58 protein-coding genes (1 of these 58 cut by a window edge) are annotated in these 55840 nt (G+C 64.0%); 23 read left to right on the forward strand and 35 right to left on the reverse strand.

Annotation, left to right across the window (positions count from 1 at the left end):
* Positions 1-42 precede the first annotated feature (42 nt).
* On the reverse strand, positions 43-219 hold the full coding sequence (locus ACQR1B_RS11945) for a hypothetical protein (RefSeq protein WP_434831913.1): 177 nt from the start codon (positions 217-219) through the stop codon (positions 43-45).
* Between the two features lie 150 nt (positions 220-369).
* Here ACQR1B_RS11945 and ACQR1B_RS11950 point away from each other — a divergent pair, with 150 nt between their 5' ends.
* Positions 370-636, forward strand: a complete 267-nt coding sequence (locus tag ACQR1B_RS11950) for a hypothetical protein (protein WP_434831912.1) — start codon at positions 370-372, stop codon at positions 634-636.
* Here ACQR1B_RS11950 and ACQR1B_RS11955 read toward each other — a convergent pair whose 3' ends face one another.
* The 11 genes from ACQR1B_RS11955 to ACQR1B_RS12005 form a co-directional block, all read right to left on the reverse strand.
* Entirely contained in the window at positions 637-1038 is a 402-nt protein-coding gene (locus tag ACQR1B_RS11955; protein WP_434831911.1) for a hypothetical protein, read from the reverse strand.
* A 788-nt stretch (positions 1039-1826) separates the two neighbouring features.
* Positions 1827-2720 (reverse strand): sialate O-acetylesterase, encoded by an 894-nt coding sequence (locus ACQR1B_RS11960; protein WP_434831910.1) that lies wholly within the window; start codon positions 2718-2720, stop codon positions 1827-1829.
* A gap of 1 nt (position 2721) precedes the next feature.
* A complete protein-coding gene (locus ACQR1B_RS11965) occupies positions 2722-3918 on the reverse strand; it encodes a hypothetical protein (protein ID WP_434831909.1) in 1197 nt (398 codons plus the stop codon).
* 20 nt (positions 3919-3938) lie between these two features.
* Positions 3939-4238, reverse strand: coding sequence for a hypothetical protein (locus ACQR1B_RS11970; RefSeq protein ID WP_434831908.1), 300 nt, complete (start codon positions 4236-4238; stop codon positions 3939-3941).
* Between the two features lie 17 nt (positions 4239-4255).
* Positions 4256-5146, reverse strand: a complete 891-nt coding sequence (locus tag ACQR1B_RS11975) for a hypothetical protein (RefSeq protein ID WP_434831907.1) — start codon at positions 5144-5146, stop codon at positions 4256-4258.
* A 1-nt stretch (position 5147) separates the two neighbouring features.
* Positions 5148-5792, reverse strand: a complete 645-nt coding sequence (locus ACQR1B_RS11980) for a hypothetical protein (RefSeq protein ID WP_434831906.1) — start codon at positions 5790-5792, stop codon at positions 5148-5150.
* Complete coding sequence (locus tag ACQR1B_RS11985) at positions 5789-6016, reverse strand: hypothetical protein (protein ID WP_434831905.1); 228 nt, start codon at positions 6014-6016, stop codon at positions 5789-5791. Before ACQR1B_RS11985 ends, ACQR1B_RS11980 begins: the two co-directional genes overlap by 4 nt.
* Positions 6013-6786: a hypothetical protein gene (locus ACQR1B_RS11990; RefSeq protein ID WP_434831904.1), complete on the reverse strand. Its 774-nt coding sequence runs from the start codon at positions 6784-6786 to the stop codon at positions 6013-6015. Before ACQR1B_RS11990 ends, ACQR1B_RS11985 begins: the two co-directional genes overlap by 4 nt.
* Positions 6787-6833: 47 nt before the next feature.
* On the reverse strand, positions 6834-7040 hold the full coding sequence (locus tag ACQR1B_RS11995) for a hypothetical protein (RefSeq protein WP_434831903.1): 207 nt from the start codon (positions 7038-7040) through the stop codon (positions 6834-6836).
* A 214-nt stretch (positions 7041-7254) separates the two neighbouring features.
* Positions 7255-8520, reverse strand: coding sequence for a tyrosine-type recombinase/integrase (locus ACQR1B_RS12000; protein WP_434831902.1), 1266 nt, complete (start codon positions 8518-8520; stop codon positions 7255-7257).
* Positions 8521-8897: 377 nt separating this feature from the next.
* On the reverse strand, positions 8898-10199 hold the full coding sequence (locus ACQR1B_RS12005; RefSeq protein ID WP_434831901.1) for a sulfotransferase family protein: 1302 nt from the start codon (positions 10197-10199) through the stop codon (positions 8898-8900).
* 296 nt (positions 10200-10495) lie between these two features.
* Between ACQR1B_RS12005 and ACQR1B_RS12010 the strand changes: the two genes are divergently transcribed.
* Positions 10496-10654: a hypothetical protein gene (locus tag ACQR1B_RS12010; RefSeq protein ID WP_434831900.1), complete on the forward strand. Its 159-nt coding sequence runs from the start codon at positions 10496-10498 to the stop codon at positions 10652-10654.
* Positions 10655-10688: 34 nt separating this feature from the next.
* On the opposite strand, the gene ACQR1B_RS12015 is transcribed toward ACQR1B_RS12010, so the two are convergent.
* Positions 10689-11264, reverse strand: coding sequence for a nucleoside 2-deoxyribosyltransferase (locus ACQR1B_RS12015; RefSeq protein ID WP_434831899.1), 576 nt, complete (start codon positions 11262-11264; stop codon positions 10689-10691).
* Between the two features lie 288 nt (positions 11265-11552).
* Here ACQR1B_RS12015 and ACQR1B_RS12020 point away from each other — a divergent pair, with 288 nt between their 5' ends.
* Positions 11553-12236 carry a hypothetical protein gene (locus tag ACQR1B_RS12020; protein ID WP_434831898.1) on the forward strand — a complete coding sequence of 228 codons (684 nt, stop codon included), beginning with the start codon at positions 11553-11555 and terminating at the stop codon, positions 12234-12236.
* Positions 12237-12475: 239 nt separating this feature from the next.
* Here the strand turns inward: ACQR1B_RS12020 and ACQR1B_RS12025 are convergent, their stop codons facing one another.
* Positions 12476-13006, reverse strand: coding sequence for a peptidoglycan-binding domain-containing protein (locus ACQR1B_RS12025; RefSeq protein ID WP_434831897.1), 531 nt, complete (start codon positions 13004-13006; stop codon positions 12476-12478).
* A gap of 952 nt (positions 13007-13958) precedes the next feature.
* Here ACQR1B_RS12025 and ACQR1B_RS12030 point away from each other — a divergent pair.
* From ACQR1B_RS12030 to ACQR1B_RS12040, 3 genes are all read left to right on the forward strand, one after another.
* The gene (locus ACQR1B_RS12030) at positions 13959-14726 is read left to right on the forward strand and encodes a hypothetical protein (protein WP_434831896.1); all 768 of its coding nucleotides are present in this window, start codon (positions 13959-13961) and stop codon (positions 14724-14726) included.
* A gap of 26 nt (positions 14727-14752) precedes the next feature.
* On the forward strand, positions 14753-15547 hold the full coding sequence (locus tag ACQR1B_RS12035; protein ID WP_434831895.1) for a hypothetical protein: 795 nt from the start codon (positions 14753-14755) through the stop codon (positions 15545-15547).
* 836 nt (positions 15548-16383) lie between these two features.
* Complete coding sequence (locus tag ACQR1B_RS12040; protein WP_434831894.1) at positions 16384-16833, forward strand: NUDIX hydrolase; 450 nt, start codon at positions 16384-16386, stop codon at positions 16831-16833.
* A 13-nt stretch (positions 16834-16846) separates the two neighbouring features.
* Here the strand turns inward: ACQR1B_RS12040 and hpaD are convergent, their stop codons facing one another.
* Both hpaD and ACQR1B_RS12050 read right to left on the reverse strand, forming a co-directional pair.
* Positions 16847-17764, reverse strand: a complete 918-nt coding sequence (hpaD, locus tag ACQR1B_RS12045; protein ID WP_434831893.1) for a 3,4-dihydroxyphenylacetate 2,3-dioxygenase — start codon at positions 17762-17764, stop codon at positions 16847-16849.
* Between the two features lie 177 nt (positions 17765-17941).
* Positions 17942-18463, reverse strand: a complete 522-nt coding sequence (locus tag ACQR1B_RS12050) for an Hsp20/alpha crystallin family protein (RefSeq protein WP_434831892.1) — start codon at positions 18461-18463, stop codon at positions 17942-17944.
* Positions 18464-18944: 481 nt separating this feature from the next.
* Between ACQR1B_RS12050 and ACQR1B_RS12055 the strand changes: the two genes are divergently transcribed.
* Positions 18945-20696: an ATP-binding protein gene (locus ACQR1B_RS12055; protein ID WP_434831891.1), complete on the forward strand. Its 1752-nt coding sequence runs from the start codon at positions 18945-18947 to the stop codon at positions 20694-20696.
* A gap of 85 nt (positions 20697-20781) precedes the next feature.
* The gene (locus tag ACQR1B_RS12060) at positions 20782-21366 is read left to right on the forward strand and encodes a peroxidase-related enzyme (protein ID WP_434831890.1); all 585 of its coding nucleotides are present in this window, start codon (positions 20782-20784) and stop codon (positions 21364-21366) included.
* Between the two features lie 5 nt (positions 21367-21371).
* Here the strand turns inward: ACQR1B_RS12060 and ACQR1B_RS12065 are convergent, their stop codons facing one another.
* The gene (locus ACQR1B_RS12065) at positions 21372-21998 is read right to left on the reverse strand and encodes a ParB-like protein (protein ID WP_434831889.1); all 627 of its coding nucleotides are present in this window, start codon (positions 21996-21998) and stop codon (positions 21372-21374) included.
* 226 nt (positions 21999-22224) lie between these two features.
* On the opposite strand from ACQR1B_RS12065, the gene ACQR1B_RS12070 reads away from it, so the two are divergent.
* The 7 genes from ACQR1B_RS12070 to ACQR1B_RS12100 all read left to right on the forward strand — a co-directional run bounded on the left by ACQR1B_RS12070 (position 22225) and on the right by ACQR1B_RS12100 (position 27554).
* Positions 22225-22575 (forward strand): hypothetical protein, encoded by a 351-nt coding sequence (locus ACQR1B_RS12070; protein WP_434831888.1) that lies wholly within the window; start codon positions 22225-22227, stop codon positions 22573-22575.
* Positions 22576-22789: 214 nt separating this feature from the next.
* The gene (locus tag ACQR1B_RS12075) at positions 22790-23071 is read left to right on the forward strand and encodes an acyl carrier protein (protein ID WP_006609130.1); all 282 of its coding nucleotides are present in this window, start codon (positions 22790-22792) and stop codon (positions 23069-23071) included.
* A gap of 9 nt (positions 23072-23080) precedes the next feature.
* A complete protein-coding gene (locus ACQR1B_RS12080; protein WP_434831887.1) occupies positions 23081-23551 on the forward strand; it encodes a 3-hydroxyacyl-ACP dehydratase FabZ family protein in 471 nt (156 codons plus the stop codon).
* Entirely contained in the window at positions 23548-24753 is a 1206-nt protein-coding gene (locus tag ACQR1B_RS12085) for a beta-ketoacyl-ACP synthase (protein WP_434831886.1), read from the forward strand. The genes ACQR1B_RS12080 and ACQR1B_RS12085 overlap by 4 nt, the downstream gene beginning before the upstream one ends.
* A 34-nt stretch (positions 24754-24787) precedes the next feature.
* Positions 24788-26065, forward strand: coding sequence for a beta-ketoacyl-ACP synthase (locus ACQR1B_RS12090; protein ID WP_434831980.1), 1278 nt, complete (start codon positions 24788-24790; stop codon positions 26063-26065).
* Positions 26066-26081: 16 nt separating this feature from the next.
* Positions 26082-27014, forward strand: a complete 933-nt coding sequence (locus tag ACQR1B_RS12095; protein ID WP_434831885.1) for a lipid A biosynthesis lauroyl acyltransferase — start codon at positions 26082-26084, stop codon at positions 27012-27014.
* 159 nt (positions 27015-27173) lie between these two features.
* Complete coding sequence (locus ACQR1B_RS12100) at positions 27174-27554, forward strand: VOC family protein (RefSeq protein WP_434831884.1); 381 nt, start codon at positions 27174-27176, stop codon at positions 27552-27554.
* 239 nt (positions 27555-27793) lie between these two features.
* Here the strand turns inward: ACQR1B_RS12100 and ACQR1B_RS12105 are convergent, their stop codons facing one another.
* Complete coding sequence (locus ACQR1B_RS12105) at positions 27794-28783, reverse strand: LysR family transcriptional regulator (RefSeq protein WP_434831979.1); 990 nt, start codon at positions 28781-28783, stop codon at positions 27794-27796.
* 209 nt (positions 28784-28992) lie between these two features.
* Here ACQR1B_RS12105 and ACQR1B_RS12110 point away from each other — a divergent pair, with 209 nt between their 5' ends.
* The 5 genes from ACQR1B_RS12110 (at position 28993) to ACQR1B_RS12130 (ending at position 33356) form a co-directional block, all read left to right on the forward strand.
* Entirely contained in the window at positions 28993-30288 is a 1296-nt protein-coding gene (locus tag ACQR1B_RS12110) for a CitMHS family transporter (protein ID WP_434831883.1), read from the forward strand.
* Positions 30289-30316: 28 nt separating this feature from the next.
* The gene (locus ACQR1B_RS12115; RefSeq protein ID WP_434831882.1) at positions 30317-31654 is read left to right on the forward strand and encodes an acyclic terpene utilization AtuA family protein; all 1338 of its coding nucleotides are present in this window, start codon (positions 30317-30319) and stop codon (positions 31652-31654) included.
* Between the two features lie 2 nt (positions 31655-31656).
* Positions 31657-31974: an AtuA-related protein gene (locus tag ACQR1B_RS12120; protein ID WP_434831881.1), complete on the forward strand. Its 318-nt coding sequence runs from the start codon at positions 31657-31659 to the stop codon at positions 31972-31974.
* Between the two features lie 76 nt (positions 31975-32050).
* A complete protein-coding gene (locus tag ACQR1B_RS12125; protein WP_434831880.1) occupies positions 32051-32713 on the forward strand; it encodes a 3-oxoacid CoA-transferase subunit A in 663 nt (220 codons plus the stop codon).
* A complete protein-coding gene (locus ACQR1B_RS12130) occupies positions 32706-33356 on the forward strand; it encodes a 3-oxoacid CoA-transferase subunit B (protein WP_434831879.1) in 651 nt (216 codons plus the stop codon). The genes ACQR1B_RS12125 and ACQR1B_RS12130 overlap by 8 nt, the downstream gene beginning before the upstream one ends.
* Positions 33357-33556: 200 nt before the next feature.
* On the opposite strand, the gene ACQR1B_RS12135 is transcribed toward ACQR1B_RS12130, so the two are convergent.
* The 13 genes from ACQR1B_RS12135 to ACQR1B_RS12195 all read right to left on the reverse strand — a co-directional run bounded on the left by ACQR1B_RS12135 (position 33557) and on the right by ACQR1B_RS12195 (position 49808).
* Positions 33557-34663 (reverse strand): polyamine ABC transporter substrate-binding protein, encoded by a 1107-nt coding sequence (locus ACQR1B_RS12135; RefSeq protein WP_434831878.1) that lies wholly within the window; start codon positions 34661-34663, stop codon positions 33557-33559.
* Between the two features lie 12 nt (positions 34664-34675).
* Complete coding sequence (locus ACQR1B_RS12140; RefSeq protein WP_434831877.1) at positions 34676-35839, reverse strand: aminotransferase; 1164 nt, start codon at positions 35837-35839, stop codon at positions 34676-34678.
* 9 nt (positions 35840-35848) lie between these two features.
* Entirely contained in the window at positions 35849-36178 is a 330-nt protein-coding gene (locus ACQR1B_RS12145) for a rhodanese-like domain-containing protein (RefSeq protein WP_434831876.1), read from the reverse strand.
* 122 nt (positions 36179-36300) lie between these two features.
* On the reverse strand, positions 36301-38223 hold the full coding sequence (locus ACQR1B_RS12150) for a potassium transporter Kup (RefSeq protein ID WP_434831875.1): 1923 nt from the start codon (positions 38221-38223) through the stop codon (positions 36301-36303).
* Positions 38224-38376: 153 nt separating this feature from the next.
* Positions 38377-40275 carry a potassium transporter Kup gene (locus ACQR1B_RS12155; protein WP_434831874.1) on the reverse strand — a complete coding sequence of 633 codons (1899 nt, stop codon included), beginning with the start codon at positions 40273-40275 and terminating at the stop codon, positions 38377-38379.
* Positions 40276-40576: 301 nt separating this feature from the next.
* The gene (locus tag ACQR1B_RS12160) at positions 40577-41407 is read right to left on the reverse strand and encodes a flagellar motor protein MotB (protein ID WP_434831873.1); all 831 of its coding nucleotides are present in this window, start codon (positions 41405-41407) and stop codon (positions 40577-40579) included.
* Positions 41408-41440: 33 nt separating this feature from the next.
* Entirely contained in the window at positions 41441-42214 is a 774-nt protein-coding gene (locus ACQR1B_RS12165) for a motility protein A (protein WP_434831872.1), read from the reverse strand.
* Positions 42215-42398: 184 nt separating this feature from the next.
* Positions 42399-42761 carry an Hpt domain-containing protein gene (locus ACQR1B_RS12170; protein ID WP_434831871.1) on the reverse strand — a complete coding sequence of 121 codons (363 nt, stop codon included), beginning with the start codon at positions 42759-42761 and terminating at the stop codon, positions 42399-42401.
* A complete protein-coding gene (locus tag ACQR1B_RS12175; protein WP_434831870.1) occupies positions 42758-44953 on the reverse strand; it encodes an ATP-binding protein in 2196 nt (731 codons plus the stop codon). The genes ACQR1B_RS12170 and ACQR1B_RS12175 overlap by 4 nt, the downstream gene beginning before the upstream one ends.
* A 290-nt stretch (positions 44954-45243) precedes the next feature.
* Complete coding sequence (locus tag ACQR1B_RS12180) at positions 45244-45963, reverse strand: RraA family protein (protein WP_434831869.1); 720 nt, start codon at positions 45961-45963, stop codon at positions 45244-45246.
* Between the two features lie 107 nt (positions 45964-46070).
* Positions 46071-46961: a CDP-alcohol phosphatidyltransferase family protein gene (locus ACQR1B_RS12185; RefSeq protein ID WP_434831868.1), complete on the reverse strand. Its 891-nt coding sequence runs from the start codon at positions 46959-46961 to the stop codon at positions 46071-46073.
* Between the two features lie 85 nt (positions 46962-47046).
* Positions 47047-47763, reverse strand: a complete 717-nt coding sequence (locus ACQR1B_RS12190) for a phosphatidylserine decarboxylase (protein ID WP_434831978.1) — start codon at positions 47761-47763, stop codon at positions 47047-47049.
* Between the two features lie 101 nt (positions 47764-47864).
* On the reverse strand, positions 47865-49808 hold the full coding sequence (locus tag ACQR1B_RS12195; RefSeq protein WP_434831867.1) for an ABCB family ABC transporter ATP-binding protein/permease: 1944 nt from the start codon (positions 49806-49808) through the stop codon (positions 47865-47867).
* A 247-nt stretch (positions 49809-50055) separates the two neighbouring features.
* Here ACQR1B_RS12195 and ACQR1B_RS12200 point away from each other — a divergent pair, with 247 nt between their 5' ends.
* A complete protein-coding gene (locus ACQR1B_RS12200; protein ID WP_434831866.1) occupies positions 50056-50658 on the forward strand; it encodes a TIGR00730 family Rossman fold protein in 603 nt (200 codons plus the stop codon).
* A gap of 2 nt (positions 50659-50660) precedes the next feature.
* Here ACQR1B_RS12200 and ACQR1B_RS12205 read toward each other — a convergent pair whose 3' ends face one another.
* From ACQR1B_RS12205 to cysS, 4 genes are all read right to left on the reverse strand, one after another.
* Positions 50661-51038: a VOC family protein gene (locus ACQR1B_RS12205; protein ID WP_434831865.1), complete on the reverse strand. Its 378-nt coding sequence runs from the start codon at positions 51036-51038 to the stop codon at positions 50661-50663.
* A gap of 118 nt (positions 51039-51156) precedes the next feature.
* A complete protein-coding gene (gene cimA, locus ACQR1B_RS12210; protein WP_434831864.1) occupies positions 51157-52770 on the reverse strand; it encodes a citramalate synthase in 1614 nt (537 codons plus the stop codon).
* Positions 52767-53267: a GNAT family N-acetyltransferase gene (locus tag ACQR1B_RS12215; protein WP_434831863.1), complete on the reverse strand. Its 501-nt coding sequence runs from the start codon at positions 53265-53267 to the stop codon at positions 52767-52769. The genes cimA and ACQR1B_RS12215 overlap by 4 nt, the downstream gene beginning before the upstream one ends.
* 114 nt (positions 53268-53381) lie before the next feature.
* Entirely contained in the window at positions 53382-54791 is a 1410-nt protein-coding gene (gene cysS, locus ACQR1B_RS12220) for a cysteine--tRNA ligase (protein ID WP_434831862.1), read from the reverse strand.
* 397 nt (positions 54792-55188) lie between these two features.
* On the opposite strand from cysS, the gene ACQR1B_RS12225 reads away from it, so the two are divergent.
* Positions 55189-55497: a hypothetical protein gene (locus ACQR1B_RS12225; RefSeq protein ID WP_434831861.1), complete on the forward strand. Its 309-nt coding sequence runs from the start codon at positions 55189-55191 to the stop codon at positions 55495-55497.
* Between the two features lie 153 nt (positions 55498-55650).
* Positions 55651-55840, forward strand: the 5' end (the start) of a protein-coding gene (locus ACQR1B_RS12230; RefSeq protein ID WP_434831860.1) for a DUF2865 domain-containing protein. It continues 977 nt past the right edge of the window; 190 of the gene's 1167 nt are visible here — the first part of the coding sequence; its start codon is at positions 55651-55653; its stop codon lies off the right edge, out of view.

The raw sequence follows: 55840 nt of genomic DNA on the forward strand, positions 1-55840 counted from the left end.
GCGCACAATATATGAATATCACATATTGTCAAGAGATGGCGCCTATTCTCGGTCTTTCGCCCCGGCCCGAGCCTTCAGCCCGATGTCGATCAGTTGCCGGATAGCGTCCGATACGTTCGGAATTGGCTTCTGCTTAGCGCGCCACGTCTCGATGGCTTCCATCATTTCGTTCGTGAAGCCGATCACCTTCTTAACCGGCAGGATTTCAGGACGCGGCATCGGTACTCCTCACAAATAACGCATATGCCTTATTGACACGAACTAATATCGCATATACGTTATTTCCAACTTCAACGCAAGGTAATTAGGAGCCACCCAATGCTTCAGTCGTTCGAGTTCGATGCTCTGCCGAATGCTCAGTTCGCAAACGTGGCCGCGGTCTGCGACCTTGCCGGCGAAGCGATCCGATACGAATCAGCGGTCACCAAGTTCGAGACAGCGGTTCAGCCGGCAACGATTCGGGCCAACATCGCCGTGATGCGCCGGGCCGGCCATTCGATCTCCGCGGCGGACCTTCGCGAATGTGCTCGGTTCGAGCTTGCGGAGGCGCTGACCGAGATCGGTTACGATGACCGCGCGATCGAATGGCACGTCAAGCATCCGGGTCGACGCGAGCGCCGCGCATACGTCGCCTGATCAGGTCCGCCGCTGGCCGCGCTTGCGAGGTGGTGGTTCAGCCACCTCGCGAGTCGCATACGCCTTCTCGCGCTCATCTTTTTCAACTCGTCGTCTCTCTTTGTGCTCGCGCAGCTTGCCGTCAAGTATCTGCTCAAGACAGATGCTGGCTAGGTCGCTTTCGGTCAGCCCAAGCGAGTTAGGAACGGCGGGCGATCGCTCCGGCCCGCGCGAAGGCTTTGCCACCCGGCAATTGACCTTCACGGCCTCCATCACGTTTGCCGCGGTTGTCAGGAGTTTCTTTCCCGGCCGATAGCAGACCAGTTTCCCCGCTCGATGCATGCGCTTCAAGGTGCCCGCGTCGGCGCCGGGGATGAGCTTGGCCGCTTCGTCAAGGTCGATAAGCGCGTGGTCGTCGGTCATCGCGGACGCCGCGCTTTTCGAGCGTCATATTGTCGTTCCCATTCCCTTTCGGCCTCCCTCTGCGCCTTCCATTCCGCGAGCGTCATTTCTTGAGATTCAGCGCCTGTCGACTGAGCCGAAATCCCGGACGCCCTGTCGAGCGCAAGGTCGATCGCCTTGCGGTCCCATCGGCGTGTGCTCGGCAATGGTGGCGGCATGATCCCGGTCGCGACCCACTTTGACCAGGTGGCCGGCGTAATTCCGCAATATGCCGCGGCTTGGCGCCCACTCATCAGGCGAGGTTCGGGATCACTCATGCGGCACTCGTTAGCACATTCGCCGCGGTCGGGCCGTAGACAATCAACATAACTAATTCTTTGCACTGAAAATCGCTGCAACGCACGCTTATGTAATTAGTTTACATACAAGAATCTTTGGAACTTCGTTCTCTTGATCTCGCAGGGACACCACGCTTCGATGCGCGCGTGCAACCTGGAGACTGAGCGTGCGCGACAGAACAAAGTTCGCTCTCGGTGCAAGTGCTGTTGCGGCTCTGCTACTTGGCACGCCAAGCGGGTCCGCCCGGGTGGTTGTTATTTATTAACGATCCCTCGAAACCGGGAGGGACATACGATGGACGAAGCCGAACAGATTGCTCGAGCCGAATGCGCTGCGGCAGGGCTGGACCCGGACGAAAAAGTCTTCGTACAAGCTTGGGATCCGTCACCAGATTGCGAACCCGTCATTCATCCGGGCTCATGTGTGATCCGGGGCGTAAATCGCCCACGTTGGCGCTCCTACCTTACTTGTTAGACGAACGGCGAGCCGTAGGCTGCGAGCGCCGTTTTCCATGCGGCGGCGAAAGCGGCGCCGCCGGTCGTGCTCCAATGCGTATTGTCTGACTGCCGGTTTGCTCCAGTCAGGGAGTCGCCGTTCGGCCCGGCCCATACGCCATTGCTGCGATTGACCAAGGCCGCCTGCGCGGCGGTCACGTTGGAATCGGTCAGCGAGTTGATATAGCTCATCTGAGCTATGAAGATCGGCGTTGTTGGCCAGAAGCCCCGGCACGTCGAAATCATGCTGTTGCCGCTGGTGGTGTAGGCGGCCTGCGAAGTGTGCCCGTTGTCGCTTTCGCCCTGGCAATACAGAACAGCAGAAGGACTCAATCCCGCAACTGTAAGTCGGTTCGCCATGACGCCAATTCGTGGGTTGTTGGATCCGCCAACAGCCCAATCGGCGACGTATGATCCACCGACACCCATTGTCGCTACGATCACGTTGACCGCAACACCGTCGGTGATCATGCTGTCCGCTAGGATGCCGGGCCAATTGCCGTTGGGCCACTTGTTGGGCAACCCGAAATCAACGTTGCCGGTGCACCCGAGCAACGGATCAATCGGCTTTCCGACTGGCGCCCGGTATGTCCCGCCGTCGCAGAAGTTGAAATTCAGCACGCCGATTCGATTTGTCGGCGTGTATAGCGCCGGCATAACGTTGGTACCGTTCGACTGCGAAATGACCACCAGAACGAGGGTCTTTCCGCTCAGCGTCGAGAGATCGACGAGTTCCTTTCCGTTTGGATTATTCCAATCGGGGAAATAGTTGATATTCGGATTGCCTGCAACGAACGGTGCGAGCACGGCCAATGAATTCGGGTCGTTGCTCGGTCGGCTGATAGCTTGCGCGATAGATGGAACGAACATCTTAGTTCGACACCGTTCCAATAATTCCCGCGATGTTGTTTGCAGACGTCGCAAGCCACGTCTGCGTATTGCTGCCTCCGCCGAATTCAAGCCACGTCACTTTATGGCGGCCGATACCGGGGTATCCGTTGTACGTGGCTGTCGTCGGAACGTAGATCGTGCCGGACAGGTTTGCAATCTGCACCAGTTGGGCAGAGTTGCCGGATGTGCTGTCAATTCCGATTCCAACGTTGACGTTGTTCACTCCGGTGTTGTTGACAACCAGCGACTGCACATGTGCCCAAATTGGACGCGACACGCACACCATATATTCGAACTGGTTTGCAGCGTTGTTGTTGGCCTGCCTGTAGGATGCGGTGCTATAAGTCCAAGACCCCGCCGGGTCCGTCGCATACATAAAACGCGGGACTTCATTGTAGCGGTTGGACAGAAAGCGCTTACTGTGACTGTCTTCAGTTTGGCCGGTTGTACCGATCGTTTGGAATGACCCGATCAATCGACGCGACGGATCGCCGCTCTTGACGTCGATTCCATCCTGTTTCGTGATTGCGGTTGCGCGCGTCGTGTCGTTGGTCCAAGCGAGAGTTTCGAGCCCGATCGTGCTGCCGGTGTCGTAAGCGAAAACGTCGAACGCTTGGTTGGCCGTTGCACCGCTCAACGACAACGACGGCTCGGTGAACTTGCGCAGCACCCATCGACCAGTCGACGGCTCGAAAACGGCGAGCACGTCGCCCTTGGCTTGCCCGTAATAGAGCGTTGTTGCACTGGTCACATCTGCGCTGGTCTCGGCGACACCCGACGTCAGACTCAGACGCCCTTGCGGTTCCGGAAAGAGCGACATGCCGCCCGGAATGAACGGCACACCGTCGGCGCGGCTGATCCACATCACCAGCCAAGTGCCGTCGCCGATCGGAAGCAGGCGGCACGAGTCGCCGGGCGAAAACGTGTAGCTCGCCCCGCCGGGCATGATCAACCACCTGGCGGAATGAACGAAGGTCGGCCGACCGGTCATGTAGAGATCGATAGGCGGACCCTTCGGCCAGGCTGGCAGGGTGCGCACGGTTCCGGTGCCTTCAACAGCGTAAACGTCGCCAGCCTTGTGGAGGGGCAATTCCGACATAGAGGAGAGCACACCACCAAAGCGGTGCATCGGTGGTGGGTTCGAGCTGGCCGGAAGCGACGAAACCATGTTGGTCATGTGAGATAGAATCCTTCGATTCAGGGCTGTACGATTTCCGCCACCGGCTTGCCGCCGTTACCGAGATAGCTCACGAATTCGACAAAGGGGGCCGTGAGATTGACCAGGCCAGCGCGGTAAACCATGTCCTCGACTTCGGACGGCTTCTTTCCCAGTCCAGCCGCCGCAACCGCGGTGTAGATGTCATGATCCAGCATTCCGAGACGCGCGAGCGCGCCGTTGTAGCTGCCTGCCACTGCATTGATCGTCTTTGCCGCGGCGAGACTGCAGCGAAGCGTTCCGATCGGCGTATCAACTTCACCATTGCTCTTGTCGGCCATCGTCCAATCTTTCGGTGTTAGAGTTGCCGCGTTTTGCGGGCGTTTGTGACGGTTGAGACGATTCTGCTTGGCAACTCCGCTTTGAGCTGCGCAAGCTCATTTTTTACGCGCTCGAGGCCGTCCTTGTCGGCTCCGCGCGCATCTATGGAAACCGTCACAGGCGCATTCACGGTGCCGCCTTCCCGACCACCGAATGGCAGCCGGCGCACGCCGCCGCCCGCGTCCAGGGATCCCCCATCAGCGAAGCCGGGCAGGTAGGGACGGGAGATATGGTTCGGGATCACCGTCACGCTGTTGTTGCGGTTGACCTTGATCAATTCCGGTCCGCGCTCGCCGACCACGCCCCAACCCGGGCCGAATGTGCCGCCGTTGGCCGCCTTGAAACCGACTGTCGGCATGACATAATCGCCGACATTGATCGATCCCATCGTCGTACCACTGTCACCGCCGCCGATGCCGAGCAAGCTCAATAAGCCGCCGCCGGAGCCGCCTAGCGCCGACGCGAACAGTTTGTCGGCCGCCATCTGCGCAAGCTTGTCAGCGATCGTGCCGAGCGCGTTAAGGCCGGCGCTCTTGAATGCATCCCATGCGTTCGCACCCTGGCGAATCTGTTGCCCGAACTGCGCGAAGAAATTGCGGTTGACGCCCATTCCCTCGACGAGCGCGGAGTCGAGTTGCTTGCGTGCGTTGCCGACCTCATTCAAAGCAGATTGAAACTGCGGCAGGAGCGAACCGGCGACTCTGGCTTGCTCGGCGAGGTCTTCCATTTGCTTAGCCGCATAGTTGTTGGCGGCTGCGAACTCCTCGACGTTCCTCGGATCCAAGAGTCCGCGATCGACGAGCGATTGCATGTTGTCGCGAAGCGCCTTGGTCACTTCACTGACTCGGAAAATACCCATGCTGGCCATTTCACGACTCCGGTGACATGCGAAAGCCGATGCGATCCTCGCACCAGGTGTGCAGCGTTCGTTGCTCAATCCTATCCGGCGTTATGACGGTCAGCTCGGCGGAGCCGCCGACGCGCGGATATCCATCTTCCGCGAGGATCTGGCGCTGCTCTTTGATGATCTGCTCGAGTTTGGCGGCGATCACCTCCGGAGCGTCATCCGGATCCGGCTCGATGAAGCCAGGCGCCGACGGGCCAATGAGGCTTCCACCGACCGGGTAGAACAAATACGGAGGCCAACCGTTGCCGAGACTGTCGTTTCCGCCGGGCGTGCGGATGAAGAATATTGCGGGACGGCCTGCGACAAAGCTCGTCAGAATCAATTCGAACGGCCTGTCGAGGCGATGCTGGTCGACGATCAGCGGCAGCTCTTGCGAAGTGATGGCAAAAAGCTCTTTGAATGAGCCGCCTCGGTTGATCAATTCACGCGTGGCAACATCTATGCCAAAGCTGTTGCCGCGACCCGTGATCGCAGCGGACCACTCAGGAACAGGACGCACCTTCGAAGCGAAGCCGCGGACAAAACCAGCATCGTCGTAGCTCGCCGTGTCCGTCACCATCACAATGGTGTTGTGCTTGGCGGACCCGAAGATATTGACCGCAGTCATCGGACTGCCTCCAGCGCCATCTTGAGCTTGAGGTCTACTTCGATGACCGCGCGATAAAACGCCTCGAGATGGCCATCTGCTTCGCAGGAGTCTTTGACGTCGCGAAACCGCTCGATCGCGGCCTCGTGCGCCTGTTCGACGTCCGACGCGTCGCCGGCTGCCACGGCGCGGAGCGCCGCAGCCTCAAAGTCGAGCACGATCCGGCGGAGGGCGGGCGTGGTCATTGCAGGTTGATCGCGGCAACTTCCGCGCGCGCTTCGGCTAGAATTTTGTCGAATGGATGTGGGCCTGGCGTCGCGGACTGTGACTTTAACGGTCTTGGCGCGGCGAGCGCTTCGGCCGCGGCTTTCGCTTCTGCCGGCGCCTGTTCCGCGAGCCAGGAGTCGATCGACTGCGGGCGAATTCCGGCAGCATCGGCGAGCGCATTTGACGCGATTGCAACAGCCGTTTCGAGCACTTCGGCGAGCACTTCTTGCTCGGCGATTTCGCGCATCTGTGGTGCGGCAGTCTTGTTCAGATGCTGGCTGAGGATGTGCCCGCGGACTTCGTCCGTCAGTCCGCTGAGCGCAGCCGGTCCTTCGAAAATGGCTTCGAGCATCGATGGATTCTGCTCCGCAAGCCGTGCTATCTCGGCCACCGGTTTGCCGCGGAGAAATTGGCGGAGATCGAGGCGAAGCATCGCCGATGCGACGTCCTTATGATCGGTCACCCGTGGCGTCAATGCGTCGCGCTGCCTTTGAATATCGCGGCGGGCGAGCGCGGCGGCCGACTTGGCTTTGATCACGTCGGGCGCAAAGCTCGGCGCGACATCCCGAACCTTGGCGGTGCGACCCGTTTCCGACAAATGCTTGTCGGCTTTTGCCTCAGCACACTTCTCATTGAGTTTGTTAGGAACGCTGAGGGCCCTTTCAAAGTGAGGCAGAAGGTGCTTGGCGTTTTTCGCGTCGTTGTGGCGGCCGAAACGAAGCATGAGTTCATCGACGATGGTCGTCATGGGGATGCCCTGATGTTGAGAGTTTGCGCTGATGTTGATTGTCAACATCACGCCGCGACGATGAAACTGGCGAGAAAGGTAGGAACGTGCATGCCCCAGCGACCGGCGACCTTCTTTGCGCCAGGTACGCGGTTCTGTTCGAGCATGAACCAAGTCGCTTCTTTGGAGCGCCCGAGATACTTGCCGATGGCAGCGGCGCCCCACACGAAATCGTCGGGTACAGCGGCGAGATTGGCGGAGGTGTCGGTTTTCAAAGCGAGACTCCATCGGGGCTCGCTGCTGGCACAAAAAAGGCCGAGGCGAGCACGGGTGTGCTGTTCGCTCTCGACCATCCCGGCCGTTCAGGTTTCACCGAAGCGCTAGGGCATCACGCCCATCGTTGCCATCCCGGCAAACGCTCGACTACTCGCTTAGAAACTAAAAAACTAGTGCCCGATATTGCACGCTAATGATTAACTAAACGTTACCTTATCCGAACTTGCCCTCTGCTGCAGCCAATTCAGCGGAATCATCAGCACGCGGAAACAGGTGTCCGTATCGATCGGCCGTGATTGCGATGTTAGAGTGACCGAGCCGCTCACTCACGATCTTGAGGGGCAGTTCTAACCCGCCGTCCACCTTGCGATTTATGCACCAGCTCGCAAAGAAATGGCGGAGCGCGTGCAAGCCTGTATACTTTGCCGTGAGTACCGGATTCCCGCCCTCATCCCGAGTAGGTTTTCCCGTCTTGTCGGTCGCAGGGGCCGTTATTCCGGCAGCTATCATCGTTGGGATCAGTCCGCGTGTGATGATATTGGCGTGAAACTCGACTTTGCCGAGCCCGTTCGGAAAGACAAAATGCTGTGCCTCATTAGAATCGCGCGGACACTTCAACTTCCATTCCTTGAGCACGCGTAGCGTAGTGGGAGGGATCGGGATAGTGCGATCGCCAGACTCCGACTTGGGCCGACCGATTTCGTTATAGGCATCGGCCCTCTGGTGGACGCGAAGTTCGCCCTTTTTCAAGTCGACGTCTTGCCAACGAAGGCCCCGCAACTCTGAAGCACGCAAGCCGCAGCGAATCGCGACTAACAGAAAGGGTCGCCACCGGGCATCGGCAGCCCGCAGCAGCGCTTCGACTTCCAATGGCGTGGGAATGTCCACACCGAGTTTCAGTTTTCCCTTGGCGCGCCGTTCGGCCCTGCGCTCTTTGCCTCGCTTCCGGTTTGCCTTGAGGCTCCGCACCACGTTCTGTCCCACGTGGCCGCGCTCTTGTGCGTCGGCGAGCAGGGAGCCGAGCGAACCGGTGACGCGCTTGACCATGTCTGCGGACCTTACAGAGGCTTCCGATCGGCCAGGGGCTGGGGCTCCCTTCCGAAGCTTGTCCTGCCAGTCGCGCACGGTGGCCACGGTCAGGGCGGAGAGCTTCAGACCGCCAAGGTAGGGGTTAATATGGTCCCGCAAATGCTGCTCATACCCGTCCCGAGTGGTGCGCTCAAGATCCGCGCAGGCGTCGATCCAATTGCGGCCGGCCTCGGCGACCGTCGGGCTCTTCGAGGCGGGAACGTGCGTGCCTTTACCGAGGTCGACCCGGACCTGGGCATGAAACGCCTCTGCATCCTTCTTGCGATCAAACGTCTTGATCACGCGCTTACGTTTGCCACGCTTGTCCAGTTCGGGAATGGAATATTGCACCACGTAGGCTTCGCGCTCCTCGCCCGCCGATGTGGTCCATGCACGTTTTCTGACTGACATCCGCCCCGCTGCTCCCGCTTGACAAGAATGGAGTATACACGAGACGCAACAAGGGCGCAACATAACGCGAGATTTATGAATGATTTCAGTGATAAATCAAAGACTCTGACTCTGTTTGTCTTGGTTCGAATCCAGGTTCCCCAGCCAGTTTGATTCTGCTCCGCCCCGTTGCAGGGCGTCGATCCGGGTGACTTCGGTCTCCTCCGCGATGCCCCCATCGTCACGGCCAGCCCGCCCAGACACGGCGCTCCGCCGCGCGGACGTGCGCAACGCCGCGGATGGCGCTGCACGTCAACGGCCAGCGAAGAGCCGCCGTCCGTATCCGGGCTCATCGTGAGCCTGCAACTTCACAATCTGCAACTAACACGGCCCGGAGATCACGCCCGGCACAGCCGCGCGCCTATCCGTCGTTCCACCCAGCTGAGGTAAGCCTCCGACCGCGCCATGACCTCGGCGCGGGACAGTCCGAACTGCTCCAGCGTGTAGACGTGCTTGAAGCGGCGGCTGGCGGCGTCCGCCTTCAGGTGCCGCCGCATCAGGGTCTCGAATGCGGCCGTATAGTCGTAGCCGAACCTGGCATAGATCGCGCGGACGGTCCCGATCGGATCCTTGACGACGTCGTCGAACACGACGTCGGCGAAGCAGTCCGAAGGCGCCTCCGCGTCGGCCTGCATCATCCCGTCCATCGACTGTTCGAACAGCTCCAGCATCCGTCGACCGAGGTCGTGGAAATCGCTGCGCGCCGTGTAGGGCATCTGCAGATGGGCGATCAGGCTGGCGAGGGCCGGAATGATCTGGCAGGGATCGCGGTGCAGCCGCACGATCCGCGCATCCGGAAAGACCTTGAACAGCACCGGAAGAAAGTGGGCATGGGCCAGCGACTTGCTGACCCAGTGCCCGCCGCGATGAAACAATTGCAGGTGCTGAACCTGACGCCGGTAGCCCGCATAGAGCTGCTGCAGCCGGGACGGGCCGAGCGTCCGGAACCATCGCCAATAGTCCGGCGACCTGAGCCCGAGGATCATGTGCTGCGGGCCATGCCACATCATGTGCTGGCACTCCTCGGGGGCCTGCACGGCGAACTCGTGGATCTTGTGCAGGTCCGGCATCACGGCTGCGCGGAAATCGGATTGCGAGCGCACCCGGCCGATCCGCGGGTCGGTGACAGCGGTCTCCGGCCGCGGCGGCGGCGACGGCTCCTGCAGCTCCCACAGCCGCGGTGCGCGCGCCTGCGGATCGAGGGCGAGCAGATGATGCAGGAACGTGCTTCCCGTGCGGCCGAAACTGACCAGAAACAGCGGCTTCGCCACGGGGACGTCGACGATGTCGGGGTAGTCGGCCAGATCCTGCTCGAACTGAACGTAGCGTTCGATCCAGCCATAGATGTAGTGGCTGGCCATGTACCTGCCGAGATCGTCATAGAACGGGTCCCGCGCGACCGAGTCCGCAAGCCGCCTGATCCCTTCGACATGAAGCTCGGCGGACGCGCCCAGCGACACCGGACCGACGCGGCTCTGCGCCAGCTCCAGGAACTGATCGACGTCCAGCAAATCCCTCGCGCCGAGCTCGCGGTCCAGCGACAGCAGCATGGTGAGCAGCTGTGCCGCCTTGGGCGAGCGCCGCTCGGGAGCGACGACGATCGTCTCGTCGGGATCGGCTGTCCCGCGACGCATGGGCATGATTCCTCGTTTCGGCCAATCCGCGCAGGCTAGCCAACCGGGCGTTCGATCACAACAAAGCCAGCGTCGGCTTGATCGATCGCAGGGCACGCTGCCGGCGAAGACTTGAAGCTTGGGCGTCGTGCCGGATGGATCGGAGCCTGCGGTCACCGCCGGCCCGGGATCTCTCACCTGCAGGCGCGACGGCGCCGAACTGTGCTCGCGATCACGCCGGATTAACCCGCCATTCACCACGATCCCGATGCCACCGGAACGATACAAATTGCATCAACTTGTCCGGTTGAGGGAGACGGGACATGACCAGGCTGCAGGATCTCGAAGACCAGATCGAACGCGCCGAACGGCTCGAGCGCAGCATCGGCGACATGCTGACGATCGAGCGGCTGCGACAGTTCGCGGCCGAATGCCGGCGCGAGGCCGAGCGGCTGTCGCATCGTCGCCACCGCGCGGCGTGAACGTCACCGACGCGGCGCCCCGGCGAACACCGCGCTACGTCGATGTCGGAATCGCCTCGGACGCGAGCCGCAGACATCGCTCGAAGGCGGAGAGGTCGTGGAACGGGTCAGCGCCTCGTCCCGAACCACGCACGATCGGGTAGCCACCGTGCTCGACGACGGACCATTCGATCATCAAATTGTCGGAGTTGCCGAAATCCTCGACCGTCAGCCCATTCGCATCGCGCATTGGGCCCGACTGCGAATCGGTCGTCTCCTTCGAGGAGGCGCGGACGCGCTCCGCATATGGGGAACCATCGTTCGTGTACGCGAACACCCGCTTTCCCAATCCGACCATGAGACCCAACTCGAAAACCGTTCCCGCGTCCGCGCTCGGGCCGCGAAACGGAGTGAGATTGAAGATGCCGATGTCGGCCTTCCGCATCATCTCCTCGTTGGCGCGATAGATCAAACGATCTATTCGCTCTCCCCCGCTGGTTGTCGTAATCTCATTGTCGAAGGGGTATAAACCTTCGAACCCATACTGAGAACACAGTTGCTTTTTCTGCCGTCCCATCTGGACGGCGTCGGGCAAGAAGACGTCAGGGCCGGCTAGATAGATCTTTTGCATCGAATTGGCCTACCCGATTTGCTCGTCTCGACGCTAGTCCCGGAGAGCCGGATACGAAACAGAAAATTCCTCGACCAGACGAGATCATCAGTCCATTCGTACCGCGTTGCAGCGGGCCGTCGGAAGCTCTCGCTGAAGGCTCACGTCGAAAGCTCTCGACGCGTTCGCATCTCGTCCACCTGCCGACACACATTGCCGGGCGACACACATTACCTGGCGCCACACATTGCCGGGACGATCGCGATCTTCCGCGACCCCGTCCGAGGCGACCACAACAGCGGAGGACCCATGTCCGAGACACCGGAGCAGAAGCTGGAACGCAGCCGCTTGGTCGATCACTTCAAGCGCGCCTATCAAATCGTCGTCGGCCTTTCGATCACCATAGCCTGCACCAAGCTGTTTCCTGATCAGTTCATCACCTTCCCGCTCGACGCTTCCTTCTGGCTGTTCTGTACGTTCTTCGTCACGGTCGTCCCGATCTTCCACGGCGGCGACCGCTCGCTCGACATCAAATATCTGCACGATCGTCCGGCGGGGTTCGGCGGACACGCCGGATACGTGTGGGACGTCTACATGCTGCTCATCACGGCGATCTTCTTCGTCAAGATTGCCCAGTCGGTGCCCGGCCCCCAGGACACACGATCGACGATCCTATGCTCGCATCGTCAGACCTCTCCACGAAACTTCTATCTTTGGATGGGCTCCATGCTGATCTTCGACGCCATCGTACTGGTGATAGACGGCATCAGGAGGCTGATCGTTGGGGGAAACGAAAATCGCTTTGCCGCCTACATCCCTTGGGTCTTGATGAACGCCACGCTTGGCGCGGTCTGCATCCTTGCAGCCCATCTGCCGTCAACCTGGTCCGCCTCAACTTGGCCCTCTGCGACGATTGCGTTCCTCGTGTTCGTGGTGGCCTTGCTGCGCACGATTCTGGACTATGTCTTGGGGCACGAGTTCTTGTTCCCATGAGCGGAGAATGGTTCGCAACGACAGCGACTCGATCTTAGGTTTGCGACCGTGCCTTTGGGCTCGCGTCCGTTGTCACCAGGACACCAAGCAGGCTGCGAACCAAATCCGGGGCGGCGGATGCGCCCCGCCAATCGTCCGCATGCCCCGGGGAAATGAGCTCGCCCCGGCAAGTCGTCGTCACGGCCGTCCTTATGAAGCGCCAGGTTGCCAGAGCAGTCCTTCGAGACTGTTGGGGCGGTTCATCTTCCGAAGATGCCGCCGACCACGCTGTGCATGGCGCCGCCGATCGCGCCGATGGGGCCGCCGACCCCACGCGAACGGCGGCCACGGCTCTCCGCGCGGCGACTGGCTGGACGGTCGGATTTGCCGGCCACCGTCCCGGCGTCCATCAGGACCTTGTGCTGGGCGGCATCCAGGAAGCCGGTCGAGGGATACCCCCGCTCCTCCTGCCAGCGCGCGATGACGGCACGCGTGGAGTCGTCGAACTTTCCGGTGACCTTGGTGCCGAACCCGAGCCGGGTCAGCCTGCGCTGCACCTCGCGGCGCTTTTTCCCGGTGAGGCCGAGTTGATCCTCGGTCTCGCTGGTCGCTGCCTCCTTGGTCGCATCGCCGGTGGCGACCGACGCATCGGCGGGGGCCGAGGTCTCGGCGGGGGCAGCCGCATCGACGGGTGCCGACGCATTGCGCGGTTTGCTGCTCAGGCCAGCCTCGGCAACGTCAGCGCTGCCGACGATCGCCAGGACGGACAATGCCATGATCAAGGCGCGCATCACCATTCCCCTCGCCCTCAAATCCGCTCGACACGTCGTGCGCAGAGATACACCCCGCCGCCCCGCACACTCAATATCCGGCGGTGCCGCCGCACGTCGTTGCGGATGTAACTGTGGTCCATGGAACACGGTTCCCTCGAACCGAGCCGATTATTGCGCCGCGTTGCGAACCGAGCACGGGATCGGATGCGACCTCGATCGTTTTGCGAAAGATGGTCTGAACGACTCCGAGGGCAGCAGATTCCACCGTCGACCTCAACGGCCCCCCTCGGCCTCCTTCCATGCCGACACGTTCATCGTGGCCAAGAAGGCGCACGTCACGGCGCAGCACGGCTCCAAGGCCAAGCCTCGTTCTGCTCACGCCATGGCCTCGGCTGCTCGAGCACCCCTTCGGCGCCGGCCAACCTTCAGGCCGACGGCGGCCCCTGTGATTGCATGCGGAGCTGCAGCAACCACTGATCCTATAAGCTTGGTGGCTCCGTCATGCCCGGGCTCGTCCCGGGCATCCACGTTGTTCTGAGTGCACCCGACGACGTCGATGGCCCGAGACGAGCCTGGGCATGACGGTTTGAGACAGGCGAGATCAAAACGACGATCGTTGAATGCGGTCGCGCTACGGCATCAAGGGCATCCAGATGCAAATGCCGTCGTCGTGACAGTCGTCGCCAACCGGCGGAGGCCTAATGCGATCGGCCAGTCGCATTGACACGCAATCTCTGATTTGACTACGCGTGCGCCTCATGTCCGTATTCAGCCCATTTCGGACGTGGGCTACGGGGCAAGGGCGGCCGTGACCGGTCGGCTGGTGGCGCAGCCATCCCTTGCCGTATTTCCCGGCGTCGCGGTCGGAAAAATGCCGATTTGCCGTCGCCGCCCCCCTTTTCCTGATGCGGCGGAATACTAATTAATGGGAATGTCAGAGCGGACTAACAAGAGATTCCCGGAAGCTGGAATGAAGGCCGCCGCCACGGTCTCAGCCTACATGCTGAGGGTGGCGAGGCCGCTTTTTTGGCACATCGGGGTGCCGAACGGTGGCCCGCTGCGTGGCGCTTCAACCTTCATCATGCAGTTCGAGGCGCGCCATATAGCTGTTACCGCGGATCATGTCATAGCTCAGTATATCGACGCATTGGCTGCTGACGATCGCACGATTTGTCAAATCGGTGAGTGCCAAGTCTGGCCCGAGAAAACGCTGATCGCGCGGAGCGCTAGGCTCGATATCGCCACTTTCGAGATTGATCCAGCAAAGCTGCCCGAGATGGGAGCTGTGCCATTCGATTGTCGAAAGAATTGGCCCCCACCCGAAGTCAACGAGGGCGACACCCTGACACTTGCGGGCTATCTTGACGCCCTTCGAAATGAGATACGCCGCGGCCACTACGAGCACGAGGCGTGGGGCGCGCATGGTATCGCTGACGCCGTAAGTTCACGCGAGATCGTCACGGTCTACGACCCGGAAACGACTTTCGCAGCCGATGATGGTGTCTCAAAGCCGCCATTGGGCTTCAATATGAGTGGCTGCAGCGGTGGTCCTGTTGTAGTCTACAAGTTGGTCAACGGCCTGATGCGGTGGTTTCCGGCCGGGTTCATCTACAGGGGGCCGGACGGCGAAGCCAAAGGCGAGTTCGCTACCTTCGACCGCGTCCACATCCGTAGGCTTCACTTCATTCAATCGGATGGCACTGTCGCCGACCCTGACTCAGGTTGGCTGCCGGCATGAACCCGACAGGGGAGTCCCGTCAGCGCATGGCGCACGACATCTCTGACGCGATTCTCTCGCGCATCTCGAACTTTGCCGTGGGGTTGGTCGTTAAAGGGCCAGGCAAGGGTAGTAAGGTTCTCGGCTCGGGCGTCCTGGTGTCCATCGAGGGCCGACGCGGCATTCTGACCTGCGGGCACGTAGCAGAAGCCTATGCGAATCTCGCCGAAATTGGCTTGGTGCGCTTTGTTGCCGGAATGGGGCAGCAGCGGCGTATTCTCCAACTGGGCGACACCCAAACAGCGATCATTCAAAGCAGCGATAGCTTCTCGGAGAAGAAGGAAGTACTCGATCTAGCTTTCACAATTCTTCCACCTGACACGGCAAGCTCGATTGAGGCGCACTATGGTGTGTTTCTTAACATCGAGAAAAACCGAGCGAAGATGGAGGCTCTAGCGCCCTCAGAGGGAAAGCACGTTGATGCGATGCTGGGGCTTGTCGCAGAATTTTCCCAAACGCCTTACGTTCAGGGCAGAGAGTTTATCAGTCCGATGCTTGGCGTGCTCCATTCGGGCCATGTATGCGGTCAAGAAAATGGGCTGCTGACATTCGAGGCCATGAAATACAACCTTCATGAACTGCCTAAAAACTTTGGCGGCATGAGCGGAGGTGGCCTCTGGCGCGTCTATTTCGTAGAAAATGAGAACGAGACGAAGATCGTCGCGACAATGTTGTGCGGCATCGCTTCCTGGCAGATGGACGAAACAAGAATCGCGTGCCAAGGTTGGGATAGAATAGATCAGCTACTTCTCCCGAATGTTCGGGAGAAATTTTGCCTCTGATCAACTGACGGCATATCAGTTTGCCGCCAACTTCGGCTAAGTGGCATCTGCGACTTGATCGGACTGCCTCGTCAGGTCCGTTCATCGCCCTTAAGTGACATCTCAGGGTCTACCGATCGCCGCAACGAATCCCGCACCCGCCGGGCAACTCACCTCCCCTTCGACGCGCCAAAATATCGATCCGGACGGCTGTCGCGCCGCGGGAAACGACGAAGACTATCTGCGCAAAAACAGAAATTTCGCCTTCCCTGTCAATGCCATCCCCCTCTCCAGCCCGTCCTGCCCAAATTTCCATCTTTCGTTTTTCCGGAATTTGTGATCTTCTGCGCTGATCCGGCCTCGACACGAGGGGCGTATCGCGATCGTCACGAGACGCGAGGCCGGGAGGCGGCGGCCACGAGGTGTCGCAGCGTGCTCCGGCGCGCGGACGAACGGCATCTCGTGGACGTGAAGTCGTGTGGTCCTGGCGCCCCGATGCTGGCGCCAAGCTTTCGGGCGATGATCCCGCAAGGCGACGGTGGCTAACGAGCCGGTACACCGGGGAGAGCGCGATATAAGCGTGAAAACCGTCGCGCGGGGAATGCCGGGATGTCTCGGCTGAACCTGTGGTACCTGCCGCCTGCATTCTTTTCGCAGGCGGGCCATGGGTGCGGCCAGCGCCCGGCATTCCCTGCGCCCTCGCGTCCTGCGAGGGTCCAGACTTGCAAGGCTCGGGCACGACATGGTGTCGCGAGAGCGCTATGGCGCGCCCGAGAGCGCCGAAGGCGCCAAGAGCACCGGGAGCGCAACGGCGCGCATTCGCGCCGGCTTCGAACCTCAGCAGAAAGCGCCGTCACATGCGAGACCGCCCCTCCTCCCGGCTGCTGATCGTCGATCCCGACGACCGGCTGCTGCTGTTCAAATTCGTCCACCTCGCGGGCGCACTGATCGGACAACGATTCTGGGCGACGCCGGGCGGCGGGCTCGATCCCGGCGAGAGCTACGAGGATGCCGCCTGCCGGGAGATGTTCGAGGAGACGGGCATCCGCATCGCCGATCCCGGACCGCAGATCGCGCAGCGCTCGGTGACGTTCACGATGGTCGACGGCGAGCCGGTCAGTTCGGACGAGCGCTACTTTCTCGTCAGGGTCGACAGCGCCGACATCTCGTCGGTGCACTGGACCGAGCTGGAGCGCGCCGCCATCGCCGCGCAACGCTGGTGGCGGCCGGCCGAGCTGTCGGCGACGACCGATCAGGTGTTTCCCGAAGACATCGTCGAGATCCTCGGGCGTGCCGGCGTCTGGTGAGCCGTGTCGCCCGCTACAGCCGCCCGCCCGCGAGCGCCGCGGTCCGGGGACGGCCGATGTCCTCGATTGCGCTCGGCATCGGCGACACCGGAAACACCGCGTTGATCTGGCCCGTGCCCGAGGACGGAAAGAACGGCGTCACGACTTCGACGCCGCGGTCGTAATGGTTCCAGCCGAGCGCGCCGAGCAGCATCGCGGTGTCGTGCATGAAGCCCTCGCCATGGCCCTTGCTGGCGTATTCCGGCAGCATGTCGCAGAAGTCCGGCCACTCGCCGTGCTCCCACATCTGGATCACCTCGTGGTCGAGCCGCTCCAGGAACGGGCTGAACATCCGGTCGCGATATTCGTCGGCGGTGCCGTTCTGGGCGAAGCGATGGCTCAGCGAGCCCGATGCGAAGAACGCCACCGTGCCGTCATAGTGGTCCTCGACGGCGCGGCGGAACGCCCAGCCGAGCCTGGCGCTGTCGGCGAGATAATGCGAGGTGCACAGCGCCGACACCGACACGACCTTGAAACGCCGATCGGGGTTCATGTAGCGCATCGGAACGAGCGTTCCGTATTCCAGCGCCAGCGACGTCGCATCATGCGCCATGGTCGCGACGCCATGGGCGTTGGCGCCCTCGGCGAGGATATGGCCGAGCTCCGGATTGCCGTCATACGCGTAGGTCATGTTGGCGATGAAGTGCGGCAGCTCGTTGGAGGTGTAGAGCCCCTGGAAATGCGGCGCGCAGTTGATGTGGTAGCCGGCATTGACGAGCCAATGGGTGTCGAACACGACGATGGTGTCGACGCCGGCCTCGCGGCAGCGCCGGCCGATCTCGATGTGGCCGTCGATCGCCGCCTGCCGCTTGCCCTTGGCCGGGCCATCGAGCTCGCTGAGATACATCGACGGCACATGCGTGATCTTGGCCGCCAGTGCGAGCTTGCCCATCCTCTCGTCTCCCTTCCGATCGTTGCGCGGTGCGGCATCGCCGGCCGCTTGCTTGGCGCGCAGATTAGCCGTGCGTGCGGACGAAAAAAAGGGCCGCGAGGGCGGCCCTTGATAGGGATCTGGATCGGGACCGAAGCCGTCCGCCGCCCCGCGATCATGGGACGGCGCGGCACGCGCTCAGGCGGCCTTGATGTCGATGGTCTTGGCGGCCTTCTGCACCTCCGGCCTCTTCGGCAGGGTGACCTTGAGCACGCCCTGCCTGAACACCGCCTCGATCTTGTCGGTATCGACGCCGTCGGGAATCTGGAACGACCGCTCGAACGCCCCGAAGCTGCGCTCGCGGACGTAATAGTCCTTCCTCCTCTCCTCCTTGTCCTCCTGCTTCTCGCCCTTGATCGACAGCACGCCGCCTGCGACCTTCACCTCGACGTTCTTCTCGTCGAGGCCCGGCAGCTCGGCCGAGACCTCATAGGCGTTGTCGTGCTCGGCGACGTCGACCGCCGGCGCCACGGCGAAGGACCGTGCGCGCGCCAGGCCCGGCAGCTGGTCGAACAGCGACGGCGTGCGCCAGATCCCGCCATGGAAATCCTCGAACACGCGGTCGATCTCGCGGCGCAGGGTCTCGAACGGGCGCCATCCCGGCACGGATGGCGCGTTGGCTTTCTCGGTGTTGACGGGCAGTTTGGTGGGGTCAGCCATGATGTCATCCTCCTGCTTCACGCGAGGATCGGCTTGTCCGCGGCATGGGCACGGCCGGTGCGTTCCACGAGACCAGCCGGCCTCCGCTCCCTCGCGCTTCACGCCACAACCCTACCGGGCAAACGACGGCCCCGGATTGATCGCGATCAAATCGCCGCTGAGGTCGGTAACGACGCGTTGCGCCGCCGCCCCTCCACCACATCGGACGCTGTCGCATCGCCGGCGATGCGGAAACCTGAACGAGCCTTGCAGACGGTGAATCCAAGGTTAATCGGAACTGCTCGCGCGACGCTTTAGCACAGGATACAGAATGCCTTATGCCCCAAGGCGTTACGCCACATTCAGGAGGCGCCCTCGCAGCGCCGGGCACAGTCCCCGGAGGCCGCCGAGGCGCGCCGGCCCGTTCACAATTGTTACCCGCTTAACAGATTTTCCAATCCCTGCGGCGAAGGTATCGGCTCAACAATTCACGATAGGCTTCATGACCGTGACATCCTTCGGACGTGTGATCTCGGTGCGAGGCTCCCAGGCCCGCGTCGGCATTCTGTCGACACAGCTGATGAGCGTTTCCGATATCCGCGCCACCGTCGGCCGCTTCATCAGCATCCGCTGCCCCAGCGCCACGATCATTGCCATCATCACCGAGGTCACCAGCGAAGACCTCTCGCAGGCCTCCGAATACGTCGCGACCGCCTCGGTCGACCTGCTCGGCGAGATCCTCGGGCCCGCCGACAAGCCGAAGTTCCAGCGCGGCGTCACCCACTATCCGACCATCGGCGACGCCGTCGACATGATCACCAGCCAGGAGCTGCGCACGATCTACACGCCGACGGCGGGCGACCACATCGACATCGGCGCGCTGCAGCAGGACACGTCCGTGCGCGCCTGCGTCAATGTCGAGGAGATGCTGTCGAAGCACTTCGCCGTGCTCGGCTCGACCGGCGTCGGCAAGTCGACCGGCGTGTCGCTGCTGCTCAACGAGATCCTGAAGGCGCGGCCGAACCTGCGCATCTTCCTGCTCGACGTCCACAACGAATATGGCCGCTGCTTCGGCGAGCGCGCGCTGGTGCTGAACCCGCGCAATCTGAAGCTGCCGTTCTGGCTGTTCAATTTCGAGGAGATCGTCGACGTCCTGTTCGCCGGCCGGCCGGGCGTGCCGGAAGAGCTCGACATCCTGGCCGAGGTGATCCCGCTGGCGAAGGGCATCTACACCCAGTACCAGAGCACGGACCGCATCGGGCTGAAGCGCATCGATCCCAAGACCGTCGGCTACACCGTCGATACGCCGGTGCCCTATCGCCTCGTCGACCTGATCAACCTGATCGACGAGCGCATGGGCAAGCTCGAGAACCGCTCCTCGCGCATCATCTATCACAAGCTGATCTCGCGCATCGAGACCGTGCGCAACGACCCGCGCTACGCCTTCATGTTCGACAATGCCAATGTCGGCGGCGACACCATGGCGGAGGTCATCAGCCATCTGTTCCGCCTGCCGGCGAACGGCCGCCCGATGACGGTGATGCAACTCGCCGGCTTTCCGGCCGAGGTGGTCGATTCCGTGGTCTCGGTGGTGTGCCGCATGGCGTTCGATTTCGGGCTGTGGAGCGACGGCGTCTCGCCGCTTTTGTTCGTCTGCGAGGAAGCGCACCGCTATGCCTCCGCCGACCGCTCGATCGGCTTCGGCCCGACCCGCAAGGCGATCTCGCGCATCGCCAAGGAAGGCCGCAAATACGGCGTCTATCTCGGCCTGATCACCCAGCGGCCGGCCGAACTCGACGCCACCATCATCTCCCAGTGCAACACGCTGTTCACGATGCGCCTCGCCAACGAGCGCGACCAGTCGCTGCTGCGCTCGGCGGTGTCGGATGCCGCCGCCAATTTGCTGTCCTTCGTCCCTTCGCTCGGCACCCGCGAGGTGCTGGCGTTCGGCGAAGGCGTCGCGCTGCCGACCCGGCTGCGCTTCAAGGAGGTGCCGCCGCATCAAATGCCGCGCAGCGAGGCGACGATTGCGACCGTGCGCTCGGTCAATGCCGGCCACGACATGCACTTCGTCGCCGCCGTGCTCGAGCGCTGGCGCGGCGCCACGTCGAGCCGCGACGCGGCGGGCGATGGCGGCATCAGCAGCGGCAATGGCGGCGATCGCGGCAGCCTGTCGCTGGACGCCCCCATGCTGCAGCCGTCCATGGGCCTCGACCCCGACCGCTTCTCGCTCTTGAAGAAGCCGCTGCGCTGAGCCAGTGCCGAAGGACCAGGCGATTGCGTGCCTGCCGCGATCGACTATGGTCCGGCATCTGCCCCGCCATCCCGGATCCGTTGCCATGACGCAAGCTCCCATCAGCCGCTTTCCCGTCCCCGCGATCGACGCGCTTCCGGAGGACATCCGCACCCGCCTCCTGGCGGTGCAGGAGAAGAGCGGCTTCGTCCCCAACGTGTTCCTGACCCTGGCGCACCGCCCCGACGAATTCCGCGCCTTCTTCGCCTATCACGACGCGCTGATGGACAAGGACGGCGGCCTGACCAAGGCCGAGCGCGAGATGATCGTGGTGGCGACCTCGAGCGCCAACCAGTGCCAGTATTGCGTCATCGCGCATGGCGCGATCCTGCGCATCCGCGCCAAGAATCCTGTCATCGCCGACCAGATCGCGATCAACTACCGCAAGGCCGACATCACGCCGCGGCAGCGCGCGATGCTCGACTTCGCGATGAAGGTCGCGCTGGAGGCGCAGACGGTCGGCGATGCGGACTTCCAGGCGCTGGCCGGCCATGGCTTCAGCGAGGACGACATCTGGGACATCGCCGCGATCGCGGCGTTCTTCGCGCTGTCGAACCGGATGGCCAACGTCACCGGCATGCGCCCGAACGACGAGTTCTATCTGATGGGGAGGCTGCCGAAAGCCAAGTGAGGCGATCAGTCGTCCGACGCCGGCCCGCACCAGCCGGGCAGGTAGACCGCGTCGTGGCTCTTGGCGAGCGCCAGCGCATGCTCCATGGCGGCCGCGAAATGGGTTTCGACGGTCTTGCGCTTGACCTTGCGGCGCAGGAAATCCGCCCACAGGAACTCGCTGAACGGCGTCGTGTCCTTGGCGAAGCCGCCGGCCCGGCGCAGCTCGCCGGCGAGGCTGCGGAACGGATCGTCCTTGAGATCCGCCATCGTCTTCGGCAGGTCCTTGAAATTCCGCCGTTCGCCCTTGGCGTCATAGGGATAGACCCAGCGCTTGTTGTCCATGACGCCCCAGAAGCCGTCGCGGTCGACCATCGAGAGATCGCCGATCATGGTGACGAGCACGTCCTTGACACCCTCGTCGTGCAGCGCGCGGGCGAGGTGATGATGATCGACCACGTAATATCGCTTGTCGGGACCGAGCACGACCGGGATCATGTGCTTGCCGAGCAGCTCGGCCTGCTTCTTCTTCGATTTGTGCTCGCGCCACCGCTCGCGCTTCTCCTTCACCTCGCGCATGCCGACCGTCATCTGCGTCGGGCGCAGCGACAGGATCGGCACGGGATGCAGCAGCGGCTCCCTCGTATTGGCCATGCGTCAGCTCCGATGAACCAGGACCGTTCACTTCGACGGGATCGCCATCATGCCATGTCCCGACGCCCTTTGCAGCGCATCCGCTCCGCCGCTGCGAAGCGGCTCCGACAGGTTCCCGGTGGATACATCCAAAGAGAGAGTCGTGTCGTCGATGCAGCTCGACCCTGCAAAGTTTTTTTGTGAGGGACGGCGCCCGCGTGCTAAGAAAGAGCATCGGAGTCGAGGCATGAAGACCCAGCGCCCCATGGCCACGGAGGAAGAGCATCGCGTGGTGCCGTTCCGGCCCCGCAATGGTCCGGCGCGGCGTGTCACGGAAGGCGGCAGTCCGCCCGTCCAGCTTCACCGGCGCGAGCCCCCGACGCCCGACCTGTCGCGGTACGAACAGCCGCGCGAGGCGCCGGACGATTTCCGCCACCGCATCCTGGCCAACATCGCCGCCATCGCCTTCACGATCGCGCTGACCGCGATCGGGATCTGGCTGGCGATGAGCATCGCGGATCTGCGCAAGACTCAGGACTGCATCCTGACCGGACGGCGCGACTGCGCCCGCATCATCACCGAGACCTACACGCCCTGACGCCGTGGGCCGTGTGCCGGAGCACCTGCCGGCAGGCATCACAATCCCGTCACAACCGCCATGCCCGGCTCCATTGAACTCGCCGCGGCGCTCCGATATACGGGCACACGACTCTCGGGCGGCGACGGCAAGGGCTCGCATCGGACGCCCCCGGGGCGCGCTGCCCTGCCGCCGCCCTGCACCGGATTAGCTCCAATATATCAAAGGCTTAGTAATGTCCTCAACATTCGATCAGGTCGCTACGATCATCGCTGAAACCTGCGACATCCCGCGCGACACGATCACGCCGGATAGCCACGCCATCGACGATCTGGGCATCGACAGCCTCGATTTCCTCGACATCGCGTTTGCCATCGACAAGGCCTTCGGGATCAAGCTGCCGCTCGAGAAGTGGACGCAGGAGGTCAACGACGGCAAAGCCAGCACCGAGCAGTATTTCGTGCTGAAGAACCTGTGCGCCCGCATCGACGAGCTGGTCGCCGCCAAGGGCGCCTGAGCGCCCGCCATGCAAATCGAATATTTCAAGCTGATCGACCGCATTCTCGACCTCAAGCTGGACGAGAAGGCCATCATTGTCGAAGCCAGGGTTCCCACCGAGAGCACCATCTTCGAGGGGCATTTCCCCGGGCATCCGATCATGCCCGGCGTGCTGCTGATCGAGTCGATGGCGCAGACGTCGGGCTGGCTGCTGCTCGCGCTGATGAAGTTCGAGCGCATGCCGTTCCTGGCCGCGGTGAAGGAAGCCAAGATGCGCGGCTTCGTGACGCCCGGCGAGGTGCTGAGCGTGGAGGCCAGCGTAATCCACGAAGGCTCCGGCTACGCGATGACCGAAACGCGGGTGAAGGTCGACGGCAAACTGCGCTGCAACGCCAGCCTGACCTTCAGCCACGTCCCCTTCCCCAATCCGGAATTGCGCGGACATATGGACGCCGAGGCCAAGCGCATCGGCTTTCCGCAACAGGCGCTGCTGCCATGAGTGAGACAACGTCCGTGACATCAGCCCCCCTCGAAGTCTGGATCACCGGCATCGGCCTTGCGACCTCGCTGGGCGAAGGCCTCGATGCGAACTGGGAGGCCCTCAACTCCGGTCGCTTGAATGTCGACGAGCAGGGCTTCGCGCCCTACATCGTGCATCCCTGGGCCAAGGTGAATCTGGAAGCGCAGATCCCGAAGAAGGAACAGCGCCAGATGGAAGCCTGGCAGCGCATCGGCACCTACGCCGCCGGTCTTGCGCTGGATTCCGCCGGCCTCAAGGGCAACAAGGACATCCTGTCCCGCATGGACATGATCGTCGCCGCCGGTGGCGGCGAGCGCGACATCTCCGTCGACACCGCCATCCTCAACGCGGAAGCCGAGGGCAACTGCACGCCGGGCTTCCTCAACGACCGGCTGATGAGCGATTTGCGCCCGACCCTGTTCCTGGCGCAGCTGTCCAACCTGCTCGCCGGCAATATCGCGATCTCGCACGGCGTGTGCGGCACCTCGCGCACCTTCATGGGCGAAGAGGTTGCCGGCGTCGACGCCTTCAAGATCGCAATGGCCCGCATCGCCGGCGGCCAGAGCGACATCGCGCTGGTCGGCGGCTCGCACAATGGCGAGCGCAAGGACCTGCTCGTGCTGTACGAGTTCGGCGACTACAATCTGAAGAACGAGTTCAAGCCGGTCTGGGCCCGCAAGGACCATCCGGGCTTCGCCCTCGGATCGGCCGGCGCGTTCCTGGTCCTGGAATCCAGGCAGCACGCCGAGGCCCGCGGCGCCAAGCCGCTGGCGCGGCTCAGCAAGGTCGTGGCCGATCGTGCCCGCCGCAAGGAGGCCGGCGCCGTCACCGGGACGCTGGACCGTCTGTGGTCGGCGCTGGATGTCCACGAAGCGCCGGGCGCAATCATCACCGGCGCGACCGGCGCCGAGCCCGTGACGTCCGAGGAGCGCGCGTTCCTCGATCATCACAAGTCGTTCGCGGTGCGATCGAGCGGCACCCGCTTCGGCCACGCGATGGAAGCGCAATTCGCGCTCGGTCTTGCGCTCGCCGCATTGTCGATCTCGCGCGGCGCCCTGTTCGCGCCGGGCGACACGTCGGGCATCGAGACCGACATGAAGGATGCTCCGGCTCAGATCGTCGTGGTCGGCGCCGGCCATTACCGCGGCGAAGGCATGGCCTTGGTCGAAGCAGTCAAGTGAGCGCGGCACGGCCGGCTGATACGCGACGGGGGACATCATGAGTACACGCGACAAGTTTGGACGCCCCATCGTGGTCGTGACCGGAATGGGCATCGTCACCTCGCTCGGGGCCGGCAAGTCGGACAATTGGAGCAAGCTCGTTGCCGGCGAGTCCGGCATCCGCACCATCACGCGCTTCCCGATCGACGGCCTGAAGACGACGATGGCCGGCACCGTCGACTTCGTGCCCGTGGCCCCGTTCACCTCGACGGGGCTCTCCGAACGGCTGGGCCACATGGCCGTCGAGGAAGCGATAGCGCAGGCCGGCATCGGCTCGAAGGGCGACTTCCCGGGTCCGCTGTTTCTGGCTGTCGCACCGGTCGAAATCGAGTGGCCGCAACGGCTGGAGGTCGCGCACGAGGTCGGCGGCACGCAATTCACCTATGACGACCTGCTGAAGGCCTGCGGCGGTGGCAAGTTTGTCAATTATCACCATCGCTTCCTGTTCGGATCCGTCGCGGATTCGCTGTCCGATGCCTTCGGCACCAAGGGCTCGCCGATCTCGCTGTCGACCGCCTGCGCCTCCGGCGCCACCGCAATCCAGCTCGGCGTCGAGGCGATCCGGCGCGGCGAGACCGACGTCGCGCTGTGCGCGGCGACCGAAGGCTCGGTCAATCCGGAAGGGCTCGTGCGCTTCTCGCTGCTGTCGGCGCTGTCGACCCAGAACGACCCGCCGCAGGCGGCCTCCAAGCCGTTCTCCAAGAACCGTGACGGCTTCGTCATGGCCGAAGGCGCCGGCGCGCTGGTGCTGGAGAGCTATGATGCCGCGATGGCTCGCGGCGCCAAGATCCTCGGCGTCGTCGCCGGCTGCGGCGAGCTCACCGACTCGTTCCATCGCACCCGCTCCTCGCCCGACGGCAAGCCGATCATCGGCTGCATCCGCAAGGCGCTGGCCGACGCCGGCATGGCGCCGGAGCAGATCGACCACATCAACGCCCATGGCACGGCCACGCCCGAGAACGACAAGATGGAATATGTCGGCGTGTCCGCCGTGTTCGGCGAGCACACCGGCAAGATCCCGGTGTCGTCCAACAAGTCGATGGTCGGCCACACCATCTCGGCAGCCGGCGCGGTCGAGGCAATCTTTTCGCTGCTGACGCTCGAGCACCAGCGGATTCCGCCGACCATCAACTACGACATTCCGGATCCCGCCATCCTGTTCGACGTCGTCGGCAACAAGGCCCGCGATGCGCGCGTCACCACCGTGATGTCGAACTCGTTCGGCTTCGGCGGCCAGAACGCCTCGCTGATCCTGACCCGCGAACCGGCATGATCCGCCTGTCGCATCGATGAGTCTCCTGCCTCTCCGGACCCAGCTCGTCATCCGTCGAGCCGTGAAGTCGCTCGGGGCCTCCGCCGTCGGCGCGCTAACGGTCGGCATGCTCAGGACGACGCGCTATTTCGATCCGCAGAAGACGGCCGACCTGTTCGCGCGCATCGCGCAGATGGTCGGACCCCGGCTGCGCGAGCAGCGCATCGCCCGCGACAATCTCACCGCTGCGTTTCCCGAAAAATCGCCGCAGGAAATCGAGACCATCCTCACCGGCGTCTGGGACAATCTCGGCCGCATCGGCGCCGAGTTCGCCCATCTCGACAAGATCTGGGACTTCGACGAGGAGCATCCGGAGCGCAGCCGGATCGAGCTGTCGCCCCGAACCCACGAGCTGTTTCATCAGCTCCGCCTCGACGGCAAGCCGGCGCTGATCTTCGCGAGCCATCTGGCCAATTGGGAGATGCCGGCGCTCGCCGCCGTCGCCCACAAGCTCGATACCGCGATCCTCTACCGCAGGCCCAACATCGCCGCGGCCGACCGCATCATCCAGGAGATGCGGCAGGTCAAGATGGGCACGCTGATCCCGGCCGGCCGCGACGCGCCGCTGCGGCTCGCCGAAGCGCTCAGGAACGGGCAGCACGTCGCGATGCTGGTCGATCAGTACCTGACCGGCGGCGTCGAGGTGACGTTCTTCGGCCGCAAGACCCGCGCCAACCCGATGCTGGCGCGCCTGCTGCGCCAGGTCGAATGCCCCGTGCACGGCGTCCGCATCATCCGCCTTCCCGGCAACGGCTTCCGCGCCGAGCTGTCGGAGGAAGTGAAGCCGGTGCGAACCGCCGACGGCCAGATCGACATCCAGGGCACGACACAGGCCGTGACCGACGTCGTCGAGGGCTGGATCCGCGAATATCCCGAGCAATGGCTCTGGCTGCACCGACGCTGGCGCTAGTCGGCGCCCAGTCGAATTCCACCACGAGGAAGCAGGTCTGCAGTATCATTTGCTGCTCATAGGTCTGTTCGAAGAAAATCCTTACCTCCCCGGCCGTCGCTCGCTAATTTGGTCTCCTATCCGACGGCTGTTCGGAAGCTCCAGGGAGGACAAGCACGCATGTTTTCGCACATCATGGTCGGCACCAACGACCTCGACAAGGCCAAGGCGTTCTACGACAGACTGCTGGGGACGCTGGGCGTGAGGCCGGCCAGGGTCGACGGCCACCGCATTTTCTACATCACACCGACCGGCATCTTCTCGGTGTCGAAGCCGATCAACGGCGAGCCCGCGACCCCCGCCAATGGAGGCACGATCGGCTTTGCCTGCAACTCCCCCGAACAGGCCGACTCCTGGCATGCAGCTGGCCTCGAAGCCGGCGGCACGACATGCGAAAATCCGCCCGGGATCCGCGAAGGCTCGGCCGGCAAGCTGTATCTCGCCTATTTGCGCGACCTCGACGGCAACAAGCTCTGCGCGATGCACCGGATCGCAAATTAGTTAGCCCTGTTGTTGAGTCGACAAGTGCGGTTCGGTCTCGCACCCCTGATCGTGCGCAGCGGAATGAAGAGGAGGAGCCGTTCTCGCCTCGTCATTCCGTGACGCGGAGCGGAGTGCGGCGTGGCCGTGTCGCGGTGAAGCACCCGCCCGCGGTGATGCCTTCCGGGCTCTCGCACTCATCGCGCATGCGCAGCATGGCGGTGAGCACTTCTCTCCACCGTCGGTCTGCATGGCCGCGCCTACTCCGTCGGCGCCTCGCTGGCTTCGCTATGGATGGCAGAACCGCCGGCTGTTTCCTTCTCGCGTTGGCGCACTTCGGTATGCAGGTAGCCGATGAATTCCAGCGCTGCCGGAGTCAACGACGAGCCGGCGCGACGGATGATGCCGAGCGGGCGGCGGAACGACGGCGACACGAGGGGCCGCCACACCAGGCCGGTCTCGGCCATCAGCGGCACCGTCAAGCCCGGCAGCGCGGTAATGCCCAGTCTGGAATTCACCAGGGCGCGGGCGGTGGCGAGGAACGAGCATTCCAGCAGCGGCGCCACGGCAAGGCCGATCTGAAGAAAGGCCGCGTCGGTGATGGCGCGGACGCTGGTGCCCGCCGCCATCGCAATGAACGGCCGGCTGGCGAAGACGTCCCAGGTCGTCGAGCCGAGTTGCGCCAACACGTCGTCACGCCGGCAAACCACGCCGAATTCGTCCGATAGCAAGGGAGCGAAAGACAGGCTGCGATCGGGCTGCGGCTGCGCCGTGAGACCGATCTCCGCCTCGCCGCGCAACACGGCCTCCTGCGCCGTACCGGACAGGGCATCGAGGATGTGGAAGTCCACATCCGGCCGCTTGGCCCGAAAGCGTGCGATGGCCCCCGGCAGCAGCACCGCCGCGATCGACGGCAAGGTGGCGATGGAGATGCGGCCGCGCTGGCCGGATACGAACCGTGCGAGGTCAGAGAAGCTGGAATCGAATTCGCGCACGATGCGCTGCGCGATCGGCAGCAGTTCGCGCCCTGCCGGCGTCAGCGTCACGTTGCGCGTGTCGCGATCGAACAGGCGTGTGCCGAGCGTATCTTCGATCAGACGGATCAGCCGGCTCAGCGCCGGTTGCGACATCGCGAGCCGTCCGGCCGCCTCACTGAAGCTGCACGTCTCCGCAACGACGATGAATGCCGCAAGCTGCTGTGGCGCGATATTTATCCGCATAATGAATGAATATGCCTCCAATACCGGCACAGCCAAGTATTTCCTGGCCGTCCCTTGTGAGGGCGCAGTCAGGAGAACCCTTGATCTAGGTCAAATGAGTATTTTTTGTCGCAGATCCCCTGCAAATACGCACCGATTAATCCAGTTCGCGCATAAACATATAAAATCATCGCGCTTGAGGCGCAGTTCTCTGTCGAACACAAAAGTGGAGTGTGAAATGAAGTTGAGATAGGTGACTAATGCTAGCCGCAATCGGCTTGGCCGTCATCGCCATCATGCTGGTGGCGATCCTCCGCAACTGGGTGGCGCCGCTGGCGGCGCTCATTCTCTTCCCCGTCATCGGCGCCCTCGCCGCCGGCTTCGGCCTCGGCACCGCGCAGTTCATGATCAAGGGCATCGCCTCGGTCGCGCCGACCGCCGGCATGTTCGTGTTCGCGATCCTGTTCTTCGGCATCATGACCGATGCCGGCATGCTCGATCCGATCATCAATGCGATCCTCAAGCGCGTTGGCCTGCGCCCTGCCCGCATTACCTGCGGCACCATGCTGCTCGCGGGCCTCGTCCATCTCGACGGCTCGGGCGCGGTGACGTTTCTCGTCACCATTCCGGCGATGCTGCCGCTCTACGAGCGGCTGGGCATGGACAAGCGCATTCTCGCGCTGTGCGCCTCGCTCGCGGCCGGCGTGAACTTCCTGCCCTGGACCGGCCCGGTGATCCGCGCCGCCAGCGCGCTGCACGTCACCACGACGGATATCTTCAACCCGCTGATCCCGGCGCAGGCCGCCGGCTGGATGTTCTCGTTCGGCGTCGCCTATTGGCTCGGCAAGCGCGAAGAGAAGCGGCTCGGCCTCGTGGACATGAAGGACGCGCCGGCGCTGGAGCGCAAGCTCAGCGAGGCCGAACTGGAGCTGCGCCGTCCGCGCCTGTTCATTCCGAACCTCGTGCTCACCATCGCGATCATGACCGTCATGATCGGCGGCTGGGTCGATCCGGTCGTGATGTTCATGCTCGGCACCGTGCTGGCACTGATGATGAACTATCCGGTCGTCGGCGACCAGAAGAAGCGCATCGACGCGCACGCCAAGGCGGCGCTGATGATGGCCTCGATCCTGTTCGCCGCCGGCAGCTTCACCGGCATCATGACCGGCACCGGCATGCTGAAGGCGCTCGCCACCACCGCCGTCGCCTATGTGCCGGCCGGCCTCGGCCAGCAATTGCCGGTCATGCTCGGCCTCGTCTCCATGCCGCTGTCGATGCTGTTCGATCCCGACAGCTTCTACTTCGGTGTCCTGCCGGTGCTGGCGGAAGTCGGCAAGTCGTTCGGTGTGCAGCCGATCACGATGGGCCAGGCCGCCGTGCTCGGGCAGATGACCACCGGCTTCCCGGTCAGCCCGCTGACCCCGGCCACCTTCCTGGTCGTCGGCCTGTCGCAGATCGAGCTGCGCGACCATCAGAAGTTCGCCTTCAAGTACCTGTTCGGCGCTACGATCATCATGACCATCGCCGCCGTCCTCACCGGCGTCATCCCCGTCTGACCGACGCCACAACCAGGGACATCGCATCATGAGAACCATCCGTATTGGCTCGGGCGCCGGCTATTCCGGCGACCGCATCGAACCGGCTGTCGAGCTGGTCGAGAAGGGCGACATCACCTATCTCGCCTTCGAGTGCCTGGCCGAGCGCACCATCGCCATCGGCCAGCAGGCCAAGCTCGCCAACCCCAAGGCCGGCTATGACGCGCTGCTCGATGCCCGCATGCGCGCGGTGCTGCCGACGGCAACGGCCAAGGGCATCAAGATCATCACCAACATGGGCGCCGCCAACCCGGCTGCTGCCGCGGCGAGGGTGCAAGATATCGCCAAGGAGCTCGGCCTCTCGTTGAAGATCGCCGCCGTGCTCGGTGACGACGTTCTGACCGAACTGATCGCGACCGACACCACCATCACCGAAACCGGCCAGCCGGCCTCCGCGATGAAGGAAGTTCTGGTCTCGGCCAATGCCTATCTCGGTATCGCGCCGATCATCGACGCACTGCGCGCGGGCGCGGATGTGGTGATCACCGGACGCGTCGCCGACCCCGCGCTGTTCCTGGCGCCGCTGGTGCATGAGTTCGGCTGGGCCATGGACGACTGGGACAGGCTCGGCAAGGGAACGGCCGTCGGCCACCTGCTCGAATGCGGCGGCCAGGTCACCGGCGGCTACTTCGCCGATCCTGGGGTCAAAGATGTCGCCGGTCTCGCCCGTCTCGGCTTTCCGATCGCCGAGGTCACCGAGGACGGTGCCTTCGTCATCACCAAGGTCGCGGGCTCCGGCGGCCGGGTGACCACCGCGACCTGCTCCGAACAGATCCTCTATGAGATCCACGATCCCACCGCGTACTACACGCCCGATGTGATCGCGGATTTCTCCAACATCACCTTCGTCGAGGAGGCAATCGATCGCGTCCGAGTCAGCGGCGTCACGGGGCGCGAGCGCCCGGCTACGCTGAAGGTCTCGGTCGGCTACAAGGACGGTTGCATCGGCGAAGGCCAGATGTCCTATGCCGGCGCCGGTGCCGTCGCGCGCGGCAGGCTGGCATTGGAGATCGTCAAGGAGCGCCTGAAGCTCACCGGCGTGAAGACGACCGAGGAGCGCTTCGAGCTGATCGGCGTCGACGCCATCCACGGCCCCGTGCTGGCCGAAGGCAAAGCCGAGCCGTCGGAAGTGCGCATCCGCGTCACCTGCCGCACCGCCTCCATGGCCGAGGCCGTGAGGATCGGCAACGAGGTCGAGACGCTCTACACCAACGGCCCCGCCGGAGGCGGCGGCGCGTGGAAGTCGGCACGTCCGGTCGTTGCCATGCTGTCGGCGCTTCTGCCGCGCGAGGCGGTGGCGCCGTCCGTCGAAATCCTGGAGGCCTGATCATGAAGCTGCGCGATATCGCCCACTCCCGTACTGGCGACAAGGGCGACATTTCCAACATTTCCGTCATCGCCTTCGACCGGAAGAACTTTCCGGCGCTCGAAGCCTATTTGACCCCGGAGCGGATCAAGCAGCACTTCGCCGGCATCGTGAACGGCAAGGTGGTGCGCTACACGATCCCGACGCTCGGCGCGATGAACTTCGTCATGCAGGAAGCGCTCGGTGGCGGCGTCACCCGCTCGCTGGCACTGGATGCCCACGGCAAGTGCCTGGCCTCGGCGCTGCTCGACATGGAGATCCCCGACAGCGCGCTGCGCTGACGCAGCCGACCGACGGGCGGACATTGAGCCGTCCGTCGGTCAGCCTTCCTGATCCCTTCACCCACGAGTCTGAGATATGAAAAACCGCATCACGTCGGCGGCCGCTGCCGCCATGGTGCCCGATGGAGCCGTGCTGATGATCGGCGGCTTCATGGGCGTCGGCACGCCCGAGCGCATCATCGACGAGTTGGTCCACCTCGGCCGCAAGGACCTGACCGTCATCGCCAATGACACCGCCCGCCCCGGCATCGGCATCGGCAAGCTGATCGACGCCCGCGCGATCAAGAAGGTCGTGGCCAGCCACATCGGCACCAACCCCGAGACGCAGCGCCAGATGATTGCGGGCGATCTCGAGGTCGAGCTGATCCCGCAGGGCTCGCTCGCCGAGCGCATCCGCTCCGGCGGCCACGGCCTCGGCGGCGTACTCACCGAGACCGGGCTTGGCACCACGGCCGCGAAAGGCAAGGCGACGGTCGAGCTGAACGGCCGGGTCTGGCTGATCGAGGAAGCGATCCGCGCCGACTTCGCGCTGATCGCGGCCAAGCGCGCCGATTACTACGGCAATCTCGAATACGCGCTTACCGCGCGCAACTTCAATCCGATCATGGCGATGGCGGCCGACACGGTCATCGCCGAGCCGCACGACATCGTCCCGGTCGGCGCGATGACGCCGGACCAGATCGTGACCCCGCATGTCGTCGTCGATCATCTCGTCGGCAAGGAGAAGCATCATGGATGACAAGACCCGCATCGCCAAACGCGTCGCCCGCGAGCTCTCCGACGGCATGCTGGCCAATCTCGGCATCGGCCTGCCGACCCTGGTCGCCGCACATCTGCCGAAGGACGTCACCGTCGCCTTCCAGTCGGAGAATGGCATCATCGGCATGCAGGCGCTTGCCGACATGTCGGTGGCCAATGACGATCTCACCGACGCCGGCGGCAGCCCGATCTCGGCGGTGCCCGGCGCCGCCGCCTTCGACAGCTGCACCTCGTTCGGCTTGATCCGTGGCGGCCATCTCGACGTCACCGTGCTCGGCGGTCTCGAGGTCGACGAGGCCGGCCAACTCGCCAACTGGGTCGTGCCCGGCAAGATGGTGCCGGGCATGGGCGGCGCCATGGACCTCGTCACTGGCGCGAAAAAGGTCATCGTCGCCATGACGCACACCGCGAAGGGCGCGCCGAAGATCGTGCCGAAATGCACGCTGCCGCTGACCTCGCTACGCCGCGTCGACCTCATCGTCACCGAAATGGCCGTGATCGAGCCGACCGACGACGGCCTCGTGCTGCGCGAAGTCGCCCCCGGCGTGACGCCGGCCGACGTCGTCGCCGCCACCACCGCACGCCTGGTCGTGCCCGAGCACGTCCCCGAGATGGTCCTGTAAAGCGCCGCTCGGCGCGAGGACACGAATTGTCTTCACGCGAAGTGGACACCGGTTTGCGTGAAAAAACGCGTCGAACAAGTCCGCGCCCCTGCTCCCTCCATTTCTCGAGGCGCGGGCGCACCGCGCCTATCAACTAAGAGGGAATGAGGGCCGTCACCGTTGGTGCGGCTCGCGCACCCCATGGCGTCGACGCACAGGCCTCACCGTCCCGTCTTCACCCTGGTCCACAGCCGGTTGATGATCCGCTGCGTCGCCGGTTCGCGGGCGGTGATGACGAACAGCTTCTTCAGCGTCGCCTCGTCCGGGTAGATGTTCCTGTCGCCGAGGATTTTTGGATCGATCAGCTTCTGGCTCGCCAGATTGCCGTTGGCGTAGGACAGGAAGTCCGAGTTCTTGGCGGCGACCTCTGGCCGATAGAGGTAGTTGATCAGCTGATAGGCTTCCGTGACGTGCTGGGCGTCGGCGGGAATCGCAAAATTGTCGAAAAACATCTGCGCGCCCTCCTTCGGGATCGCATAGCCGATCTCGATGCCGTTCTTGGCCTCCTCGGCGCGGCTTCGCGCCTGCATGATGTCGCCGGACCAGCCGACGACGAGGCAGATCTCGCCGGTGGCGAGCGCGCTCAGATATTCCGACGAATGAAACTTGCGCACTGACGGCGCGACCTTGCCGACCACCTCGGCCGCCTTCTCCAGGTCGGCCTGCCGGGTCGAGTTCGGGTCGAGGCCGAGATAGTTCAGCGCCGCCGGGAAGATGTCGTCGGCGGAGTCCAGCATGTGGACGCCGCAATTCTTGAACTTGGCGAGATTCTCCGGCTTGAACACCATGTCCCAGCTGTCGAGCCGCGCGCCTGCGCCCAGGATCTTCTCGATCGCCTTGACGTTGTAGCCGATCCCGGTCGTGCCCCACATGTAGTTGGCGGCGAACTGATTGCCGGGATCGTAGATGGCGAGACGCTCGGTCACGACCGGCCACGCATTGGCGAGATTGGGCAGCTTCGACCTGTCGAGCGGCTGGAAGATCTTCGCCTTGATCTGGCGCTGCAGGAAATAGGCCGTCGGCACCACGACGTCATAGCCGGACTTGCCGGCCAACAACCGCGTCTCCAGGGTCTCGTTGGCGTCGAAGGTGTCGTAGACGACCTTGATCCCGGTCTCCCTGGTGAAGTCGTCGAGAACTCCCGGCGCCATGTAGTTCGACCAATTGTAGAAGTTCACGACGCGCTCTTCGGCGCGACCGGCCGGCCCCGAGAGCGTCAGCGCGGCAGCGGCGAGAGCCAGGGCTGAGCGGATGCGGCCGACCGTCATGAACCTGATCTCCTAGCGTCGATGGATGGCGTCGGACAGACGCTCCAGCGCCGTATCGAGCGTCGCGTCCTTCTTGGCGAAGCAGAACCTGACGACCGAGGTCACGGCATCCTTCTCATAGAAGGCCGACACCGGGATCGCGGCCACCTTGTAGTCGTGCACGATGCGGCGGCAGAACTGCTCGTCGGTCTCGTTGAGCCCGAGCGGCGACAGGTCGACGGTGAGGAAGTAGGTCCCCTGCGCCTTCAGCACCGGAAAGCCGAGGCCTTCGAGGCCTGCCGTGAGCCGGTCGCGGCTGCGCGCGAGTTCGGTGCGCATGTCGACGAAGTAGTCGTCGGGTTTGCCGAGGCCATAGGCCACGGCCATCTGCAGGTTCGGCGCCGTCGTGAAGGTCAGGAACTGGTGCACCTTGGCGGCGACGCGCAGGAGCTGCGGCGCGGCGCAGACGAAGCCGATCTTCCAGCCGGTGAGCGAGAAGATCTTGCCGGCCGAGCCGACCTTGATGGTGCGGTCGCGCATGCCGGGAATGGTGATCAGCGGGATGTGCTCGCGGCCGTCGAACACCACGTGCTCCCAGACCTCGTCGCAGATCGCGACCGCGTCGAACTCCTGGCAGAAGCGCGCCAGCAGCTCCAGATCCTCGCGCGGATAGACCACGGCGGCCGGATTGAGGGGGTTGTTGAACAGCACCGCCTTGGTCTTCGGCGAGAACGCCTGCCGCAGCATCTCCTCCGACAGCCGCCAATGCGGCGGCTCGAGCCGCACGAGGCGCGGAATGCCGCCGGCCTGGCGGATGATCGGCAGGTACGAATCATAGACCGGCTGGAAGCAGATCACCTCGTCGCCCGGCTCGACCACCGACAGGATCGCCGAGGTCAGAGCCTCGGTGCCGCCCGAGGTCACCATGACCTCGCTCATCGGGTCGAGATCAAGCTTGTGCCAGTGCTTGTAGTGGGCGGCGATGGCGTGGCGCAGCTCCGGCAGGCCCATCATCGACGGGTACTGGTTGTAGCCGTTCAGGACCGCATCGGCCGCGGCCCGCCGGATATCTTCCGGTCCGGGGTCGTCGGGAAAGCCCTGCCCCAGATTGATGGCGTCGTTGTCGCGCGCGAGCTGCGACATCTGCTCGAAAATGGTGACGGGCAGGTCGGCGAAGACCTTGTTCTGCGAGATCATGATGGCGTGTCAGCCGCCGGTCTTGACCGGCAGGCCGGCCGCTTTCCAACCCAGCATCCCGCCCTGGAGATGCTTGTCATAGGGCAGACCGGCGGCCTGAGCGGCCATCGAAGCGGTGACCGAACGCTTGCCCGAACGGCAGGCGAACACGACGTCCTTGCCGGCGGGATCGGGGATCAGCTTCGGGTCGAAACTCGACAGCGGAACGACGATGCCGTCCGGATAGGCTTCGGCAGAAACTTCGTTCGGCTCACGCACATCGACCAGAAGAATTCGCCCCTCGGCGATCCCCTTGGCCACGTCCTGCGGCGTCAAATCGTGCACAACAGCCACGCCCATCCTCCAAGCCTTCCGTAGAGCCGCCTCGGCCCCCGAGCGGCGCCAAACTCGCCCCAGACGCCGGGAAAATCAAGCGGTTCGGCAAGTCCCCGACGGGACTTGGCCGCTTGGCCGCAGCCGCGTCAGATCGTGACCTGCGTGCCCACCTCGACCACCCGGCCGCTCGGAATCTGGAAGTAGTCGGTGGCATCGTTGGCCGAGCGGCTCATGGTGATGAACAGATGATCCTGCCAGCGCGGCATGCCGGAATGCGCCGCCGGCTTCAGCGCGCGGCGCGACAGGAAGAACGAGGTCGACATGATGTCGAACTGCCAACCGAGCTTGCGCGCAATCGCCAGCGCCTTCGGCACGTTCGGCGATTCCATGAAGCCGAAGCGCAAGGTGACCTTGGAAAAGGTCGGGCTGATCTGTTCCAGCCGCACGCGCTCCGCCGGATCGATGCGCGGCGTCGGCGCGGTCTCGATGGTCAGGATCACGTTCTTCTCGTGCAGCACCTTGTAGTGCTTGAGGCTGTGCATCAGCGCGGTCGGCGCGCTCAGCGGATCCGATGTCAGGAACACCGCCGTTCCCGGCACCCGCTGCGGCGGTCGCTTCTCCAGCATCGCGACGAGATCGGCGAGCGGGAATTCCAGCTTGCGCGACTTCTCGAACAGCAGCCGGCTGCCGCGCCGCCACGTATACATCAGCGTCATCACGAAGCCGCCCAGCGCCAGCGGCACCCAGCCGCCCTCGAACACTTTCAGCAGGTTGGCGGACAGGAAGGTCAGATCCAGGAACAGGAACGGCGCGATCAGCGCGGCCGCCGCCCATGGCGACCACCGCCAGACCTTCCAAATGACGACGAAGCCCATCATCGCCGTCACGACCATGGTGCCGGTGACCGAGATCCCATAGGCCGAGGCCAGCGCGCTCGACGATTTGAACAGCAACACCAGCAGCACCACCGACAGCAGCAGCAGCTTGTTGATGCGCGGAATGTAGATCTGGCCCGAATGCGCCTCGGAGGTGTGGCGGATCTCGAAGCGCGGCAGCAGGCCGAGCTGGATCGCCTGACGGGTCAGCGAATAGGCGCCGGTGATGACGGCCTGGCTGGCGATGACCGTCGCCATCGTGGCGAGCGCGACCATCGGAATCAGAGCCCATTCGGGGAACATCAGGAAGAACGGATTCTCGATCGCCTTGGCGTCGGCGATCACCAGCGCCCCCTGCCCCAGATAGTTCAGCGCGAGCGACGGCAGCACGATGAAGAGCCACGCGGCCTGGATCGGCTTCTTGCCGAAATGACCGAGATCAGCATACAGCGCCTCCGCCCCCGTCACCGCCAGGAACACGGCGCCGAGCGTGATGAAACCAATGATGCCGTGATGCAGCATGAAGGTCACGGCATGGAGCGGGTTGATCGCCCACAGCACCTCCGGATGGCGCAGGATCGGCGGGAATGCCGCGATCCCGATTACCAGGAACCAGATCAGCATGATCGGGCCGAAGAACGCCGCGACCTTGGCCGTGCCGCGCACCTGGACCGCGAAGAGCAGGACCAGAATGATCACCGTGAGCGGCACGACGTAGGGGTCGAAAGCGGCCGTAACCAGCTTGGTGCCCTCGATCGCCGACAGCACGGACAAAGCCGGCGTGATCACCGCGTCACCGTAGAACAGCGCGCCCGAGATGATGCCGAGCAGGACGATGGTGCTGGCACCGCGCGTGACTGCGCGCTGGGCGAGCGCCATCAACGCCAAAGTTCCGCCCTCGCCATGGTTGTCGGCGCGCAGCAGGATCACGACGTATTTGAGGGTGACGACGACGACGAGCGCCCACAGGATCAGGGACACCACGCCCATGACAGCGTGCGGCGCCGGCTCGCCGGTGCTGCTCGCAGCCATCACGGCCTCGCGCAGCGCGTAGAGTGGGCTGGTACCGATATCGCCGTAGACGACGCCGATGCTCCCCAGCGTCAGCGCAGTGAAGCTGGCCGTGGAATGGGCATTGCCATGCCCGTTTGTCGCCGGCGCTTCCGCGGGCGTGGCGACGACGTCAGCTGTCATGGGGTAGCCCCCTCGAGGACTTGTTAATGCTTCGCTGCACAAGGGGCAGAGCGCGCGGCTTATATCTGCAGTGCGCCTCGGAAGCCATGCACATCCCGCACGTTAGCCCCGCATAGTTTCATACCTTGGGCCGGGCACGGCCCGAAGGAACTCCTAAATCGTTACCTGGGTACCGACCTCGACCACACGCCCCGTCGGAATCTGGAAGTAGTCCGTCGCGTCGTTGGCGGACCGGCTGAGCGCGATGAACAGACTGTCCTGCCATGCCGGCATGCCGGATTGGGACGACGGCTTCAGCGAGCGGCGCGAGACGAAGAACGACGTCGACATGATGTCGAACTGCCAGCCGAGCTTGCGGGCCACCGCGAGCGCCCGGGGGACGTTCGGCGATTCCATGAAGCCGAAGCGCAGCCGCACCTTGGAGAACTTCTCGCTGATCTTCTCCATGCGCACCCGTTCCGATACGTCGACCCGCGGCGTCTGCGCGGTCTCGATGGTCAGGATCACGTTGTGCTCGTGCAGCACCTTGTTGTGCTTGAGATTATGCAGCAACGCCGTCGGCACCGACGTCGGATCGCTGGTGAGGAACACCGCAGTCCCCTTCACGATGTGCGGCGGCCGTTTCTCCAGGCTGGCGACCAGATCGTCCAGCGGGACCTCGATCTTGCGGGTCTTGAGCGTCAGGATCGCCGAGCCGCGCCGCCAGGTCCAGATCGTCACCACCATCGCCGCGCCGAACAGCAGCGGCACCCAGGCGCCCTCCAACAGCTTCAGCAGATTGGCGGCGAAGAAACTCATGTCGACGATGACGAACGGCGCGATGACCGCCGCCGCGACCGCGGCGCGCAGGTTCCAGAGCTTCCAGATCACCACGAAGCCCATGATGCCGTCGGCGACCATGGTGGTGGACACCGCGATGCCGTAGGCCGAGGCGAGGTTGCTCGACGTCCGGAACAACAGAACCAGCAGCATCACGCCGATCAGAAGCAGCCGGTTGACCCGCGGCAGATAGATTTGCCCGGCATGGCTCTCCGACGTATAGCGGACCTCGAAACGCGGCAGCAGGCCGAGCTGCACCGCCTGACTCACCAGCGAGTACGCGCCGGTGATCACCGCCTGGCTCGCGATCACGGTCGCGGCGGTCGCGAGCACCACCAGCGGCAGCAGCAGGATCTCCGGCACCATCCGGTAAAAGGAATTTTCGATCGCCCCGGGATCGGACAGCACCAGGGCGCCCTGCCCGAAATAATTGATCAGCAGTGCGGGAAGCACGAAGAACAGCCATGCCGACTGGATCGGCTTGCGCCCGAAATGGCCGAGATCCGCATATAGCGCCTCGCCGCCGGTGACCGCGAGAAACACCGCCCCCAGCGTGACAAGACCGATCGTCCCATGGGAGAGCAGGAAATGCACCGCATAGTATGGATTGATCGCTGCCAGGACCGACGGATCGTCGCTGATATGGACGATGCCCATCACGGCCAGGCTCGCGAACCACGTGACCATCACCGGGCCGAAGGCGGTCGCGACCCGCGCGGTTCCCTTGCTCTGCACCGCGAACAGCACGACCAGGATGAATACCGTGAGCGGCACGACATAGTGCTCGAGCGCCGGCGCGGCGAGCTTGAGGCCTTCGACCGCCGACAGCACCGAGATCGCCGGCGTGATCATGGAATCGCCGATGAACATCGAGGCGCCGATCACGCCCAGGGCCATCAGCAGCATGCTTCGACGACCCAACGCCCGCTGGCCGAGCGCCATCAGCGACAGCGTTCCGCCCTCGCCATTGTTGTCTGCCCGGAGCAGCAGCAGCACGTATTTGGCCGTCACCACGACGAATAGCGACCAGAGAATCAGGGAGAGAACACCGAGCACGATCATCCGCGACACCGGCTGCCCCTGAGCGGCGCCATGCGCGGCTTCCCGGAACGCGTACAGAGGCGAGGTGCCGATGTCGCCAAACACGACACCGATGCTGCCGAGCGTGAGCCCCCAGAAACCGGATGTGGTCGCGGTTTCCTGTCCTTCGGTCGATGTGGCGCTGGCCGTCATGTGGCTCGGAACATAGTTTCCCTGTTTGGCCCGGCGCGTGTGGACGCAGACCGGCCGCGGGTCAAGTCTCTACCGCAATCGAGTCTCTACCCTAACAGAGCTTGGCCCATCTCCTGCAACCAAAGAAGCACGACCTCACGGCGTATCTCGTCCCGCACCGCGGTAAGTCACAACCGCCGCAGACAAACTGACGCACATGCGCGATCCGCCGCAGACGGCAGCGAAGGCTCCCGATGCGCTTCGTTTGCGTTCGCAAACGACTCAGCGTGACGACGATGATGGGGAGCGCCGAGACCGAGGATTACGGCTTGAGGTCCGGCGGCAATGGCGGGTCTTCCCGCATCAGGGTGATCGTCACACGGCGGTTGGCCGACAGCGAAGGGTCGTCCGGGAACAGCGGCTGGCTGTCCGCCTTGCCAGAGACCGCAAAGATGTGGCTCGCCGGCAGCCCTTCCCGCTCCAGGATCTGTCGCACGGCATTGGCGCGATCCGCCGACAGGTCGAATCCACCATAATCGCTGCGGGCAGGAACGAAGCCGGCTGCCGTGTGTCCGGTGATCTGGACCCGGAGCGGCGTCGCCTTGAGCGGCGCAGCCAGCTTCTCGATCAGCCGCCGGGTGCGGTCCAGGGGCACCTTCGAACCGTCGGCGAACATCGAGCGTCCGTCCTGGTCGACGATCTCGAGATTGAGGCCCTGCTTGGTCTCCTCGAACATGATGTGCTTGGAGATCTCGGTCATTTCCGGCATGTCCTGCAGCGCCTGGCGCAGCGACGCCGAGGCCAGCGCGAACTGACGGTCGGTCTTCAGCTTGGCGCCATTGGTGTGCTGGCGCTCCTCCTGCTCGGGGCTCGGCGTGTTCGAGGTCTCCTCCGGGGAAACATGCGCCGCATTCTTGAGTTTCGGCCGCGTCGGCAGACCGTCGGATTCGACGATGCCCGAGTAGCGCGCTTCGGTCTGCACGCCGAAGGCGTCGCGCATCGAACCGGCGACGATCTTGAGCTTGTTGTTGTCCATGGTGGAAAACGCGACGAGCATCACGAAGAAGCTCATCATCAGACCCATCAGGTCGGCGAAGGTCACGAACCAGCCGTGCCCGCCACCATGCGCGTCGCCGCGTTTTTTCTTGGCCATCCCCTAGCTCCGGTGCACGTCCCCCACGCCGGCCTAGGCCGGCACCGGCTCACCTTCCGCGTGACGGTGTTTCTCCGGCAGGTAGGCCAGCAGCATTTCGCGCACCAGAGCCGGGCTCTTGGAATCGCGGATCATCAAAATGCCGTCGATGATCAGGGTCCGGTTGGTTTCCTCGTCGAGCAGCTTGCCGTGCAGCTTGTCGGCAATCGGCAGACAGAACAGGTTGGCGACCAGCGCGCCGTAGAGGGTGGCGAGCAGCGCAGTCGCCATGAACGGGCCGAGCTTCGAGGGGTCGGTCATGTTGGCGAACATCTGCACCATGCCGATCAGCGTGCCGATCATGCCGAAGGCCGGCGCGCAGTCGCCGATCGCGCGATAGATCTTGCTGCCCTCGTCGAGATGCATGAGGAAATTGTCGCGGTCGCGCTCGAGATTGTCGCGGATGAATTCGAGATCGTAGCCGTCGGCGACGTAGCGGATGCCCTTGGCCAGGAACGGCTCGTCGGTCTCGACCTTTTCCAGCCCGACCGGTCCCTGCTTGCGGGCGATCTCGGCGATGCGGGCGAGTTCGTCGACCAGGTCGCGCGCCGACAGCCGGCTCATCGTGAAGGCGAATTTGGCGCCGAGCGGCAGGCCGTGCAGCATCGCACCAAGCGGAAAGCGGATCATGGTGGCCGCGATCGAGCCGCCGAAGATGATGATCATGGCGTGCTCGCTGATGAACATCTCGACATCGCCGCCGAGCAGCATCATGACGGCGATGACGATGATGCCCGCCAAGAGCCCGACGCCCGTCATAATATCCATGAAATTACTCCACCCGCGTACGCAATCACCGGCCATCCTGGACGGGCGCGACGGTCCTGCCCCACGCGCAATTCAGACTAGATGCACGCCATTAAGGACGGGTTACCGAATTCGGTAGGCATAATGAGCGGTAAACGGCATGCAACGGCACACGCGCTTCCATCAGCAGCGTCAGCGGCCGAATTCAGGCCGCCGCCACGCCCCGCTTCAGCAGGTTCGTCTCGGCAAACAGGACGGCCTGCTCGAACGATTGCTGCATCTTGTGAACCATTTCCAGCATTTGCGCCGGCTCCATCGTCGCCGAGCCGAGCTCGAGCTCGCGCGACAGCCGTGACAGCGCCGAGAAACCGAACGTCGCCGACGAGCTCTTGATGGAATGCGCCTCGCGCTTCAGTTCGAGCCGATCCTCGAACTTGGCCGCGAGCTTGCCGAATTTTCCGGACGTGTCGTCGAGGAAGGTCCGTAGCACCTCCAGCGCGTCCTCCTCTCCGAGTTCGGAGATCAGGATCTGGTAGACGGATTCATCAAATTGCACCAGGTCGGTCATGCGACAAGCCTTTCCTTGTGTGTGGCAGCCGCGGCGCGAAGCAGAGCGGCATTCAGTCGATCGCGCGTGACCGGCTTGGTCACGAAGTCGTTCATGCCGGCGTCCGTACACGCCAGATGATCCTGGCTGGTGGCGTTGGCCGTCAGAGCGATGATGTAGACGTCCTGCGCGGGCGGCGGCAGCGAGCGGATCATCCGCGTCGCCGTGAGCCCGTCCATCTCCGGCATCATCATGTCCATGAGCACGAGGTCGTAAGGCTGCTTTTGAACGGCCGCGATGGCCTGGGTGCCGTTCTCGACGATGTCGTAGCCGTGACCGAGCTTGTCCAGGAGCTTCTTGATCACGAACTGATTGGTGAGATTGTCTTCGGCCACGAGGACCTTGAGCGGCTCGACGCTGGCCGGCCGCTCTTCCGGGATCGCCTCGCCGCCCGGGACGATGGTCGCCTCGGGCGCGCCGACCTGATCGACGTCCGGCTGCGGTTGCGGCTGGACCTGGATCGAGAATGTGAAGGTGCTGCCCTCGCCGACCTTGCTCTGCACCGTGATGTCGCCGCCCATGCAGGTGACGAGGCGCTTGCAGATCGCAAGACCGAGCCCCGTGCCGCCGAAGCGGCGCGAGATCGAGTTGTCGACCTGCGAGAACTGCTTGAACAGGCGTCCGACGGCTTCCGCGGGAATGCCGACTCCGGTATCGGCGACCGAGAACACCAGGGTCAGATGAGGCCCGGCGAGGTTCTCGGCATGCACGTCGATATGAACGCCGCCGGCTTCGGTGAACTTGAGCGCATTGCCGACCAGGTTGAACAGCACCTGGCGCAACCGCGCGGGATCGCCGACCACGTAGCTCGGCACCTCCGGCGCGATCGACGTCGTCAGTTGCAGGCCCTTCTCGTTCGCGCGCGACACCAGCAGCTCCGCGGTCGCAATCACCGAGCGGTGCAGGTCGAACTCGATGTGCTCGATCTCCAGGCGATCGGCATCGAGCTTGGAGAAGTCGAGGACGTCGTTGAGGAGTTGCAGCAGATAGTCCGCCGATTCACGCAAGGTGGTCGCGATCTTGCGCTGCTCCGGCGCGAGATCCGCCGACAGCAACAGGTCGGCGAGACCGATGACCCCGTTCATGGGCGTCCGGATCTCGTGGCTCATCATCGCCAGGAATTCCGAGCGTGCCCGCGTGCCCGCCTCGGCCGCATCGCGCGACGCGGCCAGCCCGGCCTGGTAGCGCGCGATCAGGATGGTGATGATGCCGATCACCACCGTCAGCAACGCACCGACCAGGAGATCGCGATCGCGGTTGAGCTTGAAGGCGCTGAAGATCTCCTCGGAGGCCTGACCGACGATGACCACCAGCGGCTGATCCTTGACCCGCTGGAACGAGTAGATTCGCGCGATGCCGTCGATCAGGCTCTTGAACGTATAGAAGCCGCTGCTTCTTTGCTGGATGGCGCTCATCACCGGACTGCCGGCGAGCGAGGACCCCACGCCCCCCGGACCGGCCGAGGCCCGTGCGCGCACGAGGCCGTCGAGACCGACCAGGGTGACGTTGCCCTTCTTGCCGAGATCGACCGAATTGTAGAAGCTCGACAGATATTCCGGGTCGAGCGACACCACCACGACGCCGCCGAACGAGCCGTCCGGCATGATGATTCGGCGCGTCAGCTGAATCGACCATTTGTTGGAGACACGGCCGAAGATCGGCTTGCTGATGAAGAGAACGTCGTCCTTGCCGTCGGCATGGACACGGAAATGCTCGCGGTCGTGCAGGTCGAGGCCGCGCAACTTCGGATCGATGTTGCTGGACAGCATGATGCCGTCCTTGCCGATCACGACCACCTGAAATGAAAAATCGGACAGAAACCGGCTGTTCTTCGACCACAACGACATGTCGAAGTTCTGCGGATCCTTCGCGTAGGTATCGCGAACATAGAGCAAGGTCTGGTCCGCCGCGCGGATCGAGCGGATGATTTGCTCTTCAAAGGCGCGCGCGAGATTGGCGCCGTTCTTCAGCGCCGACTGTTCGGTGCGGACATATTCCTCAGAGATCGTGTAGAACAAGCCGGCCCATACCAGCGCGATCGCCGACAGGCCGATCACGGCGCTGCCGAAATGCCCGATCAGCCGGACCATGCCGTCGACGGCCCGGTCGAGCCGGCCGAACACCGGCGTCGATATGGATATCAGCCTGCGCATGTCTCTCGTTTCCTCGAACGACATGCCTAACCGTGCAGGCTAGCCATCAGGTAAAGCTTGATGGATAAAATCTTCTGAACGAGCGAGGACCGCTTAACCTTCCGCCTCCCGAAGCCGTTTGCGGGTAATCGGCGACCGCGATCGATCGATCTGGCTGCAGTTGAGGCTGCTCCCCGTAGTCATCCGGATGAGGTCGTCGCATCCGTGAAGGCGCCCGCCACGGCCGGGCTCGCCACGCGAGCCGCACCGCGGGCGGTGCGGCTCCATCGAGGGGCTCCGCGAAGTGCGGCTCAATGAATCTCGGCGGAGCGCTTCAGCGCGTCCTTCAGCTTCTCGAGCGAGAAATCCGCACGCCGTGCGATCTCGAGGATCGGCGTTTCGCGACGGGCGCAGAGTTCGGCGGCCTCCGGCAGCTTGGCGGCGATGTCCGCCGGGATCACGATGGCGCCGTGGCGGTCGGAGTGAATGAGATCGTCCGAGCGCACCGTCATGCCGGCGACACGAACCTCGCCGCCGAAGCTCTCGGCATGCACCCAGGCATGCGATGGCCCGATCGAGCCGGCCAGCGCCTGGAAACCGGGAGCCCATTGCGGAATGTCGCGGATCGATCCATCCGTGATCACGCCGAGGCAGCCGAGCGCCTTGTGGACGTTGCTCTGCACCTCGCCCCAGAACGCGCCGTAGCCGACGTCCGGCCCGTCGATGTCCTGGATCACGACGACGCGGGGACCGTGGCCGGTGCCAACATATTCGTAATAGTCGGTGCGCAGCCTGGCCTGCTCGTCCGCCGGCAGGCCGGACTTCACCACCGATCGGATCGTCGCCGTGCGCGCATAGCCGACCATGGGCGGCAGGTCGGGGAACGGGCAGACCAGCGGCTTGGTGGTGTAGCCGATCAGGCGGCGCTCGGGCGCCACGATCTCCATCGCGTTGCAGATGGTCGGCGTATCGTAGCGCGCGAGCGCCTCGATGATGGAAGGCGCGAGCGGCGCGGCGGCGGAATGGGTCAAGGGCGTTGTCTCCGAAGGCTGCGGACGGACATCATCGCCGTCCTTGCATCCGGTATAACCGACGCCTCGAAAGCGGCAAGGCGCGGGCCGGGTCGGCGGCCCTGCGCTCAGTGCAGCCGTTCGGGCGGGCGCGGCTCCTGCTCCACCGCCGGCGCGCCCGTCGGCGTAAATGCCGTCGTGGATGAGGACGCAGGCTGCGGTGCTGCCACCGTAGCGCCGAGCGCGGCCGCATGCCGCGCGGCCTGCTGGCGGTACAGGCGCCAGCCGAACGGCAGGCTGAGCATGTACAGGATCGATGCCGCGGACAGGATCTGCCAGGGATACACCACCAGCAGCGCGACGAAGAACACGACGGCCGCGAACACCGGCAGCACGAGCTCGGGCGATACCCGCATCCGCGTGGTCTTGCCGGAGAACACCGGCAGCCGCGACACCATCAGGAAGGCGATCAGCAGGGTGTAGAGCGCCGTCACCAGCGCCGGCGGCTTCGGCAGGCCCAGGAAGGCCAGATACACCGGCAGCAGCACCGTGATGGCGCCCAGCGGCGCGGGCACGCCGGTGAAGAAATTGGCGGCGAACGGCGGCTTGTTGGGATCGTCGATGCTGGCATTGAAGCGCGCCAGCCGCAGCCCGCCGCTGATGGCGTACATCATGGCGGCGATCCAGCCGCCGTCGCGCAGCTCGTGGAGCTGCCAGAAATACAGGATCAGGCCCGGCGCGACGCCGAAATTGACGAAGTCGGCCAGGCTGTCGAGCTCGGCGCCGAACTTCGACTGCCCCTTGATCATGCGGGCGATGCGGCCGTCGATGCCGTCGAGGAAGGCGGCGAACACGATGGCGCCGACCGCAAGCTCCATGCGGCCCTCGGTCGACAGCCGGATGGCGGTCAGGCCGGCGCAGATTGCCAGCAGAGTGATCATGTTCGGCACCAGCATCCGCACCGGAATGGGACGGAAACGGCGGCGGCGCAGTTCGGGAGAGGTCGGATCGAAGCTCATGGTCACACCAGCATGGGTTTCACGGGACCTTATCCCGGATCCCGGCCAAAGTCCCGTGAATGGGTCATCCCCTGCAGGCGATGGTTCACTGGCTGCGGAACGTCAGGCCCGGTACGGGCACGTCGAAATCGGCCAGAATTGTTTCGCCGGCGATGGCGGTCTGCCCCTCCGAGACCAGAACCTCGGTGCCGTCGGGCAGATAGACGTCGAGCCGCGAGCCGAAGCGGATCAGCCCGAAGCGTTCGCCGGCGCCGATGGTCTGCCCCTCGCGCACGAACGACACGATGCGGCGGGCCACCAGGCCCGCGATCTGGACCACGCCGATCTTGCCGTGCGGCGTCGAGATTGCCAACGAGTTGCGCTCATTGTCCTCGCTCGCCTTGTCGAGCTCGGCATTGATGAAGGCGCCCGGACGGTAGGCGATCTTTTCGATCCGCCCGGCCACCGGGCTGCGGTTCACGTGCACGTTGAAGACGCTCATGAAGATCGACACGCGCAGCAGCGGCAATTCGCCCAGGCCGAGTTCGGCCGGCGGCAACGCCCGCGTGATCATCGAGATCCGCCCGTCGGCGGGCGCCACCACGAGCCCGTCCCGCTGCGGGGTCACCCGGATCGGATCGCGGAAGAACAGCGCGCACCAGACGGTGAGCAGCGTGCCGATCCAGCCGAGCGGCGTGAAGATCCAGAACAGGATCAGGCTGATCAATGCGAAGCCTCCGATGAACGGATAGCCTTCGGGGTGGATCGGCGGGATCTGGGCGCGGATGGAATTGCTGATCGACATGGCCTGCTTCGTTGAGATGTCGTCCCTCTGACCTCAGAGCGGACCGCCGCCTTGACTAGGTCGACGGCGTGCGAAGGTCAAAATGATTCCTTGAACTCGGATCGCGGCGTTTCGCGGGCTCATTCGGCCGCACTTGCCACAGAATCGGTCGCCACCGGCGGATTACGGTTGGGTGCCGCGGCCTCGTCGCCGATCTGCGCCAGTTTTTCGCGCGCCGCCTCGGCCTCCCGCTGCCGGTTCCACATGCCGGCATAGAGCCCGCCTTTCGCCAGAAGCTCGGTATGGGTGCCCCGCTCCGCGATCCGGCCGCGGTCGAGCACGATGATCTCGTCGGCTGAAACGATGGTCGAGAGCCGGTGCGCGATCACCAGCGAGGTGCGGTTGCGCGACACCCGGTCGAGCGCCTCCTGGATCTCGTGCTCGGTGTGGCTGTCGAGCGCCGAGGTGGCCTCGTCGAGCACCAGGATCGGCGGTCCCTTGAGGATCGTGCGCGCGATCGCTACCCGCTGCTTTTCGCCGCCCGAGAGCTTCAGCCCGCGCTCGCCGACTTGGGTCTCGTAGCCCTTGGGCGCCATCCGGATCAGACCATCGATCTGGGCCAGCCGCGCCGCCTCCTCGACCGCGGCGTCGTCGGCCTCCCAGCGTCCATAGCGGATGTTGTAGCGGATGGTGTCGTTGAACAGCACGGTATCCTGCGGCACCATGCCGATCTGCGCGCGCAGCGACACCTGGGTGACGTCGCGGATGTCCTGCCCGTCGATCAGGATGCGGCCGCCGGACACGTCGTAGAGGCGGAACAGCAGCCGCGAGATGGTCGATTTGCCGGCACCCGAGGGCCCCACGATCGCGACCGTCTTGCCCGCGGGAACGTCGAAGCTGAGCCCCTGCAGGATAGGCCGGCCGGGCTCATAGGCGAAACGGACGTCCTCGAAACGGACATGGCCTGACGTCACCACCAGCGGCTTGGCGCCGGGCGTTTCCTTCACCTCCGGATCGCGCGTCAACACGCCGAACATCATCTCGATGTCGATGATCGCCTGCTTGATCTCGCGGTACACCATGCCCATGAAGTTCAGCGGCTGGTAGAGCTGGATCATCATGCTGTTGATCATGACGAAGTCGCCGACGGTGTTGCGCCCCTCGCGCACGCCCTGGGCGCACATCAGCATCGCCGCAGTCAGTCCGATGGTGAAGATCACCGCCTGCCCCGCGTTGAGCACGGCGAGCGAAGTATAGGTCTTCACGCTGGCGCGCTCATAGTATTCCATCGAGCGGTCGTAGCGCGCGGCCTCGCGCGCCTCCGCGCTGAAATACTTCACCGTCTCGTAGTTGAGCAGCGAGTCGATCGCCTTGGTGTTGGCGTCCGTGTCCGAATCGTTCATCCGGCGCCGGATCTCGATGCGCCACTCGGTCGCGATGTAGGTGTAGTAGAGATAGGCCGCGACCATCGCCAGCGTGACCAGCACGTAGCGCCAGTCGAATTGCCACAGCAGCACGGCGGTCAGCAGCGAGACCTCGACGATGGTCGGGATCAGCTGCAGGATCACCATGCGCACGATGGTCTCGATCGCGTTGCGGCCGCGTTCGAGCACGCGGGTCAGTCCGCCGGTCTTGCGCTCGAGATGAAAGCGCAGCGACAATTCGTGCATGTGGACGAAGGTGATGGTCGCGAGCTTGCGCACCGCATGCATGGCGACGCGGGCGAAAATACCGTCGCGCCATTGCGTCAGCACCGCCATCAGCACGCGCATCGCGCCGTAGCTCGCCGTCATGGCTACCGGCGAGGCCACCAGCCAGAACGCCCAATTGCCGGGCTGGATCGGCGCGGTGTTGGCGCCGGTCAGCGCATCGGTCGCCCATTTGAAGGTGAAGGGCAGAAACAGCGTTGCGATCTTGGCCGCGATCAGCAGCACCACGGACCACAGCACCCGCATCTTCAGATCGGCACGATCGCTCGGCCAGATGAAGGGCCACAAATGCCGCAGCGTGCCGGCCAGCGTCCCCTGTTCCAGGGGCGCAGGCGGCTGGCTGGTGGCGGGATTGGACGAGGAGTCAGGGGGCATCAAGCGATCTGGAACAGCAAGGGGCGTGGCATGTTGTGGTGATGCCGTGTGTTGCCTGCGTCATATAGAGTGTCCGGGCGCTGGATGCACCCGTGTGACAACGGAATCCGTTACCGCGGCGCAGTATTTGCATATTCAAATTCAGACAAATGCATCCAGATCGTGTGGACCGTTCCGTGAAAGCCTGCGAATCCAGCCTCTCCGCCTCCGTCTTGACGCCTTTCAACTGCAGTGTCACATCCGTCCAATGACTGAAATCCGCACCGTCTGTGTCTATTGCGGCTCCGGCCCGGGGACCAATCCCAGCTTCATCGAATCGGCGAAAGCGCTCGGCAAGGTCTTCGCCGAGAACGGCGTCAGGCTCGTCTATGGCGGCGGCTCCATCGGCATGATGGGCGCGGTCGCCAAGGCCGTGCTCGATCATGGCGGCGAGGTGACCGGCATCATCCCCGACTTCCTGGTGAAGAAGGAGGTCATGATGCCGCTCAAGGACCTCATCGTCACGCCGGACATGCACGAACGCAAGCGGCTGATGTTCGAGCATTCCGACGCGTTCGTCGCGCTGCCCGGCGGCATCGGCACGCTGGAGGAGCTGGTCGAGCAGCTGACGTGGAAGCAGCTCGGCCGCCACGCCAAGCCGGTGCTGATGGCCAATATCGACGGCTTCTGGGAGCCGCTGTTCTCGCTGCTCGCGCATATGCGCGAGACCGAGTTCATCCGCCCCGGCTTCCAGATCGAGTTGCTGAAGGCCGAGCGCGTCGAGGACATCCTGCCGCGCCTGCGCGAGGCCGCCGCCGGCGTTGCCCGGGAAGAGACCGAGATGGCACCTGACATCGCCAAGCGGCTCTGATCCTACTCCGCCAGGAACGTCACCGCCTCGATCCGATTGCCGTCCGGATCGAGCACGAAGGCCGCATAATAGCGCACGCGATCATGCGGCCGCAGCCCCGGCGCACCATCCGAGACGCCGCCTGCTTCAACAGCTGCCGCGTGGAAGGCATCGACCTCCGCAGTGGTCTTGGCGCGCAAGCAGAGATGCGAGCCGGTGTCGGCCGGCACGCGCGCCATCGCGGAGCGCAGGTTGATCCAGAGTTCCGGATAGGTTTTGCCGAAGCCGATGTTCTTAGGCCGCTCGACCTGCCGGGTCATGCCCAGCGGAGCCAACGCGCGTTCGTAGAACCGCGCGCTGCGGGCGAGGTCGCTGACGCCGACGGAGACGTGGTCGATCATGCGTTGACTCCCCGCTCTCTCCATTCGTCATTGCGAGGAGCAAAGCGACGAAGCAATCCAGAGTCGTGGGCGGGACTCTGGATTGCTTCGCTTCGCTCGCAATGACGGCTCCTCATTGTCATCCCGCGGCGCCCGACTTCACCAGCTTGTAGAACACCGAATCCATCAGCGCCTGGAACGAGGCGTCGATGATGTTGGGTGAGACACCGACCGTCGTCCAGCGCTCGCCGGTCTCGTCCGCACTCTCGATCAGGACGCGCGTGACCGCCTCGGTGCCTCCGTTGAGGATACGCACCCGGTAGTCGATCAGCTTGAGGCCATCGATGAAGCCCTGGTACTTGCCGAGATCCTTGCGCAGCGCGACGTCGAGCGCGTTGACCGGGCCGTTGCCTTCGGCCGCCGAGATCAGCCGCTCACCGGCGACGTCGACCTTGACGACGGCCAGCGCGACCGTGACGCGCTCGCCGAGCGCGTTGTAGCGCTGCTCGACATTGACGTCGAACTGCTCGACCCGGAAATACTCCGGCACCGAGCCGAGCGTTCGCCGTGCCAGCAGCTCGAACGAGGCATTGGCGGACTCATAGGCATATCCGGCGGCCTCGCGTTCCTTCAGCTCCTCGACGAGGCGCGTCAGCTTCGGATCGCTCTTGGCGAACGGGATGCCACCGCGCTCCAGCGCCGCGATGACGTTGGAGCGGCCGGCCTGGTCCGACACCAGCACCTTGCGATGATTGCCGACACTCTCGGGCAGCACATGCTCGTAGGTGTGCGGATCCTTGAGCACGGCGGAGGCATGGATGCCGGTCTTGGTGACGAAGGCGCTCTCGCCGACGTAAGGAGCATGCCGGTTCGGCGCGCGGTTGAGCATGTCGTCGAGCGTGCGCGACACCTTCATCAGGCCGCCGAGTTGCTGGTCGGAGACGCCGATCTCGAAGCGATCCGAAAACTCCGCCTTCAGCTTCAAGGTCGGGATCAGCGAGCACAGATTGGCGTTGCCGCAGCGCTCGCCGAGCCCGTTCAAGGTCCCCTGGATCTGGCGCGCGCCGGCGCGCACGGCCGCCAGCGTGTTGGCCACCGCCTGCTCGGTGTCGTTATGGGCGTGAATGCCGAGATGATCGCCGGGCACATGCTTGCTGACTTCGCCGACGATGGCCTCGATCTCATGCGGCATGGTGCCGCCATTGGTGTCGCACAGCACGACCCAGCGCGCGCCGGCCTCATAGGCCGCGCGGGCGCAGGCCAGCGCAAACTCCGCATTCTCCTTGTAGCCGTCGAAGAAGTGTTCGCAGTCGAGCATGACCTCGCGCCCCGCGGCCTTGGCCGCCGTCACACTGTCGCGGATCGAGGCGAGGTTCTCTTCATTGGTGGTCTCGAGCGCCACGCGCACCTGATAGGCCGAGGATTTGGCGACGAAGCAGATCGCGTCCGCCTTGGCGTCCAGCAGCGCCGCCACGCCGGGATCGTTGGAGACCGAGCGGCCGGCGCGGCGCGTCATGCCGAAGGCGGTGAAGCGGGCGTGGCCGAGCTTCGGCCTCTGCGCGAAAAACTCGGTGTCGAGCGGATTGGCGCCGGGATAGCCGCCCTCGACATAGTCGATGCCGAGATCGTCGAGCAGGCGCGCGATCGCCTGCTTGTCCGCCAGCGTGAAGTCGACGCCGTTGGTCTGCGCACCATCGCGCAAGGTGGTGTCGAACAGATAGAGCCGTTCCTTGCTGGTGCCTGCCGCGGTCATGCCTGCGCTCCGGCGCCGAGCGCCTTCTTCATCGTGGTGTTGGCGAGCCACTCGCCGTTGATCGAGATACTGTTGCGCTGCTGCGCGACGTAGCCGCGCTTGCGGAAGAACTCCACCGCGGTATCGCTGGCATCGACGGAGAGATCGGCCGTGCCGCGTGCGCCCGCGAGCTTCTCCAGTGCATCGCACAGCAAGGCGCCGACGCCCTGCCCCGCAACGCTCGGATGCACATAGAGCATGTCGATGTGATCATTGCCCTTCAGCGCCGCGAAGCCGACGGGCGAACCCTGCAGCGTCGCGATCAGGGTCAGCCCCGACGCCAGCTTCTTGCCGAAGCCAGCCTCATCCTCGGCCGCCGAGGCCCAGGCCTCCTGCTGCTCCTCGCTGTAGTCGTCACCGGTCAGCTCCTGGATGCTGGCAACGAAAATCGCTGCCAGCACGGGCGTGTCGGCCGGGAGAAAAGGCCGCAGTGCGGGTCTCGGTAGGGCCTGTCCCATCGTCTCACCAGATGCCATAGAGCTTCGTCACCAGCGCAACGGCGCCCGCAATCACCGCGAATTTGAGCACGATGTAGTACAGCCAATGCCGTGGGAATGGCGTGTCGGGCCTGCTCATCGCGCGATCTCCCAGGTCGTCACCGGCTTGCCGTCGGGGCCTTTGCCGTCCTTGAGCACCACGCCCATTGCCGCGAGTTTGTCACGGAGCCGGTCCGACTCCTTGAAATCCTTGCGGGCACGCGCGGCGGTCCGTTCCCCAATCAGGATCTCGACCTGAGCGGCATCGACTCCGCGGGCTTCCTGTTTGCGTGCTTCCCACTGCGTCGCTGTCTCGGACAGGAAGCCCGCATAGCGGAGCGAGCCAGCGAACGCGGCGCGCTCGGCGTCACCGCCGGACGCCGCGCGGCTCCGCAACGCGTGCAGCTCGGCGATCATCAGCGGCGTGTTGATGTCGTCGAGCAGTGCGGAGATGACCGCAGGCTCCGGCTGCTCGCCCGGCACATCGGCCGCGACGCGATACCAGTCATCGAGCGTCTTCGCGCTTTCTTCCAGCCCCTTGACCGTCCAGTCGGCCGGCGAGCGATAATGCATCTTGAGCATGTTGAGGCGCAGCACCTCGCCGGGCCAGTCCGCGAGCAGGTCGCGGATGGTCACGAAGTTACCGAGGCTCTTCGACATCTTCGCGCCCTCGACCTGCACGAACTCGTTGTGCAGCCAGTAGTTCGCCATCACCTGGGTGCCGTGGGCGCAGCGCGACTGCGCGATCTCGTTCTCATGATGCGGAAAGATCAGGTCGAGCCCGCCGCCATGGATGTCGAAGATCTCGCCGAGATAGGCCGCGCTCATCGCCGAGCACTCGATATGCCAGCCTGGACGGCCGCGGCCCCATGGGCTGTCCCATCCCGGCTCGTCCTCGGACGACTGCTTCCACAGTACGAAGTCGGCCGGATGCTTCTTGTGCGCGTCGACGGCGACGCGCGCGCCGGCGAGTTGCTCGTCGAGCCTGCGGCCCGACAGTGCGCCATAATCCGGCATCGACTGCGTATCGAACAGCACCTCGCCGCCGGCCTCATAGGCATGGCCGCGCGCGATCAGCTGCCTGATCAGCGTCACCATGTCCGCCTTGCCGTCGGGACGCGGCAGCACGAAGTCGGTCGCGCGCGGCTCGAAGGTCGGCGGCAGGCTGCCGAGCGCAGTTGTATCGCTGTGAAACTGGTCGGCAGTCACCTCCGTGACCTTCCGGATCGCCTCGTTCAGCGGCAGCCCGGGAAAGTCACGCGCCGCTCGCGCATTGATCTTGTCGTCGACATCCGTGATGTTGCGGACATAGGTGACGTGGTCGGCGCCATAGAGATGGCGCAGCAGCCGGAACAGCACGTCGAAGACGATCACGGGCCGCGCGTTGCCGATATGGGCGAAGTCGTAGACCGTCGGTCCGCAAACATACATGCGGACATTCTTGGGATCGAGCGGCACGAAGGCGCGCTTTTCCCGCGAGGCGGTGTCGTACAAACGCAAGTCCATGGTTCGTCCCCAGATGCCTGTGCCTGTCGTCTGGCCGGACCGCGCTGACTGCAGCCCCCCGGCGAGACGCAACGAATCTCCTACGCCGGACGACGGCCCGCAGGCGGGCGGCCACGGCACGAATCACGCTCCCGACCTGCCGGCCGGGCGTCCTGATCATCTCTGTTGAGAAAAGACGGCCTCAGCCAGCAAATCGCTAGCTCGTAATCTCGCGGCAAATGCAGCCGATGGCGAGGAAACCGTTCATGTAGACTACCATGAGCCAGCCCCGTGTTCTCGTCAAGAGCCGCAAAACAGCCGTTTTCTCCGCCCAAATGCACCCGCCCTGCCTCATGGTTAATCATTTTTAACCTTTTTGACCTAACCATGAGTTGTAGCCCTCATCGATCGGTGCACCATGCGATTCTTCTCGGCGCTGCTCGCCAGCTCTGTTCTCCTCGCCGCCGCGACGACCGCTTCGGCGGAGAGCCGCATCTTCATCATCGCCAACGAAGCTGACGGCTATGGCGTCGACCAATGCCTGGCCAAGGGCGACAGATGCGGCGCTTCGGCCGCCCGGTCCTACTGCCAATCACGTGATTTTGCGCAGGCCTCCTCCTACCGCCGTGTCGACCCTGACGAAATCACGGGGTCGGTGCCGAAAGCCGGTGGAAACTGCACCCATGGCGGCTGCAACGACTATGTCGCGATCACCTGCCAGCGCTGACGCGCCGGGGAACGGCTGTTCCCGCCACGTCAGCGCCCCGGAATGGACGTGACGATGCCCGACAAAGCGGCTATGGGATGCCGGCCGCTGCCGCGATTTTTCCGAATTCTGTGCTAGCCCCGCGGCAGCACCCATGGACCGGAATACCGCATCTTGATCGCTCCCCTGTCTCCGCGCCTGTTGGCCTGTTCCGCGTTGCTCGGATTGACGCTGACCGGCTCGCATGCCCTGGCGCAATCCAGCTCCGATTCCTATGCGCAGATGGCCCCCGGCCAGCCCGCGCCACAGGCCGGCGTCAACCCGATCTGCCCGCGCCTCGAGGCGCAGCTCGCCTCGATCGACC

It is taken from the genome of Bradyrhizobium oligotrophicum (assembly GCF_051168495.1).
GTDB lineage: Bacteria > Pseudomonadota > Alphaproteobacteria > Rhizobiales > Xanthobacteraceae > Bradyrhizobium > Bradyrhizobium oligotrophicum_A.

Bases quoted from the DNA above. Each gene is read 5' to 3' on its own strand.
- ACQR1B_RS11945 (WP_434831913.1), bottom strand. From the start codon at position 219: ATGCCGCGTCCTGAAATCCTGCCGGTTAAGAAGGTGATCGGCTTCACG.
- ACQR1B_RS11955 (WP_434831911.1), bottom strand. From the start codon at position 1,038: ATGACCGACGACCACGCGCTTATCGACCTTGACGAAGCGGCCAAGCTC.
- ACQR1B_RS11960 (WP_434831910.1), bottom strand. From the start codon at position 2,720: ATGTTCGTTCCATCTATCGCGCAAGCTATCAGCCGACCGAGCAACGAC.
- ACQR1B_RS11965 (WP_434831909.1), bottom strand. From the start codon at position 3,918: ATGACCAACATGGTTTCGTCGCTTCCGGCCAGCTCGAACCCACCACCG.
- ACQR1B_RS11970 (WP_434831908.1), bottom strand. From the start codon at position 4,238: ATGGCCGACAAGAGCAATGGTGAAGTTGATACGCCGATCGGAACGCTT.
- ACQR1B_RS11975 (WP_434831907.1), bottom strand. From the start codon at position 5,146: ATGGCCAGCATGGGTATTTTCCGAGTCAGTGAAGTGACCAAGGCGCTT.
- ACQR1B_RS11980 (WP_434831906.1), bottom strand. From the start codon at position 5,792: ATGACTGCGGTCAATATCTTCGGGTCCGCCAAGCACAACACCATTGTG.
- ACQR1B_RS11985 (WP_434831905.1), bottom strand. From the start codon at position 6,016: ATGACCACGCCCGCCCTCCGCCGGATCGTGCTCGACTTTGAGGCTGCG.
- ACQR1B_RS11990 (WP_434831904.1), bottom strand. From the start codon at position 6,786: ATGACGACCATCGTCGATGAACTCATGCTTCGTTTCGGCCGCCACAAC.
- ACQR1B_RS12000 (WP_434831902.1), bottom strand. From the start codon at position 8,520: ATGTCAGTCAGAAAACGTGCATGGACCACATCGGCGGGCGAGGAGCGC.
- ACQR1B_RS12005 (WP_434831901.1), bottom strand. From the start codon at position 10,199: ATGCCCATGCGTCGCGGGACAGCCGATCCCGACGAGACGATCGTCGTC.
- ACQR1B_RS12010 (WP_434831900.1), top strand. From the start codon at position 10,496: ATGACCAGGCTGCAGGATCTCGAAGACCAGATCGAACGCGCCGAACGG.
- ACQR1B_RS12015 (WP_434831899.1), bottom strand. From the start codon at position 11,264: ATGCAAAAGATCTATCTAGCCGGCCCTGACGTCTTCTTGCCCGACGCC.
- ACQR1B_RS12020 (WP_434831898.1), top strand. From the start codon at position 11,553: ATGTCCGAGACACCGGAGCAGAAGCTGGAACGCAGCCGCTTGGTCGAT.
- ACQR1B_RS12025 (WP_434831897.1), bottom strand. From the start codon at position 13,006: ATGCGCGCCTTGATCATGGCATTGTCCGTCCTGGCGATCGTCGGCAGC.
- ACQR1B_RS12030 (WP_434831896.1), top strand. From the start codon at position 13,959: ATGAAGGCCGCCGCCACGGTCTCAGCCTACATGCTGAGGGTGGCGAGG.
- ACQR1B_RS12035 (WP_434831895.1), top strand. From the start codon at position 14,753: ATGGCGCACGACATCTCTGACGCGATTCTCTCGCGCATCTCGAACTTT.
- ACQR1B_RS12040 (WP_434831894.1), top strand. From the start codon at position 16,384: ATGCGAGACCGCCCCTCCTCCCGGCTGCTGATCGTCGATCCCGACGAC.
- hpaD (WP_434831893.1), bottom strand. From the start codon at position 17,764: ATGGGCAAGCTCGCACTGGCGGCCAAGATCACGCATGTGCCGTCGATG.
- ACQR1B_RS12050 (WP_434831892.1), bottom strand. From the start codon at position 18,463: ATGGCTGACCCCACCAAACTGCCCGTCAACACCGAGAAAGCCAACGCG.
- ACQR1B_RS12055 (WP_434831891.1), top strand. From the start codon at position 18,945: ATGACCGTGACATCCTTCGGACGTGTGATCTCGGTGCGAGGCTCCCAG.
- ACQR1B_RS12060 (WP_434831890.1), top strand. From the start codon at position 20,782: ATGACGCAAGCTCCCATCAGCCGCTTTCCCGTCCCCGCGATCGACGCG.
- ACQR1B_RS12065 (WP_434831889.1), bottom strand. From the start codon at position 21,998: ATGGCCAATACGAGGGAGCCGCTGCTGCATCCCGTGCCGATCCTGTCG.
- ACQR1B_RS12070 (WP_434831888.1), top strand. From the start codon at position 22,225: ATGAAGACCCAGCGCCCCATGGCCACGGAGGAAGAGCATCGCGTGGTG.
- ACQR1B_RS12075 (WP_006609130.1), top strand. From the start codon at position 22,790: ATGTCCTCAACATTCGATCAGGTCGCTACGATCATCGCTGAAACCTGC.
- ACQR1B_RS12080 (WP_434831887.1), top strand. From the start codon at position 23,081: ATGCAAATCGAATATTTCAAGCTGATCGACCGCATTCTCGACCTCAAG.
- ACQR1B_RS12085 (WP_434831886.1), top strand. From the start codon at position 23,548: ATGAGTGAGACAACGTCCGTGACATCAGCCCCCCTCGAAGTCTGGATC.
- ACQR1B_RS12095 (WP_434831885.1), top strand. From the start codon at position 26,082: ATGAGTCTCCTGCCTCTCCGGACCCAGCTCGTCATCCGTCGAGCCGTG.
- ACQR1B_RS12100 (WP_434831884.1), top strand. From the start codon at position 27,174: ATGTTTTCGCACATCATGGTCGGCACCAACGACCTCGACAAGGCCAAG.
- ACQR1B_RS12110 (WP_434831883.1), top strand. From the start codon at position 28,993: ATGCTAGCCGCAATCGGCTTGGCCGTCATCGCCATCATGCTGGTGGCG.
- ACQR1B_RS12115 (WP_434831882.1), top strand. From the start codon at position 30,317: ATGAGAACCATCCGTATTGGCTCGGGCGCCGGCTATTCCGGCGACCGC.
- ACQR1B_RS12120 (WP_434831881.1), top strand. From the start codon at position 31,657: ATGAAGCTGCGCGATATCGCCCACTCCCGTACTGGCGACAAGGGCGAC.
- ACQR1B_RS12125 (WP_434831880.1), top strand. From the start codon at position 32,051: ATGAAAAACCGCATCACGTCGGCGGCCGCTGCCGCCATGGTGCCCGAT.
- ACQR1B_RS12130 (WP_434831879.1), top strand. From the start codon at position 32,706: ATGGATGACAAGACCCGCATCGCCAAACGCGTCGCCCGCGAGCTCTCC.
- ACQR1B_RS12135 (WP_434831878.1), bottom strand. From the start codon at position 34,663: ATGACGGTCGGCCGCATCCGCTCAGCCCTGGCTCTCGCCGCTGCCGCG.
- ACQR1B_RS12140 (WP_434831877.1), bottom strand. From the start codon at position 35,839: ATGATCTCGCAGAACAAGGTCTTCGCCGACCTGCCCGTCACCATTTTC.
- ACQR1B_RS12145 (WP_434831876.1), bottom strand. From the start codon at position 36,178: ATGGGCGTGGCTGTTGTGCACGATTTGACGCCGCAGGACGTGGCCAAG.
- ACQR1B_RS12150 (WP_434831875.1), bottom strand. From the start codon at position 38,223: ATGACAGCTGACGTCGTCGCCACGCCCGCGGAAGCGCCGGCGACAAAC.
- ACQR1B_RS12155 (WP_434831874.1), bottom strand. From the start codon at position 40,275: ATGACGGCCAGCGCCACATCGACCGAAGGACAGGAAACCGCGACCACA.
- ACQR1B_RS12160 (WP_434831873.1), bottom strand. From the start codon at position 41,407: ATGGCCAAGAAAAAACGCGGCGACGCGCATGGTGGCGGGCACGGCTGG.
- ACQR1B_RS12165 (WP_434831872.1), bottom strand. From the start codon at position 42,214: ATGGATATTATGACGGGCGTCGGGCTCTTGGCGGGCATCATCGTCATC.
- ACQR1B_RS12170 (WP_434831871.1), bottom strand. From the start codon at position 42,761: ATGACCGACCTGGTGCAATTTGATGAATCCGTCTACCAGATCCTGATC.
- ACQR1B_RS12175 (WP_434831870.1), bottom strand. From the start codon at position 44,953: ATGCGCAGGCTGATATCCATATCGACGCCGGTGTTCGGCCGGCTCGAC.
- ACQR1B_RS12185 (WP_434831868.1), bottom strand. From the start codon at position 46,961: ATGAGCTTCGATCCGACCTCTCCCGAACTGCGCCGCCGCCGTTTCCGT.
- ACQR1B_RS12195 (WP_434831867.1), bottom strand. From the start codon at position 49,808: ATGCCCCCTGACTCCTCGTCCAATCCCGCCACCAGCCAGCCGCCTGCG.
- ACQR1B_RS12200 (WP_434831866.1), top strand. From the start codon at position 50,056: ATGACTGAAATCCGCACCGTCTGTGTCTATTGCGGCTCCGGCCCGGGG.
- ACQR1B_RS12205 (WP_434831865.1), bottom strand. From the start codon at position 51,038: ATGATCGACCACGTCTCCGTCGGCGTCAGCGACCTCGCCCGCAGCGCG.
- cimA (WP_434831864.1), bottom strand. From the start codon at position 52,770: ATGACCGCGGCAGGCACCAGCAAGGAACGGCTCTATCTGTTCGACACC.
- ACQR1B_RS12215 (WP_434831863.1), bottom strand. From the start codon at position 53,267: ATGGGACAGGCCCTACCGAGACCCGCACTGCGGCCTTTTCTCCCGGCC.
- cysS (WP_434831862.1), bottom strand. From the start codon at position 54,791: ATGGACTTGCGTTTGTACGACACCGCCTCGCGGGAAAAGCGCGCCTTC.
- ACQR1B_RS12225 (WP_434831861.1), top strand. From the start codon at position 55,189: ATGCGATTCTTCTCGGCGCTGCTCGCCAGCTCTGTTCTCCTCGCCGCC.